The organism is uncultured Roseibium sp. (genome assembly GCF_947494555.1).
In the GTDB taxonomy this organism is placed as follows: domain Bacteria; phylum Pseudomonadota; class Alphaproteobacteria; order Rhizobiales; family Stappiaceae; genus Roseibium.
Map to the genome: position 1 here is coordinate 1 of NZ_CANLVF010000004.1, position 57,671 is coordinate 57,671.

The following is a 57,671-nucleotide window of genomic DNA, read 5'->3' on the forward strand; positions in this document are numbered from 1 at the left end:
ACCCAACATCGCTGCCAGGTATCGCAAGGACAACGCCGCCTACGCTTCCCTTCCTTCATATCAAATTGTCAAAGAACAGAGGACAAAAACCCTCGCAGGAAACCAAAACACCAAACCAAAATCAGCCAAATACCGAACCTCTCGACCCGGCCAACAAAGACCAACTTTTCTGGAATTAAGGTCACAAAACCCTGTCGCCAGCAGCAACGCCGCCGTCGATGAACGCGGTTATACGCACACAAAATCATACCGTCAACAGCCCCAATTGAAAAAAATGCAAAAAAACGAAAAAAGTTTCACTAGATGAATTATTTTTAATGATTTCAGCCGGTTAACGATTATCCACCTTCGCAATCAACCCGCTCGACAGCCAATCCCGACCCTAGTCCGCCAGCTGCTGCAATCAGCGCCAGACCTCGGCTTTTTTCGATTTTTCCAGCATTCCCCGACGTCCGCAACATCATTTCAAACAACTGCACGGCGAGAACCGCTCCTGAGGCACCGATCGGGTGACCGCGCGCCAAGGCGCCGCCCAATCTGTTTAACTGCGACGTTTCGATCCCCAGGCGGTCCGCCGTGACCATTGCCTGTACGGCGTAGGCTTCCATGAGTTCTATCACGTCAAAGTCCGGAGCGTTCAGCGCCAGCCGTTCAAACAACGACGCGGCGACTTCAATCGGCACAAGAGCGGGGTCGGCCGGATCGCCGCCGCCGCTTTTTCCCGCAAGGATTTTCAATCCCGGTTTGCCGCTGGCCTTCCAGACCTGGTCGGACACCAGAAGAACGGCCGCAGCCCCGTCGGCCTCGCACGCGATCGTCGCGGCCGTCACTCCGGTCTTTTCGTCGCCGGTAAGGACCGGCGCCCGCAGCGCTGTCCTGACTGACAGGTTCCGGGTGAATCCATCGCCCGTACCGCCCTCTTTTCCGAGCACATCTACCAGTTTCATCTGACCTTGCGCCTTGATGGCCTTGGCATGCGATGAAACGGCGAATTCGGCCTGGCGCTCGCGCCTGATACCACGCTGCTCTGCAAGACGGGCTGCGGCTTCAGTGAGATCCGGATCGGCAAATGGCGACGGAGCAAAGGGCGGTCTGTTGTATGGAACGGGTTCAGCGTCTTTGTCCATCGGGTGCGTTGAACGGATAGGAGCGCGGCTGAAACTTTCCGCCCCGCCTGCCAGAACGCAGTCTGCCGCCCCTGCTTCGATGAGCCGAACCGCCAGAATGATGGCATCGAGGCCCGAACAGCATTGCGTGTCGACCGTCATGGCCGGAACGCCCGGCGGCAGCCCCGCCCGCAAAGCAGCCAGACGTGCCGGATTTCCTCCTGCGTAAAGCGCGTTGCCCAGAAGAACCTGATCAACCGATGCAGGCGGTATTCCTGCATCCTTGAGGATCTTGCGCAGAACGGGCGCTGCAAGTTCGTCCGCCTGCAATGCGGCAAGCGCGCCGCCGCGCGGTGCAATCTGCGTCCGTCTTGCAGCAATAATGTATGCCGGCGCGCTCACTCGGCTGCCTCTTTGTTCTGGAGCTCGAGCGCAACGCGCTGAATATCGGGTTTGCCGCCCGGCGTTGCCGGTAGTCTTTCGTAAAGATGAAACCTGCGCGGCCATTTTCCCGGTGCCAGATGCTCCCTGCAATGGCGCAGAAGTTCGCCTTCAAAATCCGGAAGGGGCGCCCTTACCTCGACCGCAGCCTCCAGGCGCTGCCCTCTGACCGGATCGGAGAGGCCGGTCACGACAGCGCCTGAAACCCCGGGATGCGCGAGCAGGACTTCTTCGATTTCCTCCGGATAGACATTCAGGCCTGAGGTCACGATCATCCGTCCGGTCCGCCCCACCAGAAACAGATACCCGTTTTCATCAAGGCATCCCACGTCTCCAAAGGTCAACCAGCCATCCTGCCACCGGGTCAACGGATCGTTGCCACAGTGATAGCCCGTGAAGAGGAGGGCGCCCTTCACCCAGATCGCGCCCGCAGTCCCTGGTGGTTCGGGACTGTCCGGCGTGCCGATGGCAATTTCGACCTCAGGCGGCGCCTGGCCAACCGATCCGGGTGGTGCATCCCCATCCGGTCCGGAAATGGTGATGAAACTCGTTTCTGAAGCGCCGTAGAACTCGAACAATCCTGCATTCGGGAAGACGGCGGTGAGCCGCTGCCGGTCCTTGTCCTGCCACTTCGCACCACTTGCAAGAACATGGTGGACCGCTTCGACGGGGCCCGAACGTTCTGCAGCTTCTGCAAGAAAGTGCAGCTGCGTCGGCGTTGCATAAAGCGTGGCGCCGGTATCTGCGCGTGCCAGCGCGGAGAGCAGCGTGCGCGGATCGAACCGCGGTGCGAGGACGACGCCATGGCCAGCGGCGAGGCCGCATACCGCGCCATAAAGATGAAGCGAGTGGGTGAGTTGACCAGCCAGCACAATGCGCTCAGTACCGCGGATCCCGAATTCCCTGTCGGAGACTTCGAAGCTCTTCAGCCAGGACCCGTGCGTTCTGAGATACCCTTTTGGCGTACCGGTCGAACCGGAGGTAAAGCCGCAATAGAAAGGATCGTCTTCACGTGGCGGAGCCTCGCGGGAGTCAGACCTCCGGAGACTTGCAGCGGGAATTGAGGGCAAATTTAAGAAAATGGCGCCGTCAATGAGAAGGTCCGGTGCGGCAGCGTCAAGAACGTTTTTCAGTTGAGCGATTGGCCATCCCGAATCCAGAACCATCGCGATCCGCGCGGTCCGGGCACAGGCAAAAAAACAAATCAGGAGGGCATCCGGATCTTCCAGAAGAAGGCCAACCCTGCCACCCTGGGAAGTTCTTTCCCGAATGAAGGCTTCCATCTCCTCGATCTTGTCGACAAAGTGACGCCAGGTCCAACTGGCGGCACCTGCGTTCAGCGCGATGTCATCGGGCCTTGTGACCGAAAAGTCTTCTAGCCTGTCTCCGACAAAGGACATGGCGCCGCATCCCCGTTTTTCCGCTCAACCGCGAGACAAAACTGCCCCCGGCAACCCTCTTGCAACAGTCTGGACAACAAGAGCCGTGATTACGACCTTTACGAGATCGCCCGGGATATAAATGGCACTGCCCAGGGCCGCCTTTTCCAAAGACAGGTTCGCCATATAGGCAACGCCCGGGATGCCGAAAAGATAGACGACACCAATTCCGCCGACAGCAGCAGACAGTCCGGCCGCGACGAGAATATTCAGGCGGGATGTTACCTGCATGATCCACCCGGCGACGAAAGCACCAACCGGCCAGCCGATCAGAAAGCCGACAGACGGTGACGCGAACACACCCAGGCCGCCGCGACCGCCTGCGAGGAAAGGTGCCCCAAGCGCGACCAGGAACAGAAACAGAAGCACAGCGAGTGCGCCCCGGACAGGTCCGAGCATAACGCCGGCCAGCATGACGCCGAGGGTCTGTGCCGTGATCGGCACGCCGCCCAGAAACGGGATGGCGACCGGCGGTACCAGACCTAGGGCGGCAATCAATGCCGCGTAAAATGCGATATGAACCAGCGAACGATCTGCCATAGCGATTTTCACGCCTCCTTGTTTTTGCCGTTCCGATGTCACCGCTTTGCGGCATCTCAGGGAACAAAAGGCTTTTTGTTACGCGAACGGATATCGTCCGCAGGTCTTACTCACCTGTCAGACAACCCTTCCGAACCGCCCCGTGCCCGCAGGGCATCGGCCACATTGTCCGACATGCGCAGACACTGAATGGCGAGTGGGGGAAGAAGCCTCCAGGAATTTCTCGAACCGGACCGCGATTGATAGGCTTCTCGAAGCCTTGAAAAGATCTGCATCATATGGGGTGCGAACCGCAGCACAAGCGCGACGCCCAATGCCGGTTTTCTGGCCGAATAGCCGAACCATTCCAGCGGTTTGAACAAAGGCATCACTGCCTCCAGCATGTCGTCCATGCGGGTGGTCACCGAAACGAGATTGGCGGCCAGGACCAGCACAATCAAGCGCAGGATCACCGCAAATCCTTCCAGGAGCGTTCCGGATACCCAATGCAGGAGGAGAAGAATGCCGAAAAAGACGGTCAGGCCGCGCAGCAATTTCAGCTGCGCCAGGCCTTCCCTGCCGAGCGTGGCATAAAGACCGACAACGACCGTAAGGCATGGCAGGAAAACCCATGGAGACGTGACCTGAAACAGGAGCAGACTGGCCACGGCAACCAGCAAAAGCTTGAGACCCGCAGGGGTCCGGTGCAGCCAGCTGTTTCCTGTCAGATACATCGAGATCACAGCGCCGCCAGCTCCAGCTTGACACCCGACCTTCTGTCGATATCCGCTCTGAACGCCGGCAAAACCTCAAAAGGAGCGCCATCCATGCGAATGCCGCCGTCTTCAAGCCACAGCACACGATCGAAGCCTTCAAGATGACTCAGGTCGTGGCTGACCATCACGATCTTCTGCGGAAGGGAGCGGAGCTTGTCACCAATCCTGCGCGACGCCAGCGCATCAAGGCTGGTCATGGGTTCGTCGAGAACAAGCAGCCTGGGCTCCATGACAAGAACGGACAGTATGCAGACGAGCTGCTTTTGCCCCTCGGAGAGTTCGGCGATCGGCAAGGGCGCAAGGGCCTCGCAGTTATGCTGCGTTAGAAAATCCAAAGCACGTTTCCGGCTTTCGTCCCTGGCCACACCCAGTTGTGTGAGGCCGAACGCGATCTCTTCTTCCACCGTTGGAAAGATGGCCTGATGGTCGGGGTTCTGAAACACGAACCCGACATGGCGAGGCAGCTCGGGAGCGGCCGCCTCGGCGAGAGCACCAAAGAGCTTGAGGGACCCGCAATCCGGTTGGCGCAAACCGTTCAACATGCGCACAAATGTGCTTTTGCCAGAGCCGTTCAGACCAATCACACCGACTCTGTCTTCCTTCAAGGACAGCGTCAGGCCGGACAGGACCTTTCTGCTGCCGATTGAGAGACCGACGCCGTGAAACTCGGCGTAAGGAATTGCTGCCGGATCGCAGATCCGGTTCCGATCATGATTTTTCTTCTTGGGCCAGAAAGCCATTTCACCTCGCCGAAGGTGCCCGCGCAGTTGTCCGCCAACAGGATGACCCTGTTCTCAAGGATCCGTTCGGGGGCCGCTTATTGACCGGATCTTGCCCGATGTCAAAGTCGGTCTATCCTACCGGACGGCCGAGATCGGGCAACTCGGCCAATTGGTCAATGGTGGCGCGCACTCTTTCCAGCGCTTTGCAAAAACGATCCTCTGACGCTTCGGACCCGAATGTAAGCCGCAGGTAGGGCGCTGAAGCGTGGTCTCTTGACTGGAAGTAGCGCGAGGACAAAACCGAAATGCGCTGATGCCCAAGCGTTGCCTGAATTGCGTCGGGATCAACGTGGTCGGGCAGGCGCAACCATCCAAAGACCTTATCGGTTCCGCCTTGCAGGAAATAGGGTGACAAAATCTCTCGCGCCTTCTGAAACCGGAGCCGGTTGGCTTTGCGTTTCAGGCGCAGCGTTTTGAAAAGATGTCCTTCGCGTACCCAGCCGGCAATCAATTCAGCCGTAATGGGCGACGCCATCCAGGTGCTTTCGCCGATCTTGTTTCGAATGGAATCGCCAAACAGTCCCGGTACGTGCACGAAGCCGATGCGGCTGCCCGGCGAGCAGACCTTGGATATGCTTGCGATAGAGGCCGTGCGCTCCGGCGCAAGAGCACCGAATGCAGGCAAGGTGTCGGGCAGGAAGGGCGTATAGGGATCGTCCTCGACGATCTTCAGATCGTGCTCACGCGCAACTTGGACCAGGTTTTCCCGTTCCTCGACCGACATCGTGTGCGTGGTCGGGTTCTGCATGTTCGGCATCAGGAACACACCCTTGATGCCGTGGACCCTGGCTGCCTGTGCAAGTGCCTCCGGATCCATGGCGCCAAAACCTCCATCGGGCCGAATTAGCGCGGGAACGGGAACAAGCTTCAAACCGATGCTGGCGAGCGAAGGAAATATGGACGGGTAGGTGAAACGGTCGATGGCAATCGCATCACCGCTGCGGAAAAGCGCTTGGCAGGTTACCTGGATGCCGTGCTGCGCACCGCAAGTAACCGCGACGCGGGCGGGATCCGCGTCCAATCCATAGTCCTTGAACACCAGCACACCGGTTTCACGGTGCGCCTTCAGGCCTTCCGAGGGTACAAAACCGTTCAACCGGTCGATGCCCGCGGTCCTGGCCATGCGGATAAGGCCTTCCGACAGGTTGGGATTGAGATGAGGATAGGCAAAGTTGCGTGCCAGGTCACAGATTTCCTGTTCGTTCTCTTTCGGAACAAGAGGAGAGATCTTGTGAGTCTCTGGCGCTACATAGGTTCCGCGGCCGGTTTCACCCTTGACCAGCCGGCGCCGCTCCGCTTCGCCATAAGCACGTGTGATCGTCCCGAGTGTGACGCCAAGCTGGTAAGCAAGTTCGCGCTGCGGCGGCAGTCTGTCGCCCTGGCCGAGGACGCCTTCCTTGATGTCTGATTCAAGCGCATCGGCGATCGCGATGTAAATCGGACCCTCAGCGTCCTGAATTTCCGGAATCCACATTGTCATGAGAACAATGTTTACATTGACGAATACAATATCTCAAGACAATTAGTATCTTCGCCAATTTTGTATCGATTGTATCGATACTGCCGCAGGAGACCATTATGGATTTCGCCACATTCCTGGCCTTTGCTGTTTTTGTCATCGTGATGACCGGTACGCCGGGCCCGGGAAACCTCACGTTTCTCGCAATCGGCGCAACTGCCGGCTACAGGACGGCATTTCCCGTGATTGTCGCATCGCAGATCGGGTCGCTGCCGCTAAAACTCAGCGTTGCCTATGGGCTCGGTCACGTGATGGCAGGTGGCGGCCCGATCGTCACGGTCTTCAAGGTGCTGAGCATGGCCTACATGACCTATCTGGCCTGGCGTATCATTTCGCTTACCGTCAAGCCCAAGGGCGAAGTCGCCCTGCCAAGTTTCTGGGAAGGCTTGCTCATTCACCCATTGAGCCCGAAAACCTGGGCCATGAACCTTGTCGCCTTCTCGACTTTCCTTGCCGGTAACGGCCTGAGCATCCACGAAAACGCGCTCATCCTGATTGCCGGGTTCACGCTTGGCGGGATGGTCTTTCACTCTCTGTGGGCGTTGGCTGGTGTTTCCATACTCGCCCTGATCGGCGAGGGGCCAGTGATGCGCGCGGTGACCGTTTCCATGGCAATCGCCATGATCGCAGCGACGGTCTGGGCGCTTGTCCTTTAACCTCTGAACACTTTTCGGAAGTGGCCGCAATATGCCCGTTCTCAATTTTTCATACACCACGATCAAAGACATGGCTGCCTTCAAGGAGTATTTAGATAAAGCGTCCGTTCTGATGCAGCGACACGACGTTGAAACAGTGGTTCGCAGAACCTATCGAACCGCGTTCAGAAGCACCTCGAAGGGCCCACATTTTACCGCCGTCTCTCGATATGAGGACATGGAAAGTGCCATGCGTTTTTATCAGTCCGTTGCCTATCGGAACCTCATTGAACTGCGCAACGCTGCTAGCGAAATGGAAATCCAGTTCCACGATGAATGAAACGAATTTGCCGGCTCAACATCAATTGTGTGCTGAGCGTGCAAACTATCTTTTCAGGTGTTCGAGTTCAGCGGCCCATTTCTGTTCAAGAGAGCTGTATCCTCGCAGCGGTTCGTCGTGGCCGATATCTTTCCGCAGGTCAGGCGGCAGATCGGTCAGACGAATTCGGCGCCGATTTCTTGACGTCAGAACACAAATTGCTTTTCGAATAAGGGTGCCTAGGGATATCCCCGCAGCTTTCCTTTTACCCAAATCCTTTTTCGGGCAAAAAATTTGCTCTGACATCGTTGTAACCTCATGATTTTATGAGTTACATATCGATAGTATCGTTCCGCATGACCAACTAAAAATTCTCACGAATGCATAAGGATAGATTATGCATGGCTGCCAATCTGCCTCCTCTTTCCGCAATACGTGCGTTTGAAGCCGCAAGCCGCCACCTGAGTTTCACAAAAGCCGGCGATGAACTTGGCATGACCCAGGCAGCGGTCAGCTATCAGATCAAGCTGTTCGAAGAAAAACTAGGCTTTGCGGTATTCGAGAGGAAAACGCGCAAGATCGAGCTGACGCCCAAAGGCGCTCTGCTTGCCGAAGGCGTCGTCGATGCTTTCGGCCGATTGCGCCAGGTTTTTCAGGATGTCACGGCAGCCGAAGCAACCGAACTGGTCATTTCCAGCAACACAACATTCGCGGTGAACTGGCTTGCGTCGCGGATGTTGTCATTCCAGATGCAAAATCCCGACATCGCGGTTCGGCTGGTGTCCTACGGTCCATGGGAAAAACCGGCGTTTGATCAGGCTGACGTAACAATTTCCGCCTGCTATCCACCGCCGAAGGGTAACCTGTTCATTCCCATTGTCGCTGCAGAGTTCACCCCAATGGTGTCGCCGCAGCTCGCAGAAACCATCGGGGGGATCAAAACGCCGTCCGACCTTCTGAAACTCCCGATCGTCGACCCGGACGATCCGTGGTGGCGCATTTGGTTCAGCGCGGCAGGACTTCCGGATGCCGATCTGGCGAAGTGGCCGACTTCGCGCATGGGGTCTCAAGCCCTTGAAGCGAACAGGGCGATTGCAGGCCAGGGCGTCGCTATTCTGACACCCTATTTTTGCCGGCAAGCCCTTCGGGACGGTCAACTGGTCCAACCTTTTGATCTGATTTGTGAAGCGGAAGACGAATTCTGGGCGCTGAGTTACCAACCCTTGAACAAGAACAGCCGGAAAGTTCGTCTATTCCGGGACTGGGTGGTTTCAGAATTAAAGAGAGACGGACTTGAGTGCCCGGATGCAAAGCCGGTCGGTCCATAGAAATGCAATTGAATTTCACTCCGGTCACAGCGCTTCGACCAGGCACGTCGATCAGCAGACCGGGGTTACCTGAACCACTTTCGTGCATTGCCTGAGCTTTGGCGCGACCCGATAACCCGGTGCTTTTACCTTCCCAAAGGCAAACAACCACAGATACCCAAGTTGAAACTTGGGAGAAGTACGACCACCTGTTTAACAACCGATAGGTATTCAACCGGCTTGTGTTATGAGTGAGGGCTTAGGTCCCGCCGCGTCGTTACAAAAAAGGCGCTGGAAGAAGCACTGGATGAGCTGAATTTGAATAGTCGATCGCATTACGGGGAGGGCAGTTACGGGACTAAGGCTCGCCCGGAAATGCTTCCGCATTTGCGGTTCGCAACGCAATCTATTGAAGAAAATGATCGTCTCGATGCTTTGAACACGTTCAGCCGCGGGCTCTATACCTACAGCCGCAGCGAAGACAACAAGACCCCGCATTTGGCTTTGGACGCCTGGGCCCTGGACGATGTCGCGGCGGCGTCCTTTTCCTATGGCCCGACGAAGCTGCAAACCCCGCAGTCCATAGATGCCGACTTTAGAGACATGATGTTTCTGCGGTGGATCAAATCCGGTCATTTGCGCGTGGAAAGCGATGACGCACGGCGGGAGTTCAGCCCCGGGTCCATGTTTTTGATGAATGCCCGACACAAGTTGCACGCACTCGATGATGGATATGCCCTGTCTCTGCGGTTGCCCATTGGCCGGGTTGGCTATGATCCGTTAAGCCAAGACCCTATCGTCGCGCTGAACGATCACTCATGGCAAGTGAAAGTCCTCAAATACGCGCTCACCAGCCTCTTTGAAACACTTTCCGATACAGCGTCTCCAGATGCACCAGGGATTGCGAAGCAGCTTTCGGAGCTGGTGCAGGCGGCCGCTCCGCGCGGGAAAAACGAAGAAGACGGCGTTGCATCGCTAAAATCAAATCGAGCCCTCGCAATGCGCCGGTTCCTGCTCACGAACTTGGCCCGCTCAGACCTGAGTGTGAGCACTCTCCAACGCGAATTCAACGCATCCCGCGCGACGGTTTATCGGGCTTTCGATGAAATCGGTGGCGTCGCGAATTTCGTGCGCGAGCATCGGTTGTCTGCAATCCACCGAGATCTGCGTTCGACTGAACCGGCCCGCGGTGCAATTCGCCGGATTGCGGAACAACATGGTCTCTACGATCAAACCACGTTCCTGCGGATGTTCCGTTCTCAATACGGCATGCGCCCCAGCGACGTCCTTGGTTCGGCAGTACAAGAGAATTGTGCGAAATGCGGTCTCAAACACGAGATTGAGACAAACCTGCCAAGCCTTGCGGCCTTTTGGCGGCCGAAGTCCTGAACCGCGGCGTCAGCGGCGTCAAATGCCGAGACGCTAAGCGACGCTTCAAACTCTGGGTCCCTGCGGCACAATCTTCAAAATACTCAGACCCGGCGTGACCGTATTGCGCCGATGCGAACCATGCGCCTTAAACCGACAAAATGCTCTCCGATGAGACACGACACACAGAACATTGCGACAGCACGCCGATTTTCTGCTGCTCACGGTTTCGTTATTGAAACGTTATCCGGCTCAAAAAAGGTACAGGTTCAGCGCCCGGGCCACGAAACGGTGAGCTGAACTTAGATAAAAACGAAATTAGCTTTAGATACGGAAGATAATGATATGAAAAATTTTCTGATCGGCGCTCTGCTGGCTGCCATGACCACCGGTACGGCGCAGGCAGCAGTCGTCGCAACGCTTGAAGAAACACAGACCGGCGGGGTCATGTTCAGTCTTGACGTCACAAATCCTGACAATTTCGACTATTCAGGATTTAGTGCCAAGCACCTGGAATACATCTTCTTTGATAACCTCGGCGACTACGTCAACGGCCCTCTCTTGGGCAACAATAACAATCCGACGATCTTTCAACCTCAAAGCCACGGTCTGGTTGGCCAGAGTTCGGACGGGTTCACGATCGGTATTCAGGCCATTGCACTGGACAACGACGACCAGAACCCGAACGACGCAGATGACTTTGTACTCCGCTTTATTGGGCAAACAACCGGACTGACGAACAATGTCACGCCGCTCAACTTCCAAACGTTTCTCGATTACGACCCTGTCCTGATCAGAAACCTGTCTTTCGACGTGTTGAACGAAGGGATTTTCACTTCGAACGATGCCCAGGCTCAGGCTCTCGGAGGGTTCACTCTGGAAGTCAAATCTTATGCACCGGTCGCTGTTCCGCTGCCTGCATCAGCATTCAGTTTGATAGCGGGGCTTGGAGCTCTCGGCTGCTTTGCAAGAAAAAGAGCGAAAGCCAAAACCAAGGCAGAGTGCGCGCAAGCCACCTAAAAAACGCTTGGCGGTTTTTTAATGCACCCGACCCACCCGGTTTGGTGCCAACTTGCCGATTGAATTCAAGCGACACAGGCCCACCAGGTGTTGTGATTTGGGTTCGATCGGCACTCTTGTTTTACAGTGATGAATGGCGGCGTCTTTCCGCAGAGCCGCCATTCCAGGACAGAAAGACACCCGGGTTTTCGGACAAAGCGGTACCGCGTCGCAACCCTCCAGACGCCAAAGACCGATTTGAAAGTGTCTGCTCAGGCCGCCGTGCTGCGACAGACACAGAATTCAATAGTACATGTAGTGAAAGTGTTCGGCGCCGCGGTAGCCTCTGGAGCCGTATCTTTCGTCGAGCTCCTGGTCCCAATTGTCCTCCAGGCCCGCGTGGGCAGAGCGTTTTTTTAGTTTTTCCTCAATATCCGCCGTTTCATCTTCATGTATCTTCGGCAGGCGAGGCTTTGCCTGTTCGTACATGTTGTTCATGAGCGAAACAAAACCCGCCGCAATCCGGTTCAGGAAACCACTTTCCCTGTTTTCGGGTGACGTACCGACGTGATTATCTTCGGTAATGTAAGCCATATCTTACTCTCCTAAGCTTTGTTGACTTAGAAGTGGCAATTCTCGAGCGCTCTTCAATTTAAAGCTTTGTAATATTAACCGGCTTTAATCTTTCGGTCATTTTGCTGTAAGTCTGGCAATCAACGGCGAATCAGAATACGGCCTTGAAGGCTCGATCCAGTTTTTCAACGATTTCGCCAACCTGTCCGTCTTCCAGAATGAAAGGTGGCGCAAGAAGAACATGGTCACCGCGGACACCATCAACCGTTCCCCCCATCGGATAGCAGATCAGACCCGCTTCGAACGCCGCTTTCTTGATTGATTTGTTGACGGCTCTTGAGGGATCGAAAGGTGCCTTTGTCGACCGGTCTTCAACCAGTTCAATGCCCCGGAAAAGACCGCGTCCGCGAAGGTCGCCCACATGCGGATGCTGCCCGAACGCTTCGCTCAATGCAGTTTCCAGTTTATCCCCCATGGCGGACACGCGTTCGACAAGACCGCCTGAGAGTTTCTTGAATACGGCCAGTGCCGCCGCGCAGGCCGCCGGGTGCCCGATATAGGTGTGCCCGTGCTGGAAAAATCCGGATCCGGATTCGATCGCTTCATAAATGCTGCTGGTGCAGAGCATCGCTCCGATCGGCTGGTAGCCGGCACCAAGACCCTTTGCGATACACAGGATATCGGGGGCTACACCGTCCGCTTCGCAAGCAAACAGGCTTCCCGTGCGTCCCATGCCGCACATGACTTCATCCAGGATCAACAGAACGCCGTAGGCATCACAGATTTCCCTCACGCGCCTGAAATAGCCCTCGACGGGCGGCACCGCGCCCGCCGTTGCGCCGACAACCGGTTCGGCGACGAATGCCATCACGCTGTCAGGTCCCAATCTCAGGATTTCCGCCTCAAGTTCGCCGGCCACCCTCTGACCGTAGTCGTATGCGGTTTCTTCTTCCCCGCGCCCGCGATATTCGTAACACGCGGAAATATGCGTGGTGTCGATCATCAGCGGCGCAAAGGGTTCGCGCCGCCACTGGTTGCCTCCCGTTGCCAGGGCTCCGAGCGTGTTGCCATGATAGCTCTGTCGCCGTGCAATCACCCGGTGGCGTGAGGGTTCTCCCTTTTCCAGAAAATACTGGCGCGCCAGCTTCAACGCCGCTTCAACGGCCTCCGATCCCCCGGACACGAAGTAAACGCGGTCCAGCTGCCCTGGCGCATGCGAAATCAACAATTCGGCCAGCTCTTCTGCTGGTTCCGACGTGAAAAAACCTGTATGCGCGAAGGCGATCCTGTCGACCTGATCCTTGATTGCCCTGGTCACATCCGGATCGCTGTGCCCCAGGCAGGAAACGGCCGCTCCTCCTGATCCGTCAAAATATTTTTTCCCATTTTTATCAACGATATAACAGCCATCCCCGTAATCAGCGACAGGAGGATTGGCTTTGGTGTGGCGGGGAAATACGTGAGACATGGTGTGACCTGAACATTGACCGGAAGTGGATCCGATTGCGTGCCTGGAACATTTGTATCAGAAAAATTCCTCTTCTGAAACAAATGTTTCTTAACAGTGTTAACCACGTTTTTCATCACAATTTTAATCAAATTGCAGGAACCATTGCGTGGGGGACATCGCTAAACAATCGACAAGGCCACCCGTCATGCGTCAGCGCCTCTTTGCCTGGATCTTCTTTATCGGACTTAGCCTGGTTCTCGCAGGTTGCGGAACCGTTGCGGGTATCACGGGAATGGGCTGGGCGACGGCGTCCCACAGCTCAATCGATTACGACGATTCATCCTGGTGCGTACCGCGCAAACTGAAAAAGGTTCTCAACCGCGTCGCAAGCCGGTACGGGTCAGTTACCGTTCACTCCACGAAACGCTGGTGGCTCGAAAACTGGCGGAAGGGCGGTGCGCGGAATTCCTATCACCTCAACTGTCAGGCCGTCGACTTTTCCGTTCGCGGCGACCCCTCGTCCGTCATAGCGTTCCTGAAAACCCAGCGAGAGGTTGGCGGATACAAGTATTATGCCTCGGGCCACTATCACATCGATACCGGCCCGCGCCGGACTTGGTAGCGCAGCGGAACAAGTTGGATACCGGATCCGGCGACTGACGACCCTTTCGTCGTCAGTGGGCCCGGCTACTTCAGCTCGCCGAGTTCAAGCGCCATCTCCCAGGAGACCGGATCAAATCCGACAAAATTCTTCGTCTCTCCCTCAACGATCGGACGCTTGATGACCGACGGATTTTCGATCATCACGTCGAGAGCGCTTTCAGCGCCGGTGACAGCCTCTTTGGTTGCCTCGTCGAGTTTGCGCCAGGTTGTGCCGCGTTTGTTCAACACGGTCTCCCAGCCGAATTCCTTCACAAAAGCGGCCAGTTTGTCACCGTTCACGCCGTCTTTCTTGTAGTCATGAAAGTCGTAGGCAACGCCTGCTTCTTCCAAAAACTTCCGTGCTTTTTTGACCGTGTCGCAATTCTTTATGCCGTAGACTTTCATTTTCCAACCTCAATGCGCGGATTGCATTGCGAGACTTACGGTTTGAAGATCGGGTTTCAAGGCCACGCCCCAGACTTTCCACGGTTCGGCTTGACCCCGCTGCAAACTCGGGTCACAGGTTTTTCGTGACAAGCCGAAGCACAGGATTGCCAGAGAAGTACGAGAATGCCCGGAGACACTGAATGACGGCGTCTGGATCACCCGCTGCCCGGGTCGCGACAGCATCGTCCCAACGCAAGCGCAAACACGTGTCATGGGGCAACTGGCGCCAACGCCTGCGCCTTTGGAGCGGGCTGATCCTGTTTGTCTACTGCCTTAGCCATTTTTCAAATCACGCGCTTGGCATCGTTTCTGTCCGGGCCATGGAAAAGGCGTCTTTCTGGCATTACGCGATCTGGCGCAACGAGTTCGGCGAAAGCGTCCTCTTTTTCGCCTTCTTGACCCATGTTCTCCTTGCACTCTGGCGCACTGCAAAGCGACGCACGTTGAAACTGCATCGGTGGGAATTCGTTCAACTTGTCCTGGGATTCTATATTCCCTGGTCGCTGATCCCGCACGTTGGAACAACCATGGGCCTGGCCAATGCGTTTGGTTTTTCCCCCACGTATGATCAGATGCTGACCATCCTCTGGCCACAGCACGGATTCACCCAGTCGCTGCTGCTGCTGGTGGTCTGGGCCCATGCAATGATCGGGTTGCACTTCTGGCTGAGGCTTTACCCCGTCTATCACCGGCTGCGATACGCGGCACTGACATTTGCGATCGCGGTGCCGGTTCTGTCCCTGTGGGGCTTTATAGAAGGCGCCCGCCGTCTTGAACTTGCCAGGGACGTGAAACTGAAGGTTACCGAAGCGCAGTTCGAGTGGCTGACGACTTTTGTCATTGAAGCCCGCGCCGTTGTCTTCGGGCTGATTGCCGTCAGCCTGCTTGTCATCCTGCTCCGCTATCTGATCGGCCTGAGTGCCCGGCGCCTGACAATCACCTACCCTGGCAGCCTCTCCGTGAAGGCGAAACCTGGCGCGACCTTGCTTGAGATCAGCCGGATAAACGATATCCCGATCGCCTCGGTCTGCGGGGGGAGGGCGAGGTGCTCAACTTGCCGGGTCAAGGTTCTCGACGGTGGCGGCACGCTCAACGCACCAGGAAGCGCAGAACAGGCCGTTCTTACACGGATTTCAGCCACCAATGACGTTCGGCTCGCCTGTCAGATCCGGCCTCAGCAAAACATCGAGGTGCAGCCGCTCGTGCCCGTGAAGGCAAATGTGGAAACCAGCGAAAACCTGAAGGATGCCTACTACTGGGGTGTCGAACAGGACATCGTCGTGATGTTTGTCGACCTGCGAAACTTCACCCGGATAACCGAGTCCCAGCTGGCCTATGACGTTGTACACCTTTTGAACAATTACCTTGATCAGGCGTCGGCGGCGATCAGAGCCGAAGGAGGCTTCATCGATAAATTCATTGGTGACGGCATCATGGCGATCTTCGGAATGGACACGAGCGTGGACGCCGGAGCGCGCCAGGCCCTTCGCGCTTCAAAACGTATTGAAGCCGTCATGGCTGAGTTGGAGATGGAAAAGGGACCGCAGTTCCAGGACCCGATCCGTCTCGGGATCGGACTTCATCTCGGATCCGCTATCCTCGGCCGGATCGGGGCTGCCGGAACCAATGGCGGCCTGACGGCACTCGGCGATGTGGTCAATACCGCGAGCCGGCTGGAAACCGAAAACAAGGCACATGGCAGTTTTCTTGTCGTTTCAAAAGCCGTCATCGACGCCGCGCGTGCGACGGTATCCGACGCCATAACCGCGGACATCAAAATCCGAGGCAAGGAAATCCCCTTGCAAATCTTCGCGCTCAGCAGCTTAGATGCGCTCGACATTCCGGAAGACTGAGCAGTCCCCTTCACATGAAACAAGCATTGGAGTTTTTGTGAGCACGCGATTCACGCCGCGGGAAATGCTGGAAAAGCTTATCTCATTCAATACTGTTTCGGACCGAAGCAATCTCGAATTGATCTCGTTTGTCGAATCCTATCTCGGAGAATTCGGTATTCATTGCCAGCGTGTCCCCGATGAGACGGGCTCGAAGGCTTCCCTTCATGCAGTAATCGGACCCGCCGTTGACGGTGGCGTGGTTTTGTCCGCGCACACTGACGTCGTGCCGGTCGAAGGGCAGAGCTGGTCGCACGATCCGTTCCATGCCAGGGAAGAGAACGGACGGCTTTACGGCCGGGGCTCCGCCGACATGAAGGGTTTTGCGGCAACCGTGCTTGCCAAGGTTCCCGATTTTGTCGCTTCCAACCTTGCGCGGCCGATCCACATCGCGCTGTCTTATGACGAGGAAGTGGGCTGTTTTGGCGCCGCACCGCTCGCGAGCGATCTGCTGGCAAAGGGCCCGAGACCGGGCTTCGCAATCGTCGGCGAGCCGACCAACATGCGGGTCGTCACTGGGCACAAGGGAATTGCGGTTTTCAGGACAAAGGTTCAGGGCCATCCTGCCCACTCCAGCCAGCTGCACCGCGGTGTGTCTGCAATTTCCGCTGCCGTCAAACTGATTTCCTGGCTGGATGCCCGGACGGCTGAAAACAAAGCCGAAGCGGATCCGGACTGCCCCTTCGAACCGCCCTACACAACATTACACAGCGGCGTCATAAAGGGCGGCGAAGCGCATAATATTACCGCCCGCCACTGTGAATTCGTAGCCGATATCCGTCTGTTGCCGGGAGACAGCAAAGAGGCCTGGCTTGACGCCTACAAATCCTTCATTGAGGCGGAGGTTCTGCCGGACATGCAGGCCATCTCGGCGGATTGTGCCATTGATGTTGAAGAACTGGCTTACGTTCCGGGCCTTTCGGAAGAAGCTGACGGTCTTGCAGAAATGGAGGTTCGCCGACTGACGGGAGACAATGCTCGGCATGTGGTTGTCTATGCCACCGAGGGCGGGATCTTTCAGGAACACGGTCTGTCCACTGTTGTCTGTGGCCCGGGTTCAATCGATCAGGCGCACCAGGCCGATGAATATATCGAGCTCGCGGAACTAGACCGGTGTGCATCCTTTTTGGACAGGCTCGTCGCCGGATTATCACAAAAACAATCGTAACCGGGTTTGAACACAGACACTTACAATGTCATAGTTCCCAAGAGACTAACGGTTGCATCCCTGAAGGGACCGCAGCCCGCGTCGCTTGATCCTTCCGGTCAACGGAACTAACGAGGGGAAAATGAACAAGAAAACGCTAATATTGACCGCGCTTTTGGTGGCGGGAACAGGAAGTGCTGCGCAGGCAGAAACATTCAAGTTTGCCTTCCAGGGCAGCCTGAACGGCCTTGATCCCTACAGCCTCAACGAGACATTCACCCTGTCGTCGCTCGGCAATGCATATGAAGGCCTGACGCGTCGCGGCGCCGACCTGTCGATCGAACCCGCTCTTGCGGAACGCTGGGAAATCATCGAACCGAACCGCTGGCGCTTTTATCTGCGCAAGGGCGTCAAGTTTCACAACGGCAACGATTTCACTGCGGAAGATGTTGCCTTTTCAGCCGAACGCGTTCGCGCTGAAGGCTCTGACCTGACGACCCGCGTTCCGGCAGATGCCAAAGTCGAAATCGTGGACGATTACACGGTCGACTTCGTCCTGACCGGTCCGAACCCGATCCTGCACTACGAGTGGGATACGTTCTACATCATGGACAAGGAGTGGATGACCGAAAACAACGCGGTCAAGGTCACCTCCGCATCCGATACCACGCCGAACTACGCGTCCCTCAACGCAAATGGCACAGGACCGTTCAAAATCGTCAGCCACGAAGCCGGCGTGAAAACGGTCTATGAGAAGAATGACGGCTGGTGGGACGAAGCGAAGCACAACGTCGATACCGTCGAATTCACACCGATCCCATCGGACGCGACCCGCGTCGCAGCCCTCTTGTCGGGCGAGCTGGACATGGTCTATCCGATCCCGGTTCAGGACATCAAGCGTATCAACGACAACGCCGGAACGGTTGCTCTCACGGGACCGGAACTGCGCACGATCTTCCTTGGGATGGATCAGATGCGCGATGAACTGCTGTATTCCGACGTAAAGGGCAAGAACCCGTTCAAGGACGAAAAGGTCCGTATGGCTTTCTACCAGGCCATCGATATCGAAGCGATCAAGCAAAAGGTCATGCGCGATCTCGCCACGCCGTCCGCTATCATGATCTCGCCCTTCCTGTTCTCCAAGTCCAGCGAATTCGAGCGTTATGCCTATGATCCGGAGAACGCGAAGAAATTGCTGACCGAGGCCGGTTATCCTGATGGATTTACTGTCGGTATGGACTGCCCGAACGACCGCTACGTCAACGACGAGTCCATCTGTCAGGCCGTTGCGGCCATGCTTGCCCGCGTCGGCGTCAAGGTCGATCTGAATGCGCAGCCGAAGGCAAAATACTTTGCCAAGGTTCTCGCATCGGGTGGCTTCGACACGTCGTTTTACCTGCTCGGCTGGACGCCCGGCTCGCTCGACAGCTGGAACGTCCTCTCGAACCTGATGAACTGCCGTAACGAAGCTGGCGAAGGCTCCCCGTTCAACCTCGGCGGTTTCTGCGATGAAAAAGTCGACGAACTCACGAAACAGGTTCTGGTCGAAATCGATCCGGAAAAGCGTGATGGCCTGATTGCCGAAGCCTACAAGATCAGCCACGACAACGCTTATTACATTCCGCTTCACCAGCAAGGTCTTGCCTGGGGCGTCGCGGATGATATCGAGCTCGTTCAACGTGCAGACAATCAGTTCAAGTTCCGTTTCATCAACAAGAACTGATCTCCGCAGCCAACGTCCAACGCTCCCGGCGGCGCCGGGAGCGTATTTTCATGCCAGACCCTAAAGAGCCGAAATGATTGGTTTTGCGACACGCCGCTTGATCCAGGCGTTGATTGTCATGCTGGTGGTGGCCCTTCTCGCCTTCACCATGTTCCGTTTTGTGGGAGATCCGATCAACCAGATGGTCGGGATCGAGACATCAATCGAAGAACGCGAAGCGCTGCGCGAGAGGCTTGGTCTGAATGATCCCATACCTGTGCAGTTCCTGCGGTTCGTAAGCAAGGCTGCGCAGTTCGACTTCGGCACGTCCTACCAGTTTCGCCAACCGGTTTCGGAGCTCTTCGCCAAACGCATACCGGCAACGCTTGAGCTTAGCTTCACCTCAGCCTTGTTCGCCCTCGCCGTAGGCATTCCGATGGGGATCTACGCGGGTCTCAACAGGGAATCCATCATTTCCAAGATGTTTCTGTCCGTATCGCTTGTCGGCATATCGCTGCCGACCTTCTTTATCGGAATCCTTCTTATCTTCCTGTTCTCCGTCACACTGCAGTGGCTCCCGAGTTTCGGGCGCGGTGAGACGGTGCAAGTCGGTTCCTGGTGGACCACCGGCTTCTTGACCGTTTCGGGGCTGAAGGCCCTGATCCTTCCCTCCGTTACGCTCGGTCTTTATCAGATGACACTGATCATGCGGCTCATCCGGGCTGAAATGCTGGAAGTCATCCGAACCGACTACATCAAGTTTGCGCGGGCTCGCGGGCTGCCGAACCGGCTTGTCAATTTCCGGCATGCGCTGAAAAACACGCTTGTTCCCGTGATCACGATTACCGGTCTTCAGCTCGGCGCCATCATCGCCTTCGCCACAATCACGGAGACCGTGTTCAATTGGCCCGGCATGGGGCTTCTGTTCCTGCAGGCCGTTCAGAACGTCGACATTCCGATTATGTCCGCCTATCTGCTGCTGACGGCATTCCTGTTTGTCGCGATCAACTTCATCGTGGACATTCTCTACTTTTACATCGACCCGCGCCTGCGCGTCGGACGGCCGTAAGGGGGACGTTTCGAGATGCCTTATGTCTCCAATGAAGAAGTAAACGCAGCTGTTCAGGACCGCGCAACCGAGCAGCCCACGGCGGGACGTGCGTCCAGGATTCTGGACAGCGACATATTCCATTCGTTCCTTCGTTCAAAGATCACCGTTGTTGCGGCCGTTGCCACGCTGATCCTGTTTCTACTGTCGTTTCTGGCTCCCTGGGTGGCGCCGCACAATCCGTTCGACCTTGCGACGATTTCGATCCTTGACGCACGCGTCCCGCCTATCTGGCAGGAAAATTCGGACCCACGTTTTATTCTGGGAACCGACGATCAGGGGCGGGATCTGTTGTCCGGTATCTTCTACGGTATGCGGATTTCACTTATTATCGGATTCTGCTCGGTCTTCGCGGCCGCCATCCTCGGCATCTCGCTCGGGCTCGTCGCCGGATATATGGGCGGGCGCGTCGACTCGTTCATCATGCGCGTCGCCGACGTTCAGCTGACGTTTCCGGCGATCTTGATCGCCCTTCTGATCGACGGCATCGCCGCTGGGATCTTCGGCGGTGTCGATCGCGAATTTTTCGCCTTTTACATCCTGATCGTCTCGCTGGCACTGTCGTTCTGGGTTCAGTATGCACGCACGGTGCGCGGGTCCACGATGGTGGAGAAGAACAAGGAATACGTTCAGGCTGCGCGCGTAATCGGCATCCCAGCCGTCATCATCATGGTCCGGCACATCCTGCCAAACGTGATGGGGCCGGTCATGGTAATCGCAACGATCAATCTCGCGCTTGCCATCGTTACCGAGGCCACACTTTCGTTCCTCGGGGTCGGCATGCCGCCGACGCAACCTTCGCTTGGAACGCTGATCGCCATCGGCAACGACTTCCTCTATTCGGGTGAATGGTGGATTGCCATTTTCCCAGGGCTGGCGCTCGCGCTTCTGGTTCTGAATGTCAACCTACTGGGCGATTGGCTTCGCGACGCCCTCAACCCGAAACTTCGGTGAGCGCGCCATGAACGTTCTGGACATCAAGCACCTCACTGTCGAGTTTCCGGCCCGCAAATCCGTTTTTGTTGCCGTGAACAACGTCAACATGCAGGTCGAAGCCGGCAAGATACTCGGCGTGGTCGGAGAATCGGGCGCGGGCAAGTCTACGGTCGGAAACGCGGTCATCGGTCTTCTTCAGGAGCCCGGTCATATTGCTGCTGGAGAAGTCTTTCTGCATGGCAACCGCATCGACAATCTTCCCTACAAGGAAAAACGCCTGTTACGCGGACGCAAGATCGGAATGATCTTCCAGGATCCGCTTACCTCGCTCGATCCCTTGCAGACGGTCGAATCACAACTTGTCGAAACCATCCGGACGCACTTGCCGCTGTCCTCAAAGGACGCTCAGCGGCGAGCCGTGGAATTGATCGACGCCGTCGGTATTCCAAACGCGGGTGAACGTATCAAGCAATACCCGCACCAGTTTTCGGGCGGCATGCGCCAGAGGGTCGTCATTGCGCTTGCGCTTTGCGCCGAGCCTGAACTGGTCATCGCCGACGAACCGACGACTGCCCTGGATGTTTCCATCCAGGCACAGATCCTGGAGCTGATGAAAAAGCTCTGCGAGGAACGCAATGTGGCGATGCTCGTGATCACCCACGACATGGGGGTGATTGCAGACATAACCGACCATGTGGCCGTCATGTATCAGGGCGATCTTGTCGAATACGGCGAGACCACACAGGTGCTTGGCGCCCCGGAACATCCCTATACGCAAAGCCTGATTTCAGCCGTGCCCCGGCCTGACGTGAAGGTCGAGCGGTTCCCGGTGGTCAACTATATCGAAAAAGCCGGAACGCCCCAGAAACAAATCGATATCTCGACGCACTGGCTCGGCAAGTCCAGGGACTACGAACAGGTGACCGGACCTCTGGTGCAGATCCGGGATCTGGACATGCGGTTTGAGGTGCGAGGGTCTATCTTTCCCTCGCAGCGCAAATACTTTCAAGCCGTGAAAAAAGTCGGTTTCGATATTGAACAGGGTGAAACATTCGGCCTCGTCGGCGAAAGCGGATCCGGCAAGTCGACCATCGCGAGACTGATTACCGGACTGTACCACCCCACTGGCGGTTCAATCCTGTTTGGAAAAACAGAACTCACATCCCTGACGAACCGCAAGGATGTCCTGGCGATGCGCCGCCAGATGCAGATGATCTTTCAGGATCCCTATTCTTCGCTCAATGCGCGGATGCGTGTCCGCGACATCATTGGCGAGCCGATCAAGTTCCACAAACTGGCCTCAAGCAATTCGGAAGTCAGGCAGATTGTCGACGATCTTCTTGATCACGTCGGCCTCGGTGCGCAGGCTGGTACGAAGTTTCCGCATGAATTTTCGGGTGGTCAAAGGCAGCGCATATCGATCGCGCGTGCGCTCGCAACACGGCCGCGCTTCCTGATCTGCGACGAGCCGACCTCCGCGCTGGACGTCTCCATTCAGGCTCAGATCCTCAATCTGCTGAAAGACCTGCAGGAAGAGTTGGGCCTTACCATGCTGTTCATCAGCCACGATCTGGCTGTCATCCGGCAGATGTGCAATCGGATCGGCGTTATGCGCAATGGTGAGCTTTGCGAGGTTTCAGACTGCGATCAGCTGTTCGAAAACCCGCAGCATCCCTACACCCGTGAACTTCTGGACCTGATGCCGTCCATGGAGCTTCTGTCCCGGGCAAACCTCGAAACGGCCTGACTTAACGTTCCGCATGAGGCGATGACCGCTGACACATAAACAAACTCTTCCGGCGACATGGCTCGCCGGAGGGTGCCTCGCAGCTCCGCTTCTGACCGTTCGCCGACAATAATTTTGTGATCGGGCGAGTCGCCGTATTGACTCCAGTTCCGGCACCGATTCCCGGCTGGCGGTGGGTCGATAACCACAGTCGAATCCTGCCCGGGAAAAAACTGCCTACCAGATTTCACCCCTTAGATTATTGAAAATAGATTTCTGCACGTCTCACAGGCTTCTACGTTTTTTCAAAGTCGTCGGTGGTGTGGCTTGAGAACTTGTAGGATGCGTACTTTGTTGACGCTAAACAGGGAGGACACGAAGGCCCTCCCTGCGACGCCATTACCGGGTAGAATAACGGCTATTGAAGTATATTTCCGATTTGAGCTTCAAAAAACGAAATGCTCATATGCAATATGCGTCGATTATTGATCGAACTCTGATGTAGCCGCAAGCTGACGCCCGCCCATATCATTGGCAAGAGTGACTAGTAATTGCACAATGTGGGCTTTGAAGCGCCTGCCTGCCGGTCACGCCTCGTTGCCACAGCCCACAGTGTTGCTCATGCTTCTTTCCGCTTTTGGACAGAAATCCCTGCCGCAAGGTCAGTGGAGTTTTCCATAGCGACGGAATGGGCCCGATGCCGCGAGAGCAACTGATCATGCAAAAAACGCTTTTTAATCAAATAACTTGGCTGTTCTTGTCCGTAGTCTCCTGTGCATTTCTTGGACTTGCACTAGGTACGGTCGGCAGTTTCGGTCTGCATGGACCCGCATCGTTTGACGTCTTTGGGTCTTCAAGCGCCCTATTTTTCAGCATGTTTTCTTCGATTTTCTCGTTTCTGGCGCTCTCTTATTCGCTCAATGACCGTTCCGGCAGACTGCTTACGCTTTTCACAATCGCTGTAAGTACGCTGGCGATGCTTGTCACCGTGTTCCTGCTTCTCACTGGCCTGCCCATCGACAATGCCAGCGGACCGTCCATCGCAGGCGCTTTTTTGATGCTGCTGCGATCTTGCGCCGTCACGATACTTCCACCGCGGGGAGAGCAAAGCGGCCTTCGGGAAGCGCTGTGCTCCTTCGGTCTCGCGACCATGTCAGGCGTTGGCTGGTACGTTGTTGATCCTGTTGCATGGCCGGCTGTTTTTGCAGCTGTGCTGTTGCTTTCCTGGCCACACCTTGCCGATGGGATCAACGCTTTCGCGGATCGGGTCTTTTACAGAGCGGCGCAGGAAGCAGGTGCGCACAGTCTTGCGCCTGGCGCGTTGACAGCAATCGGACGAGCTACGGACATTGTCATCGACAAAGCCGCTGTCATGTCAGGCCCGGATCTGATGGTCAGCAACGTCATGGCCTTCGACAACGAACCCAAGACACTGCTTGCTGTGGCCGCATCCGCGGAAGCCAATTCTACGGAGCCGGTCGCCATTGCCCTGCGTCAGCTGGCGGCGCAGTGGCGCGTAAACATCAAGACACCGGACCGATTCGAACCTGCGCCCGGTCTTGGTGTTATCGCGCTTCTGGGCGGGCAAACGGTGGTCATCGGAACAACCAGTCTGCTCAAACGTCTCAAGATCGACAGTTTCACCGCGGACGCAATCGCGCGTGCACTTGAGGCAGATGGGAAGACCGTGCTGCGTGTCGCCGTCGCCGGCCGCGTTGTCGGCGTTCTCGGACTTGAGGGCACCTTGCGGCAGGACGCAGGTGTTGCGGGACGAGCCCTTCGCAAGGAAGGTCTGACACCCTGGTTATTCACCCATGACAGCCAGAACACACGCCAGACGCTTGCAGATATGCTGGGGCTTGAGAACCCTGGTGAGACCGAGCCGGGTGAAACTGCGCGCGACGCAGCCGCACGTCGTTTCGGAGAGGCTGCACCGCTCGTCCTGATGCTATCGAAGGACCGGAACACCCTCGAGCTGCACAAAAGCTCGAAAACCGACGCAAGCGGATCGGCCGAAGACCTGCAACCGATCGCGGTCAGTGCAACCGACGACATAGGAGCGTTTCCGGCTCTGAAAGCACTTGCCACACGCCGAAACCTCCTCACAGTGAGTGCCAGACGAATGCTCACGGGCGTCTGGCTGGGTGCCGGACTATGCGCGACGGCTCAACTCTTACCGTTGATGTCGGCGCCACTGGTCTTTACCGGGTGTCTTGGCATTCTCCTGATGTTTGCGCGGTTTGCCGTCTCCGGAAATCTCGCAAGCCATTTCGGAAGGCAAGAGTCTCATATGCTGAGACCAGTTTGAGTCATCACTGCCTTTACAGTCTCCGGCACCTGGTGTTTATCCTGCCCATGTCTTGAAAAGATTGAGGGATGAGGCGCCATGAGCGAGACAAACAAGCCGAAGCTGCGATCCGCGGCCTGGTTCGACAATCCGGACAATCCCGGCATGACGGCGCTTTACATCGAGCGCTACCTGAATTTCGGGATCACGCGCGAGGAACTTCAATCCGGTAAACCGATTATCGGCATTGCCCAGACCGGTTCGGATCTTTCCCCCTGCAATCGCCATCATCTTGAGCTTGCAAAGAGGGTTCGCGAGGGAATCCGGGATGCCGGCGGCATTGCCTTCGAGTTTCCGGTCCACCCGATCCAGGAAACCGGCAAACGCCCGACAGCGTCGCTCGACAGAAACCTTGCCTATCTCGGCCTGGTGGAACTCCTTTACGGATATCCGATCGACGGTGTCGTGCTGACAATCGGTTGCGACAAGACCACTCCAGCCTGTCTGATGGCGGCCGCGACCGTGAACATTCCGGCAATCGCCCTGTCCGTTGGTCCGATGCTGAATGGCTGGCACAAGGGTGAGCGCACCGGTTCGGGCACGATTGTCTGGAAAGCGCGCCAGATGCTGGCGGCCGGTGAAATCGACTACCCAGGCTTTATGGATCTGGTCGCCTCCGCGGCACCTTCTGTTGGCTACTGCAATACCATGGGTACGGCAACGACCATGAACTCCCTTGCGGAGGCTCTCGGCATGCAGCTTCCGGGCGCGGCCGCCATTCCTGCGCCTTACCGTGAGCGCGGCGCTATCTCCTTCGAGACCGGCAAGCGCATTGTCGAGATGGTGCACGAAGACCAGAAACCCTCCGATATCATGACCCGTGAAGCGTTCGAGAACGCCATTGTCATAAACTCGGCAATCGGCGGATCAACCAATGCCCCGATCCATTTGAACGGGGTGGCGCGTCACGTCGGTGTCGAACTCGATAATGATGACTGGCAGGCGTTTGGTCACGATGTGCCACTGCTGGTCAACCTCCAACCCGCCGGCGAATATCTCGGAGAAGACTATTTTCATGCGGGCGGCGTTCCTGCCGTGGTTGCCGAACTGTTGCGGAACGGAAAACTCCCACATCCGGATGCGGTCACCGCAAACGGCAAAACGATTGCCGAAAACTGCGAGGGCATCGTCACCGACCTGCCCGACGTCATCAAATCGTTCGACGCACCGATGATGGAGCGGGCCGGTTTCATCAACCTCAAAGGCAACCTCTTCGACAGCGCGATCATGAAAACAAGCGTGATCTCGGACGAGTTCCGTAACCGCTACCTTTCCAACCCCGACGATCCGGACGCGTTCGAGGGACGGGCTATCGTGTTCGAAGGCCCGGAAGACTATCACCACAGGCTGGACGATCCGGAGCTCAACATCGACGAACACTGCATGTTGTTCATTCGCGGAACCGGGCCGATCGGCTATCCCGGCGGTGCGGAAGTCGTCAACATGCAGCCTCCCGCCGCGCTCATCAAACGCGGCGTCACAGCGCTCCCGTGCATTGGTGACGGCCGTCAATCCGGCACCTCCGGATCCCCGTCCATCCTCAACGCTTCCCCGGAGGCTGCCGCCATGGGCGGACTGGCCCTCCTGAAGACCGATGACCGCGTCCGGATCGACCTGAAAAAAGGCACAGCAAACATCCTGATATCGGACGAGGAACTGGCGCAACGCCGCAAGGATCTCGAAGCGGAAGGCGGTTTCAAGATCGCAGAGAGCCAGACGCCATGGCAGGAGATTCAGCGTGGCATGGTCGGTCAGTTCGACAAGGGCATGGTGCTGGAACCGGCGGTGAAATATCAGGATGTCGCACACAAAAGGGGAATGCCGCGCGACAATCACTAGGACGGCCATCTTCTGCGATACACGGGGGATCCGGGAAGCCACAGGCTTAAACCACAAGCCTGAGGGTCTTAAGGAATACGGGGTTCCGGCCCGCGCTGCGCCTGGAAGGTATGACACTTTACGTATTTGCGATACTTCGAGGCGCATTGCTCAAACTGGCGAACATTGCCTCTTGACGATTACGTAAAGGTCATGCTTCAAGAAGATAACGCGTGGCAAAAGCCAAAATCAGATGGGAGACAATTCATGTCCTTGGAAACACTCACGGAAGGTGTTCGTGGTAAAGTCGCTGGCGGCGGCATCGAGGAAAGCGTCAAGTTCGATCTTGGCGGTGACGGCGTGATTTTTCTGCAAGGTTCCGACGTCAGCAACGATGACGCCGAAGCCGACTGCACGATCAAGATTTCCGCGGACGACCTTGCCGACCTTCTGTCCGGTGAATTGAATCCGACCAGCGCCTTCATGGGCGGCAAGATGCAGGTCGAAGGCGACATGAGCGTTGCCATGAAACTCGGCAGCATCGTTTAATTTCTGCCAACAAGCCGAATTTAAAAGCCGGTCCGGTCGGGCCGGCTTTTTTGTTTCTCCAGAAAGAAACGGCGGCCCAGAGGCCGCCGTCAGGATCGTCAAGAACGTCTTTCTTATTGGATGATGATCTCCGGGCCCATGAGCATGTAGGGCAGGAACGTGGAAATCGCCGGCACATATGTCACCAGGACTAGGAACAACAGCAGCACCAGGACGAATGGCGCAGCAGCTTTCACCACCTGAACCAGACTCATGCCGGTGATACCGGATGTGACGAAGAGGTTCAGCCCGATCGGCGGCGTGATCATGCCGATTTCCATGTTCACGACCATCAGGATGCCGAGATGAATCGGATCGACGCCCAGTTCCAGCCCGATCGGAAAGACGACGGGTGCAACAATCAGGAGCAGGCCTGACGGCTCCATGAACTGACCGCCGATCAGGAGCAGGATGTTGACCGCGATCAGGAAGGTGAACCAGTTGAAACCAGCTTCAACCATCCAGTCAGTGATCACCTGAGGAATCTGCTCCGCCGTCAGCGTATGCGCAAAGAGCAACGCATTGACGATGATGAACATCAGCATGATGGTTGTCTTCGAGGAATCCGTCAGAACCTTCTTGGTGTCCTTATGGAAGAGGGCGGGGAAGAATTTCCAACCCATAATTCCGAGGTTCCGGCCCCACACTTTGCCGCCCACCGCATAGGCTGCCGGCAATTCCGCCGGGCCCAGACCGTGGCGCAGGATTGGATAGCCAATCAGAGCAGCGACGAGCACGATGGCGCTGTCAAAAGCGAACAGTCCTGCCCGTTCTGTGAAGGCGAAGGCCAATCCGGACCAGACAAACATTGCGACAAGCGCATAGGTGATCGTCTTGAAGCCCGTGAGCCCGAGGGGCCCGTCTTGATCTTCCACCCAACCGACGCCCGCCAGAGGGCCCATGTCACGATAAACGAACAGGGCGATCAGGCAGGCGTATACGGCGGCAACGGCAGCGGCTTCAGTCGGCGTGAAGATACCGCCATAGATCCCCCCGAGAATGATCACCATCAGGAAAAGTCCAACCGCCGCTTCGGAAAGCGCATGCCAGATTTCCTTGAAACCGGGCCAGGGCTGGGCCGGCAGGTTCTTGATCCGGGCCATCACATAGATGGCCGTCATCAGCATAAGACCGGCAATGATGCCCGGGATGACACCGGCAAGGAACATGCGTCCGACGGACACGTTTGTTGCAGCGGCATATACCACCATCACGATGGAAGGCGGGATCAGGATACCGAGCGTGCCTGCGTTGGCGATGACACCGGCGGCGAATTCCTTGGTGTAACCCGCCTGACGCATGCCCGCGATCGCGATCGTACCAATGGCTACCACGGTGGCCGGCGACGACCCGGAGAGCGCAGCAAACAGCATGCAGGCGAAAACGCCCGCAATGGCCAGTCCACCCCGGATAGAGCCGACAGACGCGATCGAAAAGCGGATGATGCGCCGGGCGACACCACCGGTCGACATGAAGCTGGAGGCCAGAATGAAGAACGGGATCGCCAGAAGCGTGAAATTCTGAGATGCGTTGAATAACTGCACCGCTACCGAGCTCATGGAGTCGTGGCTGAACAGCGCGATGTAGAGAACGGCGGAAAGGCCGAGCGATACGGCAATCGGAACCCCGAGGAACAGAAAGCCGAAAACGAAGATAAACAGAAATGCGGTTTCCATCGGCCTAGTCCTTCAAAACGTCTTTGTTTTCGGCCACCAGTTCTTCCGCTTCATGCGCGGCAATGATGGCTTCCTTTTTTCCAAGAAGGATCAGGACAAAGGCTTGGGCCGCCCGATAGGCGAGCAGGGCCAGACCGATCGGCAGGATGATGTAAGGCATCCAACGGGGGACACGTTCCTTGACCTCAAACCATTCGATGATGAAGACCGGCCACTTCAGATCTTCCATGCCGATGGGAAGCTTGTAGAACCTTGCGACATACGCGTAAGCGCCGCCACTCGAACCCTTGTTTTCCAGCGCAAGCAAACCACCAAACCAGGCCGCCTCGAACAGAAGCGCTGCATAAAGGATTGTGAGCGCGGCTCCCAGGAGGGCTGCAACGCGAAAGAGGCGCTGGGGCAGAAGATTGATCACGGCATCGACGCCAAGATGGGCACCGATCTTGATGCCGTAGCTCATGCCGAACAAAATCAGCCAGGCAAACAGGACGCGTGTGAATTCGAGCGCGCCGCCCCAGCCGGAGTTGAACCCGTAGCGGGCGACGACCTGGGAGAAAGTCACCAGGGTCATCAGTGCCAGAATGACGGCAATGAATGTCTCATCCAATGATTCGATGAATTTCGGCCACACAATGTCCAGAACGACATAAAGGCAGAAAAACACGACGATAAGCACGACCGGCCAGTATGTGGCCAACCAAGAGCCCATATCACCCTCCCCCGTTGAGAGTATTCGAATTTTTGTAGAAGTCTGGCGATGAACGAAGAAGGCCGATCGGCCTCCTTCGAACTATCGCTTGGTCACGGCAGCTTAGCTGGCCTGGTTGGACGCAACGGCGGCGTCGATCACATCCTGGCCGATATCGTCACGGAACTTGTCCCAGACAGGCTTCATGATCTCGACCCACTGGTCACGCTCTTCCGGGGTCAGCTGGCGCACAACACCCTTGTTTTCCATGATCTTCTGCTTGTTCTCTTCGTTAATCTGCGCGGCACGCGCATTGTACTCGTCAGAGACTTCGTTGAAGATCGTCAGGAACTGGTCCTTGACGTCCGCATCCAGGCTATCCAGCCATTCCTGGGAGGTCACGGCCAGATAGGTCAACAGCTGGTGGTTGGTTTCGGTGGTGCCGTCCTGAACTTCGAAGAACTTCTGGGTGTAGATGTTGGACCAGGTGTTTTCCTGGCCGTCCACGACACCTGTCTGCAGCGCGCCGTAGACTTCCTTGAAAGCCAGTTTCTGCGCATTCGCACCAAGTGCTTCGATCATGGCAACGGCAACGTCAGATGTCTGCACGCGGAACTTGAGGCCCTTGGCATCGGTCGGCTGTACAAGAGGCTTGTCAGCGGAAAACTGCTTCAGGCCATTAAATACGTAGCCAAGACCCACGAAACCGTAGTCGGACATGGCGCCGAGAAGTTCCTGACCTTTGTCACCCTTGGTAAAGGTGGTCACGGCATCCATGTTGGAGAACAGGAACGGCAGATCGAAGACACGGTATTTCAGCGTGTAGGATTCGAACTTGGACAGGGACGGTGCCGCAAGCTGGACGTCGCCAAGCAGCAGCGCTTCCATCACCTTGTTGTCGTCAAAAAGCTGCGAAGACGGGAACACCTGCATGCAGGCCTTGCCGTCCATCTCGGTGTTGATACGGTCGGCGAGCGCAGCTGCCATTTCGCCTTTCGGGTGGCCTTGGGCCGCTACCACGTGGCTGAACTTGATGACGACTTCTCCGTCGCCGCACTCATCGGCCGCGTAGGCGGATGAAGTCATGGCAAAGGAAGCTGCTGCCGCAGCGGCGATTACAAACTTTTTCATTGGATGTCCTCCCAGACATTTCAGTATGACGGCCGTTCAGGCCGGACAGCGCAGCGGCTGGTCGCGTAGTATTTGGCAAAACATGTGCCAGTTTTGGCGAACAGCTAAAAATGCAGGTTTTTCAAGCCGCCCTTTTGGCGCAATCCGGACCCGGGGGAGGAAGTCACCCAGAAAATGGGTATTCTTTGACACATCAAAATCGCGCGATGGGTCGAATTCGACACATCCATCAGTGCCAAAGAGCTCCGCTTCTGGTGTCATGATGAATGAGCTTTTCAAGTTGGGCGAGCTTTTCCGGATTACGGATCATAAAAACCTGATCGACCAATCCGGCGTCTGAAAAGCCCAGGGTCATTGCGGTGACAATCGTCGTGCCTTCATATTCAACGAGCCCCCGTTGACCGTTGATTTCAATTTCAAAGGTCTGGCTCTTGTCCCACAAACGCCCAAGGATTTTGGCAATGTACTTCGACACGGCCTCTGATCCTTGAAGTGTGCGGGTGATTGCGGTCGCCTTGCCACCGCCATCTGTGCGCAACTCAACGCTGTCCGCCAGGAGGCCGGCGAGCCGGTCCGTTGATCCGGTTGCGAGAGCGGACATGAATTCGTTGAGAAGGGCGCTTTGCTGTGCGGCGCTCGGAACCGATCTGGTGGCATTTGATCGCACAAACCGGGCTGCGCGCGATACAAGCTGACGGCAGCCGGCTTCGGTCAGTTGCAGCGTTTCGGCGACTTCCTCGTAGGGCTTGCCAAAGACTTCGCGTAGCAGGTAGGCCGCACGCTCCTTCGGAGTCAGCCTTTCGAGCAGCATGAGAAAAGCGGTCGTCAGCGACTGGGCACGCTCCAGATCGGTTTCAGGATCGGAGCCTGCGTCGGTCTGAAGCGGTTCAGGAATCCACGGGCCGACATAGTCGACCCGCTTTCTGTGTGCGGCCTTGAGATAGTCCAGGCAGCGGTTCGTGCAAATCGTGGTCAGTAGAGCGTCGGGATTTAGGACCTCATCCCCTTCCACGCTTTGCCATTTGACAAAAGTATCCTGAACCGCGTCTTCCGCGTCGGCCATCGATCCGAGCATACGATAGGCGAGGCCGAGCAGACGGGGTCTTGCCTTTTCAAAACGGTCACTGCTGGACATTATTGCCACATCAATGGTTCGAGACCTGGATCCGGTTCCAGAGGTTGATCATCGCCACAGAAGACGTGATGGCGCTGATTTCAGCATCTGAAAAATGCGACCGAAGATCGGCCCGCAACGAAGAATAGTCAGTCTTCTGATCAAGCGAGGTCAAGGCTTCGGCCCAGGCCAGCGCGGCTTTTTCCGCTGGCGTAAAATCTCCGACATGCCGCCACACGGTAAGGCGCTGCAACCGCTCCTGACTCTCGCCGTCATCAAGCGCTTCCTTTGTGTGCATTTTCACACAAAAGGCGCATTGGTTGATCTGCGATGCGCGCAGATCCAGAAGGTGATGCAGTTTCGGGTCAAGCTCGGTCTTGCTGATTTCGCCGTTGGCAGCCACGAACTGCTGCAAAACCGAAGGGATGAAGTCCTGATAGTTGATTGCATTTGAAGTCGTCATGAGTGTCTTCCGAATGAAGTTGGAGGGAGTGACACTCCTTTGACGAACGAGCTCTTCAGTTTGTGACAACCACACCTGAAATTTTTTGCCAGCGTTCGTTTCCCGGTGCACCCACCCTGATCTGTACCGGCTCCCGGCGGCATTCGAAAAGACAGTTTCAGACCGGCTCAGCCTCATCCTTGCCCAGCCCGTATTTGCGCATCTTTTCATAAAGAGCCTTTCTGGAAAGGCCGAGGTTTTCGTAAGTCGGCTTGATCACGCCGTCATTGCGCTTGAGTTCAGCTGCGATAAGCGTGCGCTCGTATGAAGCAACCTGCTCGAAGAGGCTTGCGCCATTTGATGATTGCGGCTCCGGTTGCTGTTCAAGCCCCAGAACGAACCGGTCGGCGACGTTTCTGAGTTCGCGCACATTTCCCGGCCAGTCCCGGGCCATGAGTTCGGCAAGATAGGCCTCGCCGATATCGGGAATTTCGCGCCTGTAGCGCGCTCGTGCCTCTACGGCCAGATGCTGAAACAGAAGCGGAATGTCTTCCAGACGGTCCCGCAACGGCGGTATGGCGACGTGAACAACATTCAGACGGTAGAAGAGGTCAAGACGAAAACGGCCGTCTTTGCCGGCGGCTTCGAGATCCTCCTTGGTCGCCGCGATGAAGCGGACATCCAGTTCAATCGGCTTGTTGGACCCGAGCCTTTCGATCGTCCGGGTCTCGATTACCCTGAGCAACTTGACCTGCAGTTCAAGCGGCATGGATTCGATTTCGTCGAGAAAGACTGTGCCGCCATGCGCATGTTCGAGTTTGCCGATCCGCTGTCCGCTTGCCCCCGTGAATGCACCCTTTTCGTGACCGAACAGTTCGGACTCGATAATCTCAGCGGGCAGCGCGCCGCAGTTGAGGGCGACGAAAGGCTTGGCCTTGCGCGGACCCTCATCGTGCAGCGCCCGTGCGACAACCTCCTTGCCTGACCCGGTTTCCCCCAGGATCAGAATATCGGCATCGGTTGCGGCGAGCGCTGTCACGTTTTTCCGCAGCAGATCCATGGCCGCAGTACGGCCGACCAGCCGGCTCTCCAGCCCTGTCCTGTCCGCCAGTTCCTCACGCAGTTTCCGGTTCTCCAGAACCAGCCTGCGCTTTTCGAGCGCACGTTCGACAACCGACGCCAGGTAGGCCACAGAGAAGGGTTTTTCCAGAAAATCGTAGGCGCCGGCGCGCATGGCCTCGACTGCAAGCGGTACATCGCCATGACCGGTAATCAGGACGACAGGTAGCGCCGGATCTATTTCGAAGGCGCTTTTCATCACCTGGAAGCCATCCGTCCCAGGCATGCGAATGTCAGTGACAAGGACACCGTAAAAGTCCCGCTTGATGCGTTCGAGAGCTTCCTCCGGTTTGCCGGTCGCAAAGACATCCTGGCCGGTCAGCTCGAGGCCCTGGCTCAACGACCCGCGCAATGCCTCTTCATCATCAACCAACAGGACTGCCGCCTGATCCATCTTTTTATTCCGCTGCCAAAATGTTTTCGTCCGCCACCGGCAAGCGCATGGTGAAGACAGCTCCACCGCCCGCCCGATTCGACGCTTTCAGTGATCCGGAGAAGTCATGAACGATTTTGTAGGCGATCGACAAGCCCAGACCGAGTCCGGCGCCGACGTCCTTTGTCGTGAAAAAAGGATCGAAAATCTGCGGCAGGACCTCTTCGTCGATGCCAGGACCATTGTCCGCAACTTCAAGGACGGCTTCCTTTCCGTCGCGCGCCAGCGAAAGGCTGATAAAGGGCGCCGGACGTGACTGCACGGCATCGAGCGCGTTGGAAAGAAGGTTTATGACCACCTGTTCCAGACGGATGCGGCCTCCCTTGACGATGATATCCTCCTGCGGCAATTCCATGGACAGTGCGAAGCCGGATTGCTTGATCTGCGGCTGAAGGAGAAGCATCGCCTCGTCGATAACCTGCCTCAGCGAGACGGGTTTGATGTCCGTCCCCGACTTCCTGGTGAAGCCTTTCAGTGTCTTTGCGATTTCCCCCATGCGCTGAACCATGCCGCCGATGCGTGTCAGATTGCCTTTGGCTTCCACTGCCCGGCCGCGATCGATCAGCATTTCGGCGATTTCGGCATCCGAGCGTATCGCCGCCAGGGGCTGGTTATACTCGTGACTGAGCGCGGCCGACATGCGTCCGAGCGTTGCCAGTTTCGCAGCCTGAACCAATTCAGCCTGTGTCTGGCGCAGGTTGGCTTCGGCTTGCTGCCGCTCCCCGACCTCACGCTCAAGATGTGTATTGGCTCTGCGCAGTTCCGCTGTACGGCTCTGAACACGCCGTTCCAGGCGCAGCGCGGCGGCCCTGTTGCGCCGTTCTTCACGCACAAAATCTTCCCGCCGCGCAATCAGGAACCAGATGCCGCCTGCGGCTATGACGCAGACGAGAAGTGCCACCAGCATCGCCCAACCGGACTGTTGTCGCGCGTCTTCGATATCGACCAGCGTCCTGACTTTCCATTCCAGAACCGGCAAGCTGGCCGTCAACTGCATATAGGGTCTGGCGGCACCAGCCGCCGGAAGCAGCAATTGCATACGTCCGGCAAGCGAGAGATCGGCAACATTCCAACTCGGATCAAGATTGTCGGCGGTCATGCCGCGTAACGCGGGCACGTTGGAAACCACGACCCGGTTTCTGCCATCAAGCGCGAGGATCGGATCCTTGCTCAATGCCCAGGCCTGCTCGACATCGTCAAGGTTCACACGAACAGCCAGGACGCCCAGAAAGTTGTCGCCACGCCGCAGCGGTGATGCGAAAACATAGTTTGAAGGCGTCCCGGGAGTGCCCGGAATCAGTTCCCGTCCCAACTGACCCTGCGTTGCCTGCATGAACGCATTCGGGATCGTTTGCGATCCGCCGATCGCATTGGCCGGTACGCTGTCCTGACTGGAAACGATCACACGGCCGGAAGCGTCCATCAGCCAGATTTCCTCGGCGCCGGACATGCCGGCCGCAATGGCGGCAATTCCAGGCTCGGCATCGGTCCTTTCCTCGTGAACGAGCCGTGCGATCTCAGGACCGCGCGCCAGCAAGGGCGACAGCAGGCGGAATTTGTCGAGGAGACGTTCCAGAACCGCTGTCTGGACCGCGAGATTGGCCGCGGCGCGTGTTTCGGCTTCAGCGAGTGTGATACGCAGGCTGGCCAGACCCGTGAGCCACACAATCGTCAGTGAGGCTAAAACCAGACCGGCTCCAATCGCAATTTTCAGCTTGCGCCAGGTCAGGCGCTTGGGTCTGCGTATCATCACACCAGTATACTGCACGAAATTCTGCCGTGAAGTTGACCAAAAAAGGCAAACTTCCGAAGCGCGAAAAATTACCTAGACAAGACTTCTCTGCCGCCTGTCTATCGCTACGCTCTTGATAAGCACGGTGACGTCCTTGCCGATGAAAAGCTTGAGGTCCGCAACGGACGCCCGCGTGATGCGTGCGCGGATGATCTGATCTTCAAGTGCGCACAGGATTTCTGCGTATGGCCCGGACTCTTCGGAAATACTGGTAATTCTTGCTTCGAACGCGTTGCGGATCGACAGGCCCTTGGGGGGTTCGACGGCAAGCGCAACGTCTCTTGCCCTCACGCGAAGCCTGACCGTGTCGCCAGACTCCGCAGGCAAATCGGGTATCTGAAGAACCGCGCCGCCAATATCGACGAATGTCAGTCCCCAATTTGTGTCCAGGCCAGTCACGGTTCCATGAACAAGAGCACCGGCCTCGTGGCGGCCGGTGGCGCGACCAAGGTCCGTCCGCGTCAGCATATCCGCGACGGGGCCGTATGCAGGTGTATGACCGTCGGAAAGGATTACGAGCGTATTGGAGAGCCTTGCCACCTCTTCGATGGAATGGCTGACATAAAGGATCGGCAGACCTGCCTCGACACAGAGACGGTCGAGATAGGGCAATATATCGTTCCGCCTGGCCTGGTCTAGGCTGGCCAATGGTTCGTCCATGATCAACAGCTGGGGGTCAGACAACAGGGCCCTCCCGATCGCCACACGCTGTTTTTCACCGCCGGACAGGGTCTCCGGTTTGCGCTTTAGCAAGGACGACAGACCCAGCAGTTCGACAACTTCGCTAAAATTCCGATTGCCATCGCGCCTGCCGGCCCAGCGCGCATAGGTCAGATTGGATTGCACACTCAAATGCGGGAAAAGACGCGCGTCCTGAAAAACATGGCCGATCCTGCGCGCCTGGACGGACAGATCAATTCCCCTGGACGCATCGAACAGAACCCTGTCACCCAGGGCAATCCGGCCCGAAGCAGGTTTGACGAGCCCGGCAATCATGTTTGTAAGCGTTGTCTTGCCTGAGCCAGACTGTCCGAATAGCGAGGTTACCCCGCCATCGCTGGCAAACTGCGCCTGAAATTCAAGCGTACCGACCTTTCCGGAGATGTCGACGTCAAGCACGGTCACCTCCCAACTGCGACCGCAATCGGCGCGCGAGCAATTCCGATGCGATAAGGGCCGCAAAAGCGACAAAGGTTGCGATCAGTGTCAGCCTGAAAGCCGCAAGGTCTCCGCTCGGCGTCTGTGTTGCCGTGTAGAGCGCGAGCGCGAGCGTTCGGGTTTCACCCGGAATGTTCGAGACAAAAGTGATTGTGGCGCCGAATTCGCCCATCGCCTTTGCAAACCCGAGAATCGCGCCGCCCAGGATACCGGGCAGTGCTAGCGGCAGCGTTACGGTCAGAAAGCTGACGATCTTGCGGGCACCCAGGGATTTTGCGGCCTCTTCGAGTTTCGGGTCCACGGCCTCGAAGGACAGGCGGATCGGGCGCACCATCAGCGGAAACGCCATCACACCAGCCGCGAGTGCCGCGCCCGTCCAGTTGAAGGCGAAACTGATGCCGAAGACTTCTTCCAGAAACGATCCGACCGGTCCTTTGCGCCCGAACGCCAACAGCAGAACATATCCGGTGACAACGGGTGGCAGAACAAGCGGCAGGTGAACGAGCGCATTGACAATGCCATGACCCGGAAAGCGGTACCGGGCAAGCAGGTAAGCGACAAAAACAGCGAGAGGCAGAGAAACTGCGAGCGCCACTGCTGCGACCCTCAAGGTCAGCAAGAGAGCCTGCCACTCGTCTGGTTGAAGATCAAATACGTTCACGTGCGCCCGGTCTGTAGATCAAACTGACCGCAAATGGATAGCGGTCTATTCCACCTTATCGGTCACAAACCCCAGAGATTGCAAGATTTCTTGTGACTGTTCACCGGTCAGAAACTCCAGGAATGCTCCCGCCGCCGCGTGTGATCCCGGCCCTGTCTGCGCGGCGAGGTACTGAATCTCCGGATGACTGGAAAGCGGCAACTCGGCCAAAACGGACACGGCGGGTTCGATCACCGCGTCCGTCCGGTACACAAGGCCAAGCGGTGTGTCGCCACGTGCGACCGATGCCAGCGCAACCCGCACGTTTTCCATGGGCGCTAGACGCCCTGAAACACTTTGCCAGAGGCCGATATCCTCAAGTGCCGCCTTTCCGTAGCGGCCTGCCGGTACCGTGTCCGGATCGGCAATCGCCATTCGTTCCCCTTCCAGACGGTCGCCGACCGCCTCTGTCGTCAGCAAAAGGGGTTCTTCGTCTGCCGGGCCAATCAGGACCAGTGCATTAGATGCAATCTGCCGGACCGACCCGGGATCCACGGCGTCTCTCTCGACCGCATAATCCATCCAGGCGGCGTCTGCGGACACAAAGACGTCTGCCGGTGCACCGGCTTCCACCTGTCGTGCGAGTATTCCGGTTCCCGCAAATGAAAACACCACGCTTGTCCCGGTGTTGGCTTCGTATGCCGCGCCAATGCGTTCAAGGGCTTCACGCATGCTCGCGGCCGCGAATACCGTCAAATCCGACCCGGCCGCCGCAAACGGAATTGGCCCGGTCAGGAGGGTAAAAAAGAGGATCAGGCGAGAAAACATCCGCGCTCCGGGTTTGGCGTCGATCCGATTGCTAGTTTATCCGCTTCAAGACTTCAACGGCGCTCTTGACCAGCTGCTCGCCGGTCTTCCCGGATCATGTCAGATCCTTTTTCGGCGATCATGACCGTAGGCGCATTGGTGTTGCCGGAGGTGATGGATGGCATGACCGACGCGTCCACGACGCGAATGTTTTCAAACCCGCGCAGTTTCAGGCGGCCATCGACGACCGACGTCTCGTCCGTGCCCATCCGGCAAGTACTGACAGGATGAAAGATCGTCGTTCCAATGTCGCCTGCCGCTTTCACCAGCTCGTCCTCGCTGGTGTAATCCGGCCCCGGAAGATATTCCTCGGGTTCATAAGGCTGCATGGCGGGGGATGCCATGAGCCTGCGGGTCAAGCGGATGGCATCGGCGGCCACCCGCTTATCGGCTTCAGCCGAAAGATAGTTGGGTTTAATGTCCGGCTGGTCGGACGTGTTCGGCGTGGCGACATGAACGCTGCCGCGGCTTTCCGGGCGGAGGTTGCAGACACTTGCCGTCATTGCCGGGAAATCGTGCAATGGCTGGCCGAACTTGGGCAAAGACAGCGGCTGAACGTGATACTGCACATTGGGCGTCTCGAACGACGGATCCGTGCGGGCAAAGACACCCAACTGGCTGGGCGCCATGGACATCGGACCGGAGCGTTTGAAGAGATACTCAAGCCCGATCTTCGCCTTGCCGACCCAGCTGCCTGCAAGTTCGTTCATGGTCAAGGCGTTCTTCACCTTGAAGACCGGTCTCAGCTGCAGATGGTCCTGCAGGTTTTCGCCGACATTGCGATTTTCCGATATGGGGTCGATGCCCACCGCCTTGAGAACATCCGGCTGACCGACGCCTGACAACTCCAAAAGCTGCGGCGAGCCGATTGCACCCGCAGCAAGAATGAGTTCGCCATCGACCTGCACCTTGGCCTCGGATCCCTCGACCTCAAGTTTGAGGCCTGTCGCCACGCCGTTATCGAACAGGATCCGGTCAACATGGGCTTCGGTCTGTACATGCAAATTGGGCCGGTTGCTGGCCGGCCTCAAAAACGCCTTCGCCCCGTTCCAGCGCAGGCCCGATTTCTGGGTGACCTGAAAATAGGCGGAACCGAAATTGTCGCCACCGTTGAAGTCCCTGGTCTTCGGTATACCGTTTTGCTCACACGCATCGCGAAAGGCATCCAGCAGCTCCCATGACATCCGCTGCTCTTCAACACGCAGATTTCCGCCTTGTGCATGATGGTCATCGTCCCAGCTGTAGTGGTCTTCCGACTTCCTGAAATAGGGGAGAACGTCGTCCCATCCCCATCCGGTCAGCCCGAGCTGGCGCCAATGATCATAATCCCACGCTTGTCCGCGCATATAGATCATGCCGTTTATCGACGAACAGCCCCCCAGCACCTTGCCGCGCGGATACAGCAGCGAGCGTCCGTTCAGCCCGGGATCGGAGGTGGTCTTGAAGCCCCAGTCGACGCGCGGATTGCCAATGCAATGGAGGTAACCGACCGGAATGTGGATCCAGATATAGTTGTCGCGCTTGCCGGCCTCGAGCAAAAGCACCTTCACATCCGGGTCTTCGGACAACCGGTTGGCTAGAACACACCCTGCAGTTCCCGCGCCGACAATTACATAGTCCCATGAACCGAGATCGCGCATCGATCCTCCCACGCTTTGTTTGACCGATGGAGGCACGGGGCGCAAATCCGGTCAAGCCCGTTAAGGGCGGTGAACGGCTTCAGCTCCCGAGTCACGTGCAGCACCGTTTACGCAATTCTTACGAGATCTTGCGACAAATACAGCGATTGTGATCGCGAGGCTTACGGTATGTCCAATTTTGCACAGCGCGCTCTGGAAGGTGTTTTCCTGACCGGGTTCAATGCACTGCGCAGCATCTACCGTCCTTTGCGCGGCTGGATCGGTGCAGGAATTCTTGCCCTGTTCGTTCTGATGACGGCTGCTGTCATACAGATCTTCCCGGCCTCCAACTGGGATATGCTCGCTTATACGGCAGCAATCATTGAGCCGGAAACTGACGACATTGGCACTCTGCACGCTCAAACCTATGCGCTTGTTCAGGAGAATGTCTCAGACGGCGAGTACACGACGCTGACCGAAGACCGGCCCTACCGTATCCACCAGGCGAGGGACGCGGATGCCTTTCACACCATGCTCGGCTTCTACCGGCTCAAGGTTCTCTACGTGGAAACAGCGCGCCTGCTCGCTCCGATCATGGGTCCGGTCGAAGCTCTCCGACTGATCTCGATCTTGTCTGTTGTTGCTGTCGGCTGCGTGTTGTTGGCCTGGATGGCGAGAACCGGTACACTGATGTACGGGCCCGTGGTCGTTGCGATGCTGATGCTGTCGTCCTTCGGCTATGCAGCCCAACTCATCTCGCCGGATCTCTATGCGACGTTTTTCCTGCTGCTCGCCGCTCTTGTTTATGTGGAACGCCTGGATATTCCGGCGGCACTGTGCCTTGCCGGCGCGTTTCTGGTCCGTCCCGATCATCTGGCATTTGTGGGTGTGTTTTTTGTTTTCGCGGCGATCTACGGGCCGGGTCGCTGGTCGATAACGGGGTGCTTTGCCGCTTGTCTTGCAATTTATCTCTGGTTGACCCGCGGCTCAGATCACCCGGGCTGGTGGATCCATATGTGGTTCACACATATTGAATACGTGCCGACGCTCGATGGATTCGATCCGCCATTTTCCATCGGTACATATGTCGAGATGCTCGTACGTTCGACTGTCAGAGCCTTGATGGGCTTCACCTGGATAGCTGTCCTGTTCGCGCTCGCGATGTTTTTTGCCCGGTGTATTACACCGGGGAAGATGGATCAAAGGTCAAAGGTACTGCTCTACGCGGTGTTCACCTCGATCTGGGCCAAGTATCTGGTCTTTCCACACTACGAAACCAGGTTCTATCTGCCTTACCTTCTGATCATGGGCATGATCCTGCTTGTCAGCTGGCACCATCAGCAGACATCTGATGCGTGATGGCTCGCAAATCGGGTCGAGTTGCGAGAGACCAGGCATTAGGTTTTCCTCATCACGAATGAGGAGTTCGCCATGTTTCAGGTCCATCCGCTTCCAGCAGAGAGTTTTTCCCAGTTTTACGGCCTTTCTGATGAAGAGCTGGCGCGCAGAAACATTCAAGTTCACATCTCGGACGGCGCGTCTCCATGCCGTGTTTCCCTATCCGACGCCGCCAAAGGTGAACGGGTTTTGCTGCTCAATTTCGAGCATCAGCCGGCAGACACACCCTACCGGTCGCGTCATGCAATTTTCGTCGCGGAGGGAGCAAGGGAAGCCCATCCCGGCGCTGACTGTATTCCACCGTCGATCGCGAGCCGGCTGCTTTCGGTTCGGGCATTCGATTCTGATCACGAAATGATCGATGCCGAGGTTGTCGAAGGCGAAAAGGTCACGGACTTGATCTCAACCTTCTTTGCCAATTCAAGGGTCGATTACCTTCATCTGCATTTCGCTCGGCGCGGATGTTTTGCGGCGAAAGTAACGCGCGACGACAACTAGTTCATAGAGCGTCAGATGCTGGTCGAACAAGAATGGCGTCCCTGGCCGGGCGCCTTTTTTCTTTTCGAAAACGAATGTCAGCCCGGTTCAGAAAGCTTGCCCAACAGGTACCCGATTTTTGGGTAAACTGGTTCTGGCATCTGAAGCCGGGATTTGAAAGCGTTGGCGGACAAGGCCTATACCGGCTATAAACTCTGGATACGAGAATTCTCGCAATACAACCAATGGGAGAAATTCAGGATGCAGACCGCTGCTGACCGTCGTGCCGGTTTCAAGGCTCTTCACGAAAAAGGACGGGCTTTTTTGATGCCCAACCCATTCGATATCGGTTCCGCCCGCATACTCGATGGCATGCGTTTCGATGCCCTGGCGACATCCAGCGCAGGCTACGCCTGGACCCAGGGGGTCCGGGATGCCGAAGGTCTTATCACTCGCGACGCAGCACTCAGCCATGCCGCCGACATCATCAGTGCGACGAGCTTGCCTGTGAACGGAGATCTTGAAAACGGCTTTGGCGACAGTCCGGAAGACGTCGTCGCGACCGTGAAGGGAGCCATCGAAGTCGGCCTTGCCGGGTGCTCTATCGAGGACTACACGACACAACCGAACAATCCTTATTATCCGTTGGACGAGGCGGTCGAGCGCATCAGGGCAGCGGTGGACGCAAAGAACCGCGTCGCGCCGGATTTCGTCCTGACGGCGCGCAGCGAAGGCCCCGTCAAGACACAGCATGAGCTCGACGAGACGATCAAAAGACTGAATGCCTTCATCGCCGTTGGAGCGGACTGTGTCTACGCACCGCAGCTTAAGGACAAAGATCAGATCGCGGCTGTGCTTTCCGCTGTCGACGCGCCCATGAACGTTCTTGCAGGCCGCAAAAACTTTCACCTGACACGAAAAGAACTCGCCGACATGGGAGTTGCCCGCGTGTCGATCGGTCCAGGACTTGCGCGCATCGCATTGGGTGCCTTCGTCGCGGCAGCGGAAGACATGAAGGACGGCGGCGCATTCGGTTGCTTTGATCGGGCCCAGGGCATGAGCGACTTTGAATCCTTCATGAAAGCGCGGCCTTGACGCAGATGGAAGCGGCGGGATCTGCAATCGAACCGAAACGGGCCTTGCCGCAGGATGAAGCGGCAATTCGCGATCTCGCGCGGCGCGCCTATGAGAGATTCATCCCCGTGATGAATGCGGTCCCGCTTCCAATGACGGCCGACTATGGCGCGCTGATCCGGACGGCGGAAGTCTGGGTGGTGCGCGCTGGCCCGGAAATCGCAGCAAGCCTCGTGCTCGTTCCCAAGGACGATCACCTGATGATCGACAGCATCGCCGTCGACCCGGATTGCCAGGGTGGGGGTTTCGGACGCCGGATGCTCGAATGGGCACATCAAAGAGCAAAGCTTTTGGGGCTTGCGGAGCTGCGGCTTTATACGAATGTGCTGATGCATGACAATCGTGCCTGGTACCAGCGCGCCGGCTATGTCGAAACCCACGAAGAACAGCGCGGAGACAAGCGCATCGTTCACATGCGCTTTCAATTCGAACAGGAAAGCTAACCGGTCGCCCAGTAGGTCAACACGATCGGAAGCGTGACCAGCGTCAGGCAGGTGGACACGAAGATGAACCCGGCAACGCCGTGTGCTTCGTCCGGCTGGTGCTGTGAAATGGCCAGATAAGTTGCAACCGAAGGCGGCATGAAGCAGAGCAGGATGATCACGCTTTCGATCTTCGCATCGAGGGTCAGGACGTGCGTGATCGTGAAGGCGGCAACAGCAGAAATCCCGATATGTGCCAGCGACAGGATGACCGCGCGGGAGACCCCGCTCAGTTTCAGCGTTTCCAGACTGTGACCAAGCGTGAGCAGCATGATCGGTATTGCCAGTCCGCCCAGGATCTCGAGACTTTCATCGACCGGACCTGGAATTTTCCATCCGGTCGCCAGGAGAACGAGGGCGACAAACACGGCGTAGATCACGGGCTGCCGGGCCAAGGCTTTCAAATCCGGTTTTCCCATGGGGATCGCGATGCCGATGGTGAAGATTGCCGTGAGGACCACAACGATAAACCCGATCGCAACGGCCGCTCCCTCTGCTCCGAACGCCAGGGTGGCCACAGGCAGACCGATATTGCCGACATTGGAGAGCATCATGGGCGCCAGATAGGCCCTGATCGAAATGCGCATCAGTTTCAGGATTGCAAAACCGATCACACCGAATATCGCGATCATCGCGGCAGCGGCGGCGAGCACTGTCAGAAAGGTTTCCAGTGCAACGTGCTCTTTTGCCAGATGCGACAGAATCAATGTCGGATAGCCGACATTCGAAACAAGCGAGCCGAAGAGTTTCCGGTCGAACGGCGCCTTGAAATATGCAAGCGCATACCCGAGCAGCACACACAGAAGAACAGGCACCATGACATTGGCGACATGTTCGATGATACCCGTCACGCTGTTCCTCCCAACCCTGCCGCTGTTCCAGGTTAGAATTTAAGCGCGCGGTGAATCAACTGTCCCGGCCCTATTCGGGACGTTCCCCGACATAGGCTGCGCGCGGGCGAATTTTCTCATGAGAGGCATATTGTTCCAGAGCGTGTGCGATCCATCCGGTCATGCGTCCTGCGCAAAAAATGATCTTCCCTGCGTCCCTGGGCAGCTCATAGGTTTTCTGGATGACCGCGAGCGCCAGGTCGATATTCGGTGGCAATCCGAACAGATCGTCGGCCGATGAGATCAGCCCGGGCAGACGGTCGACAAACGGGTGGTCGCTTTCGGTCCGAAACAATATGTCGAGCAGGCAATCTGCTCGCGGATCACGCCCCTGATAGACGGAATGGCCGAAGCCGGGCAGTGTTTCTCCACGCGCGAGCCGATCCGCCAGCAAGGCTTCGATATCCGAGTCCGGCTGGATCTCCGCAAGCCAGGCCGTCGCCCGATCCGGCGCAGCGCCGTGCCGAGGTCCCGCAAAGGCACCCAGACCCGACAGGAGAGCCGCATGAAGTGGCGCGCGTGTCGACGCCGCGCATCTGGCCGTAAACGAACTGGTATTGAGTTCGTGGTCCGCGCACAACACAAGCGCTGCACGGATCAGGTTTTTGGCGGAGGCTGAAACACCGAATGCGGACGCGATCTGTGTGTGGATCGGAACCGCGACAGGCTCTCTTTCCAAGAGAGCCGCCACGGAGTAACGCAGCAAAGCAGCCCCTTTTGCCTGCAGAAGTTTGGGCGCGAGTGTAAAAGCGGCTTTGTCCTGGAGCGGCCAGGCGGCCAGCGCCATCATCAGTCGGTCAAGCGCACCAAGACCCGCGGGCAACTCAGGTGGCGGCTTGGGTATGTTGTCGGCAAACGGATCGTCACCCGACGCCCAAAGCAGAGTTGCAACGGTTTCCAGCGTCGACGTTTCGGCCAGCTCTCTTGCCAACCTGCCGCGGTAAACCGGCCCGTCTTCGGAGATCAGCGTCAGCTCGGTTTCCAGGACGGGATCCCCCGTCAGGGGTTTGGTTCCAGTGTGGTCCTCGATCTGCCGGCGCCCTTTCAGGCGCCGGACATCCGCAGCGTCGTACCGCCTCTTTTTCCCGGGTCCTGCGACGGAGGCAATAAGGCCCCGGCTGACATAGGCATAAAGCGTTGCAGGCTGGACACCGAGTTCGGCAGCGGCCTCTCGCGCGGAAAGATAGATAGGTGTGCTCATATATTGATTGTAATTGTCAACATTGATCAATGCAATCACAATCCACTATCAGGCACGTATTCAAAAAGGAGCTGACCATGACAGAAGTGCCAAATCCGGCTCACATGACCCAGGATCCGATTGCCGGCCTGGAAGGGATCGTCGCCGCTACCACCAGTTTGAGCGATGTCGACGGTGAAAAGGGCCTGCTGATCCTGCGCGGACGCAAGATAGAAGACCTTGCCGGCGAGGTGCCGTTCGAACAGGCCGTCGCCCATCTCTGGAAGGGTCTCGTTGACGCGGACCCGCATGCTCTCAGGCTTGCGTTTGGAGAAGCACGCATTGCCGCATTCGCGCTGGTTCCCCTTTTGGAAAGCGCGCCGGAGAAACTTTCCATCTATGAACGCATGCAGCTCGGGCTCACTGCGCTTCCGCAAAATACCGAGCGGGACGCCGCGATCACAATCACCGGGGCGCTGCCGGTGCTGCTGGCCGTGTCCTATCGGCTCGCAACCGGACAGCGCGCACTGGCACCTGACAGTTCACTGCCGGTCGCCGCCGATCTTCTACGCATGCTGACGGGTGAAACTCCGCCCGCTTATCAGGTGGATGCGCTCGATCGGTATCTCGTTACGATCCTCGATCACGGTCTCAACGCCTCCACGTTCACAGCGCGTGTCATTGCATCGACACAGGCGGACATGAAGCATGCGATTCTCGGCGCGATGGGTGCTCTAAGTGGTCCGCTTCACGGCGGTGCCCCAGGGCCTGTCCTCGACATGATCGACGCAATCGGCGCACCCGAAAATGCCGAAACCTGGATCGGTGACGCGCTCGCGCGCAAGGAGCGTCTCATGGGCTTCGGTCACCGGATCTATCGCACACGGGATCCACGCGCAGATGTTCTCAAGGCCGGGCTCAAGCTGCTGGGCAACGACAATCCGAAAGTCGGGCTGGCGGAAGACATTGAATGCGCGGCACTTGCAGCGCTCAAGAAAGCAAAGCCGGATCGCCCGCTCGACACCAATGTGGAGTTTTATACCGCCGTTCTCCTGGATGCGATCGGCATAGACCGCTCCCTGTTCACACCGCTCTTTGCCGCCGGGCGCACACCAGGCTGGTGTGCTCATGTTCTGGAGCAGCAGCGAAACGGCAAACTCATTCGCCCGGCTTCCCACTATGTAGGGCCGATGCCGGAGTAGAGTTCAATAGGAGAAGAACTTACAAAGTGGCTGCCCCGGCCTTGAGCCGGGGCTGCGTTACTTCAAGCTGCAGGTCCCGGATCAGGTCCGGGGCGGCATTCAATAGCCCGAAGTTGCGCTGGAAAGCCTATTCGGCCATTTCCGCTTCGCGGACGGCCAGCTCGATCTCATTGATCAGGCCTTCCTCAAGACCAAGTCTCGCGGCCAGCATCTGCAGATAAGCCCGCTCGGCCGGATGGTCGGGATCAATGGCGAGCCGTGAGGCAGCATAAATTTCTGCAGCTGTTTCGGGGCAGCTCGCGCTGGCAACGACCTTGTCGAGATCAAGCGGCGATCTCAACTCGTCCATCAGGAAAGCCTTGGCTTCACTGTCGAGACCGGCTTCGTCAATCTTGTCGAAGATCCTGTCCTGTTCCTCACGGTCGATATGGCCATCAGCCTTTGCCGCCGAGATCATCGCGGTAAGAAGCGCCACGGCAAACTGGTTCTCGCCGCCTGGCTGCTGTGCCGGGTCGAATGCGGTGCCGCGCGGGGCTTCCAGCGGGATCGGCTCGTCCTGCGGATATTGCGGGCGCGGGGCGTTCTGCTGGTTTGCCTTGTGTCCCTGATAGGCCTTGTAGGCAAGTCCGGCCACCAGGGCGAGGCCACCATAAGTCACGGCTTTCTTGCCAATTTTCCGTCCGGATTTCGAGCCGAGCATCAAACCGGCCAAACCGCCAAGTGCAAGACCGCCGCCCTGCGAAGACAGAAAATCCTTGCCCTGCGACAACAGATCTCCCGATCCGCCGCGCTGTGCAGCTGCGCCGCCGCGGCGGTCATACTGGCCGCCGGACTGCCCCCCGGACTGGCCGCCCATGAACTGGTCCAGCAAGGATTTTGCGTCAAACATCAATAGCTCCCTTCAACGGCCCCTCGCGGGGCAAATCACAGTCGCCCTAACAAATGGGATTTTCTGCCGATCCCGCAAGATTGCGTTACATTTGCGTACAGTTTTAAGGTCATCCCGATCGACTGGAAATCGAAAACACATGACAACCGGAAAAACACACGCGGCGTCACCGTTCATTCAGATGGTTTTGTTTGCGATTCTTTGCATCTGCGCGTCTGTGCCCGCCTTTTCCGAAGAGCCGGCGGATTCCTATTCCACAATTCAAGACGTCTCATTGAAGAATTCATTTGTCGAGGCGCTGTCTTCCGCCGGTGTAAGTTCGACCGAAAATCTGGTGTCGTTCCATGAGCCCGCTCCGCTTGCCGACGGGACGGACGAACAGGTCCATGTTCACGTTGTTCAGGACCGCGGCCTCCCTGGAGGCGCTGAGTACCCGACTTATGTCTTCAGAACCGCCGGCGGAGTGGACGAGCCTGCACTGATTTACCGGACAAACGCCGGCACCCGCCTGTACACCCACTCTGATATCGTTCCCGACAGCGGGTGCGTGATCTCTGCGAAAGCGGGCTATTCGGATATCTGTCTCGCGGATGCCCAGGGGAATGCGGCGCCGGAACTGCCCGGTCTGCGTAAGGATTTCTGGTCGGATCTGATCAGACTGTTCGGGCTCTGAAGTCTGTTTCGAGGCCTTTGAGATCCCCCGGTGGCCAGCATCGGAACTGGCACGTCCCTACTTCAATGGCAGTAAGTTGTCGTCCTTCAGCGTCTCCATCGCGATCGAGGAGCGCACGTGCTGGACCGCCTCCTGCGGCAGCAGATCATCGTTGATGATGCGGCTCAGGCTCTTGAGATCCGGAACGATGATTTTCAGCATGTAGTCAACGTCTCCGGTCAGTGTGTGCGCTTCCTGCACCTCCGGCATGGCAATCACGACGTTCCGGAACTTCCGGGCATTTTCCTTGCTATGCGCACCGAGTGTGACACCGATATAGGCGGTCACGGTCAGCCCGAGCGCATCCGGACTGAGGGCTGCCCGGTAGCGGCGGATCACACCGCTGTGTTCCAGCTTCTGCCGCCGTCTGGAGACCTGACTTGGCGACAGGCTGATAACCTCGCCCAGTTCGGCGTTGGTCAGTGCGGCATTTTCCTGCAGAGCGGCAAGCAGCTTCACATCGTAACCATCCAACGCATCATTCATGCAAGTTCTTTCTCTCTTACACACATTCTGTGCAGAAGCTTACGCGAAATTACGTGGAATGCACACACCCTGCGCGTTGTTCGCGGCATTCTAGGTTCAATGACCGCATTTAAAAGGAGAGCACCCGATGGGACCGTTTCCGCACGACGCACCCCCTGCGCAGATAACGCCTCAAAATCCGGCCGGAACCGATGGCTTTGAATTCGTGGAATTTGCGCATCCGGAACCGGAGAAACTGGACGCGCTGTTCCGCCGGATGGGATACCAGCCGGTTGCGAGGCACAAGACCAAGAACATCACGCCGTACCGGCAGGGCGACATCACCTACGTGCTGAATGCGGAGGCCGGCAGCCACGGAATGAATTTCGTCGACGAGCACGGTCCTTGCGCACCGGCAATGGCCTGGCGTGTTGTGGACGCTCAGCATGCCTACAAGCATGCGGTCGCAAACGGTGCGACGCCCTATGAAGGAGATGACAAGACGCTGGATGTTCCGGCTATTGTCGGCATCGGCGGATCATTGCTCTATTTCGTCGACACCTATGGCGACAGGGGGTCCGCCTATTCAAACGACTTTAACTGGCTTGATGAGGTCGATCCGAAACCGGAAGGCATCGGCTTTTATTATCTCGACCACCTGACCCATAACGTCTTTCGCGGCAATATGGACAAGTGGTGGAACTTCTATCGCGACCTCTTCAATTTCAAGCAGATCCACTTCTTCGACATTGACGGGCGCATCACCGGCCTGGTCAGCCGCGCGATTACAAGCCCTTGCGGCAAAATCCGTATACCGCTCAACGAATCCAAGGACGACACGAGCCAGATCGAGGAGTTCCTCAAGAAGTATCGCGGCGAGGGCATCCAGCATATCGCGGTCGGCACGGACGACATCTATGACAGCACCGACAAGCTGGCTGCCAACGCGTTGAAATTCATGCCGGGACCTCCTGAAACCTATTACGAGATGTCTCGTGACCGGGTTCAGGGTCATGACGAGCCGATCGACCGCATGAAACAGCACGGCATCCTGATCGACGGCGAAGGCGTCATTGACGGCGGCATGACAAAAATCCTCCTGCAGATTTTTTCAAAGACCGTCATCGGGCCGATCTTCTTCGAGTTCATCCAGAGAAAGGGAGATGAAGGCTTCGGCGAAGGCAATTTCCGCGCCCTGTTCGAGTCGATCGAAGAGGACCAGATCCGCCGGGGCGTTCTGAACACGGAAGCCGCCGAATAATTCAGGATCCGGCAATCAACCGTATTGCGCATGAACCGCCTCTCTGCTCGCGAGGCGGTTCATTTTTTTCGCTTGCCGGATGCTCGGTAAAAATATCGAGCACATGAAAAAGAGCGTTTCATTTTGGTACGTTTTTGAGCTGGCGACGCACAACCCTTTGTTGCCTAAGTAATTGTATTTTTTATATTTTTCAAAAAAATTTATCACCGGCAATTCTGTAACTATCTGATTTTATTAGACTTTCCCGAATGAGCGTTAAGTCTCTGAATTTTTTTCGAATTTTTTTTGATTTTCCGTGGAAGAACAACGGCCTCGATGGGTTTTGTTTTACAGAGGCTGCCGTGTAGGCCCTCTGTTGCATTGTCTAAGCACACTAACTTTCACCTCCGCGTTCGCGCGGAGGTTTTTTTTGTGTTTGTGCAGTTCGCAGCAAGTTCAGCGCCGCACCTTTTTCTCCAGAACATCCCAGACCATGGCTGCAACGTCCGGGCCACCGAGCATCTGAATGGCGCGGAGCCGGTCGGCGCGGTGACGTTGATTTCCGTCAGACGCGCGAAAATGTGTGCGGCCTGCCCAACCCATTTCTGTTTAACCCGGACGCTTTGAAATGAGCTGTGAGACGAGGCCGCGCCATTCATTCGCTTAGGCACCGATAGCTCTTGCGTTGCCTGTTGCCGTTTTCGCGTCAAACAACAAACTTGGCGTAGACCCATCCAGTTCTGACCACTTTGCCGGTCGCGTTATAGACATTGACCATCAGCCAGTTGCCGTCGCGTTCAAGGATCATCAGTTGGGTGCCATCCTTCAGCGCCGTTATGACGTCGAAATGCATCCCGGGCCCCTGACGAAGATTAAGCGTGTCCCCAGGTGTATTTGAGAAAACAAAGTTGTCGGTATTGTCGGACAGATCTTCGGTCGTCATCATCCGGAACGAGTCGAAGTCGAAAGCAGGGCCTGGATCCCACTTGCGCCCAACTGAAATGTCGTCATGTCCGACAAGTTCCTGCCGCCCATATGTATCTATGAGAACGCGGACGATTGCCGCTGCTGTCTCAATCTGCACGTCAGGATATGGCTCCCATCCAATTAGGCCGGCTGTGCCGTTCGGGTTGCCGTTTTTGTGTTTCGCCAATACCGGACTTGCAACTTCCGTCTTTCCGGTCCAGGACCACCACGTGCCCCCTTTTTTCTGCAGATAGCCCCAGTTCGCAAGTTCAATGCCGAACGCCCAGGTATTGAGACCAGGGCGACCCTTCCACGTCGATTTTCCCGCGTGGTTTGCGCCTGTGTCAAAGTCGACGCACTGAATAACCTCTCCGTCGCGTCCGATCACGATATGCGCCGAAGACTTAAACTTGTTATTCGGATCTCGGAACCATTCCGCGCTTGAAGAAGCAGTTGCGCCGAATGTGAAATGCATGACAGTGGTACTTGGCGTACTGGCGAACTTACCATTCGTATGGGCAGCAGGCGACATGATGCGCCTCACCAGTTTTCCGTTTTGCATCAAACGATGCTTCTTATCGATCTTGAACATGCAATCCTCCCACGTAATTTACTAGTAAAAACGCGGGAAAATTACACTAAATAGTCGCCAATTTCAATCTAAGATTGAACTTACGTTACGCTATCTTACCTTTTTCTCCAGAACATCCCAGACCATGGCTGCAACGTCCGGGCCACCGAGATTCTGAATGGCGCGGATGCCGGTCGGCGCGGTGACGTTGATTTCCGTCAGACGCCCGTCGATCACATCGATGCCGACCAGGATAAGTCCCTTTTCCTTTAGGCTGGGTCCGAGGCGGGCGCATATGCCGCGTTCGGTTTCGGTCAGATCGCTGTCGGTCGGCGCGCCGCCGCGCACCATGTTGGAGCGCAGGTCGCCTTCAGCGGGAACACGATTGACCGCGCCTGCGAATTCGCCGTCAACGAGAAGGATGCGCTTGTCGCCATGTTTCACATTAGGCAGGAACTGCTGGATCACCCAGGGTTCGCGGAACGTGGCATCGAAGAAATCATAAAGTGAGCCGTAGTTGAGATCATCCCGGGTGATGCGGAAGACGGCGGCCCCACCATGACCGAACAGAGGCTTCATGACGATGTCGCCATATTCTTCGCGAAAGAGATCGATCTCCGCCCGATCCTTCGTGATCAGCGTCGGCGGCATCAGATCGGCAAAGTCGGTGACGAACAGTTTTTCGGGCGCGTTGCGAACTTCCCTGGGGTCATTCACGACCAGCGTGTCCGGGTGTATTTTTTCAAGAATATGCGTTGCGGCAATGTAGGAAAGATCGAAAGGCGGGTCCTGACGCATCAGCACCACATCCATCTCGCGCATGTCCATCCGCATCCTGTCGCCGAGCGTGAAGTGATTGCCCTTCTCGTCACGCACCTGCACGGGTTCCAGGGCACAGAAAACCTCGTCGCCGCGCAGCGAAAGCCGGTCTGGCGTATAGTGATAGAGTTCGTGTCCGCGGGCCTGTGCTTCCAACATCATGGCAAAGGCACTGTCGCCCGCGATGTTGATCGACGAGATATGGTCCATCTGGACCGCTACTTTCAAAGCCATGAGGCAACTCCCGGCAGGTGCGCTGACAAGCGCAGAGGGATTTCAGAACGATTGGTCCAGATATGCGTTGGCGATCGTGCTTTGTCCAGTGGCCGGAGGTCGCAACGTTTTTGCGCGAACCTGGATACGCTGTCCCGGGATCCGATCCATTTGCCCGCAGACGCAATCGATCACAACCAGATTGGGAGTTGTATCCGCGCAAAAAGGGTCTGGAAGCGAGTGGATCCCCGATCAAATCGGTGGTGACCACTTTGTTGAAGTTTGAAGTATTCAGCCTACTCCCAAGCCTCGAACGCGTTTTCGATCCGCTCCGGCAACGCCCAGGGACGGATGACGACAATATCGAAGCGGAGCGTGAAAAACCCGGCCTTGGGATGTTCGGTGACGAAGATCCTTGCCGCACGAGAAATGCGTTTCTGGCTCGCCGGCGTGACAGCCTCCAACGCAGCCTCTCGCGTCTTGCGGGCCTTGACTTCAACGAAGGCGACCGTCTTGCGTTTCTTGGCAATCAGGTCGATTTCACCGGCTTTCGTCTTGTACCTGCGCTTCAGAACACGCCAACCTGTCAAACGCAGATACCAGGCTGCCCAGGTCTCCGCATTCAAACCCAGGGCGTACGCCTTCCGGCGTCTGTCCGGCCTGCCGCCCTGCAAGCTCAAGTTCCTCCCGATTTCAGATCGAGTGCCCGCTTATAGACATCGTTCCGGTCAAGACCTGTCGCCTTGGCGACTTTCTTTGCGGCAGCGCTGACCGGCATGTCACCGAGTGCTTCAATCAATAGAGCGTCCAGGTCGGAGGCTTTGGCTTCGGGCTTTTCTTCCGGTGGCCCGACGAGGATGACGATTTCGCCCTTGACCTGCGTTCCCTCGAACCGCCCGGCCAGTTCCACGAGCGAACCGCGCTCAAAGGTCTCGAAGCGCTTGGTGAGCTCACGGGCGACAACTGCGTCCCGGCCTTCACCAAGCACCTTCGCCATCAATTCCAGAGTGGCCGCCGTCCGATGAGGCGATTCGAAAAAGATCAGCGTGGCGCGAACACCTGCCAGCTCTTCGAGCCTTTTGGTCTTGGGGCCACCCTTTTGCGGCAGGAACCCGGCAAAAAGCACCGTGTCGCTCGGCAGACCCGACGCAACGAGACCGCTCAGCGGAGCCGATGCGCCCGGAATCGGGATCACCTTGTGTCCGCCTGCAAGGACTGCATGAACCAGCCGGTAACCTGGATCAGACACAAGGGGCGTTCCGGCGTCAGAGACCAGGGCAACCGCCCCGCCAGCATCGAGTTCCGCCAATATTCTGGGCCGTTGCTTCTCCGCATTGTGCTCGTGATAGGCGAGCAGAGGCGTCTTGAGGCCGAATTTCTGGGTCAGGGTTGCCGTGACGCGCGTATCTTCACAGGCGATCAGGGCGCTGGCGGCCAGTGTTTCCAGAGCCCGCACCGTTATGTCCCCCAAGTTACCTATCGGGGTGGAAACGATATAAAGCGCAGGCTCCAGATTTGGAGCGGAAAAGGCGTGTTCGGAGAGACTGTAGCGATTCTTGTCCGCTGCGGTGACGGTTCCCATGAAGTCTCCCTTCTGTTCCTGCCGGAATATGGGTCTCGTGTCTGCGCTAACCGCAGTGGTTGCCTGATGCAAGGTAAATCCACTGTTCTTAAAGCAGATTTGCCACTGAAAAGCCGCTAAAACTGGACATTCTTCCGGTGAAACCGTAAGTCTTCCCTTCGGTGGAAAAACAAAAAATGGCAAGTGCAATGCGGTGCAAAACCGGACAGCAACAGAGACGGCAGTTCCTGAAAGTGGCGCTCGCCTGCAGCAGCGCGCTCGCGCTTTCCGGATGCCTTGGCTCCTCACTCGGATCGCTGCCGGGTGACCAGGTTCAGCCAACCGGCCAGCCCGCGACGACAGGCGAGGTGATTGGAACAGGCAGCGTTCGTGTGGGCCTCCTGCTGCCTTTGGGCAGCAGCGGCGGCAATACCTCGATCGGAACAGTTTTCAAGAATTCTGCTGCACTTGCGCTCCAAAACTTTCCCAACGCAGACGTCCAGCTGCTGGTAAAGGACACCGGCGGCACGGCTGAAGGCGGGCGCAGCGCGGCACAGTCCGCAATTTCCGAAGGTGCGGAGCTGATCCTGGGCCCCGTCTTTTCACCGGCGGTTTCAGGTGCGGCAGCTGCGGCCCGTGCAACCGGCGTTCCTGTCATTGCATTTTCAACGGACACATCCGTTGCTGCGCGCGGTGTCTATCTGCTGAGTTTCCTGCCGGAGACCGACATCAAGCGCATCATCGGATACGCCAACAGCCAGCAGAAAAGGTCCTACGCTGCGCTTATTCCGGAAGGCTCTTACGGCGCGGTCGCGGAAGCCGCTTTCCGTCAGGAAGTCGGACGCGGCGGCGGCAGGATCGCGACCATACAGCGTTACCGGATGACCGGATCGGATACTTCCGACCTCGTTGCCAAGGCGTCTTCGCTCAACTCCGTCATAAACAGTATCGACGCCCTTTTCGTACCGGCTGGGGGAAATGTTCCGGCGCTGGTTATGCAAACGCTGGTGAGCCAGGGCGCAAGCATCGGCAACGTCAAGCTGCTTGGTTCCGGCCAATGGGATTCGGCGCAGGTCAAGAACAACCAGATACTTGCAGGCGCCTGGTTTGCCGGGCCCGAAGACAAGGGCTTTCAGGGCTTCGCGCAGCGATACCAGAGCACATACGGTTCACCGCCGCCGCGCAATTCCAGCCTTGTCTATGACGGCGTGACGCTCGCCGCCGGGCTGATCCGCTCCGCGGGCCCTCAGCGTTTTCAGCAGAGCATCCTGACCAATCGCGACGGGTTCATAGGCATAGACGGACTGTTTCGCTTCAAATCGAACGGGCTCAATGAACGCGGCCTTGCCGTCTACCAGATCACCGGCAGGGGTACCGAAGTCATTTCACCGGCACCAAGAGATTTCCGGACCGGTTTCTGATACATCTTCGGCATCGGGAGTAAAGTGTCCATGCTCAACGGCAAAGAGATCGTCTTGGTTATCAGCGGCGGCATCGCCGCCTACAAGTCGCTCGATCTGATCCGCCGGCTCAAGGAGCGTGGCGCGCGCGTCGTCCCGATCATGACAACCGGCGCACAGGAATTCGTAACACCGCTTGCGGTCGGCGCTCTCAGCGCGGAAAAGGTCTTCACGAACCTGTTCGACCGCGAAGCCGAACACGACGTGGGTCACATCCGGCTTGCGCGCGATCACGATCTCATCCTGATTGCTCCGGCGACGGCCAATCTCATGGCAAAGATGGCGCACGGGATTGCCGACGACCTGGCAACCGCGGTCCTGCTTGCAACGGACAAACCTGTCCTCGCCGCCCCGGCCATGAACCCGAAGATGTGGCAGGATCCTGCAACCCTGCGAAATGTTTCCGCGCTTCAGGAGCGCGGTATCCGGTTTGTCGGTCCGGCGCGCGGAGAAATGGCGGAAAAAGGCGAGGCCGGTGTCGGCCGCATGAGCGAACCTTTGGAAATTGCCGCCGCCGCCGCCGGCCTGATGCGCGAAGACGCTGTCAGGCGAAACCTGCTGCCACTTGCAGGCAAACATGTCCTGATTACCTCGGGACCGACCCATGAGCCGATCGACCCGGTCCGTTACATCGCCAACCGTTCGTCCGGCAAACAGGGTCATGCCCTGGCGGTTGCTGCCTACGAAGCGGGCGCACGGGTGACGCTTGTGTCCGGTCCTGTCGACCTGCCTGATCCGGACAATGTTGAAACGATCCACGTTGAATCGGCTGGGGAGATGCTCAACGCCGCCAAAGCGGCATTGCCGGCCGATATCGCAATTATGGCGGCAGCCGTTGCTGACTGGCGCGTCGCAACGGAGGGATCACAAAAAATCAAAAAGGACGGCAGTGGCAAGCCTCCGGCGCTCGAACTGGTCGAAAACCCGGACATCCTGTCGACCATCGGGCATCACAAAAGCCTGCGCCCTATGCTCCTGATCGGATTTGCTGCCGAGACCCAGAACCTGATCGACAACGCACGCTCGAAACTTGAGCGCAAAAACGCGGACTGGATCATCGCCAACGACGTCAGCCCCGAAACGGGCATCATGGGCGGCGATGCCAATGCGGTTCGTCTTGTCAGCCGCACTGGTGTTGAAGACTGGCCCCGGATGGCGAAAGGCGATGTTGCACGAAAGATCATTGCCAGGGCTGCAGCAGCTTTGAACGGGCAATAACGCCGTGTTGTCCGACAGGGCCGAGCCCCGGGCTCTTTCATCTGCACCCCTAATCGCCATCAACTTCTTAGAGGATCACGGCCGCCCACCTTCAGGAGATCTCGACCGCTTATCATGCAGCGAAGCGGAAATAGCTCATGCTGATCGAGCCGTATTCGTAGCTTCTGTGCAGCAGTTCAGGCGGTGTCCCCCTTCCTGCAGCGCCCAACGCGAAAAATAACGGCAACAAGTGTTCTTCCGTCGGATGATTGCGCCGGAAATCAGGTGCGGCTTCAAGGTCGCTGAAATATTCGATCGAGCCTTCCCTGAGGCCCATATCGAGCCACTTGTCAAAATCCACGGCCCACTTTTGTGCGCTTGACCCCTGGGGATGAATTTCACGAAGATTGTGTGTCGTGCTGCCGGACCCGATGATCAGCACACCCTGTTCCTTCAACGGAGCGACTGCCCGGCCGAGGTTAAAGACAGTTTCGGGAGTGCTGCCGTTGGGCAGCGACAGCGCCGTGACGGGCACGCCGGCACCTGGAAA

54 protein-coding genes and 1 pseudogene (1 of these 55 running past the window's edge) are annotated in these 57,671 nt (G+C 57.2%); 25 read left to right on the forward strand and 30 right to left on the reverse strand.

What is annotated here, in order from left to right; genetic code table 11:
• Nucleotides 1-307, forward strand: a 307-nt coding sequence (locus Q0915_RS18890) for a hypothetical protein (RefSeq protein WP_299477164.1), incomplete at its 5' end; no start/stop codon positions are given.
• Nucleotides 308-338: 31 nt separating this feature from the next.
• Here the strand turns inward: Q0915_RS18890 and Q0915_RS18895 are convergent.
• From Q0915_RS18895 to Q0915_RS18920, 6 genes are all read right to left on the reverse strand, one after another.
• On the reverse strand, nt 339-1,508 hold the full coding sequence (locus Q0915_RS18895) for a thiolase family protein (protein ID WP_299477169.1): 1,170 nt from the start codon (nt 1,506-1,508) through the stop codon (nt 339-341).
• Entirely contained in the window at nt 1,505-2,947 is a 1,443-nt protein-coding gene (locus Q0915_RS18900; protein ID WP_299477172.1) for an AMP-binding protein, read from the reverse strand. Before Q0915_RS18900 ends, Q0915_RS18895 begins: the two co-directional genes overlap by 4 nt.
• Nucleotides 2,948-2,971: 24 nt before the next feature.
• Complete coding sequence (locus Q0915_RS18905) at nt 2,972-3,526, reverse strand: biotin transporter BioY (RefSeq protein ID WP_299477174.1); 555 nt, start codon at nt 3,524-3,526, stop codon at nt 2,972-2,974.
• 110 nt (nt 3,527-3,636) lie between these two features.
• A complete protein-coding gene (locus tag Q0915_RS18910; protein WP_299479088.1) occupies nt 3,637-4,239 on the reverse strand; it encodes an energy-coupling factor transporter transmembrane component T in 603 nt (200 codons plus the stop codon).
• Nucleotides 4,240-4,244: 5 nt separating this feature from the next.
• Nucleotides 4,245-5,021 carry an ABC transporter ATP-binding protein gene (locus tag Q0915_RS18915; RefSeq protein ID WP_299477177.1) on the reverse strand — a complete coding sequence of 259 codons (777 nt, stop codon included), beginning with the start codon at nt 5,019-5,021 and terminating at the stop codon, nt 4,245-4,247.
• Between the two features lie 112 nt (nt 5,022-5,133).
• Nucleotides 5,134-6,543, reverse strand: coding sequence for a PLP-dependent aminotransferase family protein (locus Q0915_RS18920; protein WP_299477180.1), 1,410 nt, complete (start codon nt 6,541-6,543; stop codon nt 5,134-5,136).
• Between the two features lie 98 nt (nt 6,544-6,641).
• Here Q0915_RS18920 and Q0915_RS18925 point away from each other — a divergent pair, with 98 nt between their 5' ends.
• The 5 genes from Q0915_RS18925 (at nt 6,642) to Q0915_RS18945 (ending at nt 11,231) form a co-directional block, all read left to right on the forward strand.
• On the forward strand, nt 6,642-7,238 hold the full coding sequence (locus Q0915_RS18925; RefSeq protein WP_299477182.1) for a LysE family translocator: 597 nt from the start codon (nt 6,642-6,644) through the stop codon (nt 7,236-7,238).
• 31 nt (nt 7,239-7,269) lie between these two features.
• A complete protein-coding gene (locus Q0915_RS18930) occupies nt 7,270-7,557 on the forward strand; it encodes a DUF1330 domain-containing protein (RefSeq protein ID WP_299477185.1) in 288 nt (95 codons plus the stop codon).
• A 380-nt stretch (nt 7,558-7,937) separates the two neighbouring features.
• Nucleotides 7,938-8,864 carry a LysR family transcriptional regulator gene (locus tag Q0915_RS18935; protein ID WP_299477188.1) on the forward strand — a complete coding sequence of 309 codons (927 nt, stop codon included), beginning with the start codon at nt 7,938-7,940 and terminating at the stop codon, nt 8,862-8,864.
• 354 nt (nt 8,865-9,218) lie between these two features.
• Nucleotides 9,219-10,232 carry an AraC family transcriptional regulator gene (locus Q0915_RS18940; protein ID WP_299477191.1) on the forward strand — a complete coding sequence of 338 codons (1,014 nt, stop codon included), beginning with the start codon at nt 9,219-9,221 and terminating at the stop codon, nt 10,230-10,232.
• A gap of 324 nt (nt 10,233-10,556) precedes the next feature.
• On the forward strand, nt 10,557-11,231 hold the full coding sequence (locus Q0915_RS18945) for a VPLPA-CTERM sorting domain-containing protein (protein ID WP_299477194.1): 675 nt from the start codon (nt 10,557-10,559) through the stop codon (nt 11,229-11,231).
• Nucleotides 11,232-11,513: 282 nt separating this feature from the next.
• Here Q0915_RS18945 and Q0915_RS18950 read toward each other — a convergent pair whose 3' ends face one another.
• Both Q0915_RS18950 and Q0915_RS18955 read right to left on the reverse strand, forming a co-directional pair.
• Nucleotides 11,514-11,804 (reverse strand): hypothetical protein, encoded by a 291-nt coding sequence (locus Q0915_RS18950; protein WP_299477197.1) that lies wholly within the window; start codon nt 11,802-11,804, stop codon nt 11,514-11,516.
• A 130-nt stretch (nt 11,805-11,934) separates the two neighbouring features.
• Nucleotides 11,935-13,251: an aspartate aminotransferase family protein gene (locus tag Q0915_RS18955; RefSeq protein ID WP_299477200.1), complete on the reverse strand. Its 1,317-nt coding sequence runs from the start codon at nt 13,249-13,251 to the stop codon at nt 11,935-11,937.
• Between the two features lie 148 nt (nt 13,252-13,399).
• On the opposite strand from Q0915_RS18955, the gene Q0915_RS18960 reads away from it, so the two are divergent.
• Nucleotides 13,400-13,855, forward strand: a complete 456-nt coding sequence (locus Q0915_RS18960; protein ID WP_299477203.1) for a D-Ala-D-Ala carboxypeptidase family metallohydrolase — start codon at nt 13,400-13,402, stop codon at nt 13,853-13,855.
• A 65-nt stretch (nt 13,856-13,920) separates the two neighbouring features.
• Here Q0915_RS18960 and Q0915_RS18965 read toward each other — a convergent pair whose 3' ends face one another.
• Complete coding sequence (locus Q0915_RS18965; protein ID WP_299477206.1) at nt 13,921-14,280, reverse strand: ArsC family reductase; 360 nt, start codon at nt 14,278-14,280, stop codon at nt 13,921-13,923.
• A gap of 182 nt (nt 14,281-14,462) precedes the next feature.
• Between Q0915_RS18965 and Q0915_RS18970 the strand changes: the two genes are divergently transcribed.
• From Q0915_RS18970 to Q0915_RS19010, 9 genes are all read left to right on the forward strand, one after another.
• Complete coding sequence (locus Q0915_RS18970) at nt 14,463-16,175, forward strand: adenylate/guanylate cyclase domain-containing protein (protein WP_299477208.1); 1,713 nt, start codon at nt 14,463-14,465, stop codon at nt 16,173-16,175.
• A 37-nt stretch (nt 16,176-16,212) separates the two neighbouring features.
• The gene (argE, locus tag Q0915_RS18975; RefSeq protein ID WP_299477210.1) at nt 16,213-17,382 is read left to right on the forward strand and encodes an acetylornithine deacetylase; all 1,170 of its coding nucleotides are present in this window, start codon (nt 16,213-16,215) and stop codon (nt 17,380-17,382) included.
• Nucleotides 17,383-17,503: 121 nt separating this feature from the next.
• Nucleotides 17,504-19,084 carry an ABC transporter substrate-binding protein gene (locus tag Q0915_RS18980; RefSeq protein ID WP_299477212.1) on the forward strand — a complete coding sequence of 527 codons (1,581 nt, stop codon included), beginning with the start codon at nt 17,504-17,506 and terminating at the stop codon, nt 19,082-19,084.
• Between the two features lie 73 nt (nt 19,085-19,157).
• Nucleotides 19,158-20,132 (forward strand): ABC transporter permease, encoded by a 975-nt coding sequence (locus tag Q0915_RS18985; protein WP_299477214.1) that lies wholly within the window; start codon nt 19,158-19,160, stop codon nt 20,130-20,132.
• A gap of 15 nt (nt 20,133-20,147) precedes the next feature.
• The gene (locus Q0915_RS18990; protein WP_299477216.1) at nt 20,148-21,125 is read left to right on the forward strand and encodes an ABC transporter permease; all 978 of its coding nucleotides are present in this window, start codon (nt 20,148-20,150) and stop codon (nt 21,123-21,125) included.
• Between the two features lie 7 nt (nt 21,126-21,132).
• Complete coding sequence (locus tag Q0915_RS18995) at nt 21,133-22,854, forward strand: ABC transporter ATP-binding protein (RefSeq protein WP_299479090.1); 1,722 nt, start codon at nt 21,133-21,135, stop codon at nt 22,852-22,854.
• An 853-nt stretch (nt 22,855-23,707) separates the two neighbouring features.
• Nucleotides 23,708-25,141, forward strand: coding sequence for an HAD family hydrolase (locus tag Q0915_RS19000; protein ID WP_299477218.1), 1,434 nt, complete (start codon nt 23,708-23,710; stop codon nt 25,139-25,141).
• 78 nt (nt 25,142-25,219) lie between these two features.
• Nucleotides 25,220-27,019 carry an IlvD/Edd family dehydratase gene (locus tag Q0915_RS19005; protein ID WP_299477220.1) on the forward strand — a complete coding sequence of 600 codons (1,800 nt, stop codon included), beginning with the start codon at nt 25,220-25,222 and terminating at the stop codon, nt 27,017-27,019.
• Between the two features lie 246 nt (nt 27,020-27,265).
• Nucleotides 27,266-27,547 (forward strand): SCP2 sterol-binding domain-containing protein, encoded by a 282-nt coding sequence (locus Q0915_RS19010; RefSeq protein WP_299477222.1) that lies wholly within the window; start codon nt 27,266-27,268, stop codon nt 27,545-27,547.
• A 113-nt stretch (nt 27,548-27,660) separates the two neighbouring features.
• Here Q0915_RS19010 and Q0915_RS19015 read toward each other — a convergent pair whose 3' ends face one another.
• From Q0915_RS19015 to Q0915_RS19065, 11 genes are all read right to left on the reverse strand, one after another.
• A complete protein-coding gene (locus tag Q0915_RS19015) occupies nt 27,661-29,262 on the reverse strand; it encodes a TRAP transporter large permease (RefSeq protein WP_299477225.1) in 1,602 nt (533 codons plus the stop codon).
• A 4-nt stretch (nt 29,263-29,266) separates the two neighbouring features.
• Nucleotides 29,267-29,971, reverse strand: coding sequence for a TRAP transporter small permease (locus Q0915_RS19020; RefSeq protein WP_299477228.1), 705 nt, complete (start codon nt 29,969-29,971; stop codon nt 29,267-29,269).
• Nucleotides 29,972-30,073: 102 nt separating this feature from the next.
• Nucleotides 30,074-31,081, reverse strand: coding sequence for a DctP family TRAP transporter solute-binding subunit (locus Q0915_RS19025; RefSeq protein ID WP_299477230.1), 1,008 nt, complete (start codon nt 31,079-31,081; stop codon nt 30,074-30,076).
• 229 nt (nt 31,082-31,310) lie between these two features.
• Entirely contained in the window at nt 31,311-32,216 is a 906-nt protein-coding gene (sigJ, locus tag Q0915_RS19030; protein ID WP_299477233.1) for an RNA polymerase sigma factor SigJ, read from the reverse strand.
• 10 nt (nt 32,217-32,226) lie between these two features.
• The gene (locus tag Q0915_RS19035) at nt 32,227-32,658 is read right to left on the reverse strand and encodes a carboxymuconolactone decarboxylase family protein (RefSeq protein ID WP_299477235.1); all 432 of its coding nucleotides are present in this window, start codon (nt 32,656-32,658) and stop codon (nt 32,227-32,229) included.
• 157 nt (nt 32,659-32,815) lie between these two features.
• Complete coding sequence (locus Q0915_RS19040; protein ID WP_299477238.1) at nt 32,816-34,150, reverse strand: sigma-54 dependent transcriptional regulator; 1,335 nt, start codon at nt 34,148-34,150, stop codon at nt 32,816-32,818.
• A gap of 4 nt (nt 34,151-34,154) precedes the next feature.
• Nucleotides 34,155-35,957 (reverse strand): ATP-binding protein, encoded by a 1,803-nt coding sequence (locus Q0915_RS19045; protein ID WP_299477241.1) that lies wholly within the window; start codon nt 35,955-35,957, stop codon nt 34,155-34,157.
• Between the two features lie 57 nt (nt 35,958-36,014).
• Nucleotides 36,015-37,100, reverse strand: coding sequence for a molybdenum ABC transporter ATP-binding protein (gene modC, locus Q0915_RS19050; RefSeq protein ID WP_299477244.1), 1,086 nt, complete (start codon nt 37,098-37,100; stop codon nt 36,015-36,017).
• Nucleotides 37,093-37,800 carry a molybdate ABC transporter permease subunit gene (gene modB / locus Q0915_RS19055; protein ID WP_299477247.1) on the reverse strand — a complete coding sequence of 236 codons (708 nt, stop codon included), beginning with the start codon at nt 37,798-37,800 and terminating at the stop codon, nt 37,093-37,095. The genes modC and modB overlap by 8 nt, the downstream gene beginning before the upstream one ends.
• A gap of 45 nt (nt 37,801-37,845) precedes the next feature.
• A complete protein-coding gene (modA, locus tag Q0915_RS19060) occupies nt 37,846-38,607 on the reverse strand; it encodes a molybdate ABC transporter substrate-binding protein (protein WP_299477250.1) in 762 nt (253 codons plus the stop codon).
• Nucleotides 38,608-38,660: 53 nt separating this feature from the next.
• Nucleotides 38,661-40,286, reverse strand: coding sequence for a GMC family oxidoreductase N-terminal domain-containing protein (locus Q0915_RS19065; protein ID WP_299477253.1), 1,626 nt, complete (start codon nt 40,284-40,286; stop codon nt 38,661-38,663).
• Nucleotides 40,287-40,454: 168 nt separating this feature from the next.
• Here Q0915_RS19065 and Q0915_RS19070 point away from each other — a divergent pair, with 168 nt between their 5' ends.
• From Q0915_RS19070 to Q0915_RS19085, 4 genes are all read left to right on the forward strand, one after another.
• Nucleotides 40,455-41,624 (forward strand): hypothetical protein, encoded by a 1,170-nt coding sequence (locus Q0915_RS19070; protein ID WP_299477256.1) that lies wholly within the window; start codon nt 40,455-40,457, stop codon nt 41,622-41,624.
• 72 nt (nt 41,625-41,696) lie between these two features.
• Nucleotides 41,697-42,161, forward strand: coding sequence for a DUF1203 domain-containing protein (locus Q0915_RS19075; protein WP_299477259.1), 465 nt, complete (start codon nt 41,697-41,699; stop codon nt 42,159-42,161).
• A 153-nt stretch (nt 42,162-42,314) separates the two neighbouring features.
• The gene (locus Q0915_RS19080; RefSeq protein WP_299477262.1) at nt 42,315-43,235 is read left to right on the forward strand and encodes an isocitrate lyase/phosphoenolpyruvate mutase family protein; all 921 of its coding nucleotides are present in this window, start codon (nt 42,315-42,317) and stop codon (nt 43,233-43,235) included.
• A gap of 5 nt (nt 43,236-43,240) precedes the next feature.
• A complete protein-coding gene (locus Q0915_RS19085) occupies nt 43,241-43,717 on the forward strand; it encodes a GNAT family N-acetyltransferase (RefSeq protein WP_299479093.1) in 477 nt (158 codons plus the stop codon).
• Here Q0915_RS19085 and Q0915_RS19090 read toward each other — a convergent pair.
• Entirely contained in the window at nt 43,714-44,607 is an 894-nt protein-coding gene (locus Q0915_RS19090) for an AEC family transporter (protein WP_299477265.1), read from the reverse strand. The genes Q0915_RS19085 and Q0915_RS19090 overlap by 4 nt on opposite strands.
• 70 nt (nt 44,608-44,677) lie before the next feature.
• A complete protein-coding gene (locus Q0915_RS19095; protein WP_299477268.1) occupies nt 44,678-45,847 on the reverse strand; it encodes a citrate/2-methylcitrate synthase in 1,170 nt (389 codons plus the stop codon).
• Nucleotides 45,848-45,924: 77 nt separating this feature from the next.
• Here Q0915_RS19095 and Q0915_RS19100 point away from each other — a divergent pair, with 77 nt between their 5' ends.
• Nucleotides 45,925-47,028, forward strand: a complete 1,104-nt coding sequence (locus tag Q0915_RS19100) for a citrate synthase/methylcitrate synthase (protein WP_299477271.1) — start codon at nt 45,925-45,927, stop codon at nt 47,026-47,028.
• Between the two features lie 127 nt (nt 47,029-47,155).
• On the opposite strand, the gene Q0915_RS19105 is transcribed toward Q0915_RS19100, so the two are convergent.
• A complete protein-coding gene (locus Q0915_RS19105; RefSeq protein ID WP_299477274.1) occupies nt 47,156-47,917 on the reverse strand; it encodes a tellurite resistance TerB family protein in 762 nt (253 codons plus the stop codon).
• Between the two features lie 139 nt (nt 47,918-48,056).
• Here Q0915_RS19105 and Q0915_RS19110 point away from each other — a divergent pair, with 139 nt between their 5' ends.
• Nucleotides 48,057-48,590 (forward strand): hypothetical protein, encoded by a 534-nt coding sequence (locus Q0915_RS19110; RefSeq protein WP_299477277.1) that lies wholly within the window; start codon nt 48,057-48,059, stop codon nt 48,588-48,590.
• Between the two features lie 57 nt (nt 48,591-48,647).
• Here Q0915_RS19110 and Q0915_RS19115 read toward each other — a convergent pair whose 3' ends face one another.
• Entirely contained in the window at nt 48,648-49,115 is a 468-nt protein-coding gene (locus Q0915_RS19115) for an Lrp/AsnC family transcriptional regulator (protein ID WP_299477280.1), read from the reverse strand.
• A gap of 127 nt (nt 49,116-49,242) precedes the next feature.
• On the opposite strand from Q0915_RS19115, the gene hppD reads away from it, so the two are divergent.
• A complete protein-coding gene (gene hppD, locus Q0915_RS19120; RefSeq protein ID WP_299477282.1) occupies nt 49,243-50,355 on the forward strand; it encodes a 4-hydroxyphenylpyruvate dioxygenase in 1,113 nt (370 codons plus the stop codon).
• Between the two features lie 435 nt (nt 50,356-50,790).
• Here hppD and Q0915_RS19125 read toward each other — a convergent pair.
• The 5 genes and pseudogenes from Q0915_RS19125 to rsmI all read right to left on the reverse strand — a co-directional run.
• Nucleotides 50,791-50,903, reverse strand: a pseudogene (locus Q0915_RS19125) (glutathione synthase); the annotation flags it as partial.
• Nucleotides 50,904-51,040: 137 nt separating this feature from the next.
• Nucleotides 51,041-51,892 (reverse strand): N-acetylmuramoyl-L-alanine amidase, encoded by an 852-nt coding sequence (locus tag Q0915_RS19130; protein WP_299477285.1) that lies wholly within the window; start codon nt 51,890-51,892, stop codon nt 51,041-51,043.
• Between the two features lie 90 nt (nt 51,893-51,982).
• The gene (gshB, locus tag Q0915_RS19135; RefSeq protein WP_299477288.1) at nt 51,983-52,924 is read right to left on the reverse strand and encodes a glutathione synthase; all 942 of its coding nucleotides are present in this window, start codon (nt 52,922-52,924) and stop codon (nt 51,983-51,985) included.
• Between the two features lie 275 nt (nt 52,925-53,199).
• Nucleotides 53,200-53,583: a YraN family protein gene (locus tag Q0915_RS19140; RefSeq protein WP_299544389.1), complete on the reverse strand. Its 384-nt coding sequence runs from the start codon at nt 53,581-53,583 to the stop codon at nt 53,200-53,202.
• Nucleotides 53,580-54,485: a 16S rRNA (cytidine(1402)-2'-O)-methyltransferase gene (gene rsmI, locus Q0915_RS19145; RefSeq protein WP_299477294.1), complete on the reverse strand. Its 906-nt coding sequence runs from the start codon at nt 54,483-54,485 to the stop codon at nt 53,580-53,582. Before rsmI ends, Q0915_RS19140 begins: the two co-directional genes overlap by 4 nt.
• Before the next feature lie 176 nt (nt 54,486-54,661).
• Here rsmI and Q0915_RS19150 point away from each other — a divergent pair, with 176 nt between their 5' ends.
• Both Q0915_RS19150 and coaBC read left to right on the forward strand, forming a co-directional pair.
• Nucleotides 54,662-55,885 (forward strand): penicillin-binding protein activator, encoded by a 1,224-nt coding sequence (locus tag Q0915_RS19150; protein WP_299477297.1) that lies wholly within the window; start codon nt 54,662-54,664, stop codon nt 55,883-55,885.
• A 30-nt stretch (nt 55,886-55,915) separates the two neighbouring features.
• Nucleotides 55,916-57,142 carry a bifunctional phosphopantothenoylcysteine decarboxylase/phosphopantothenate--cysteine ligase CoaBC gene (gene coaBC, locus Q0915_RS19155; RefSeq protein ID WP_299477300.1) on the forward strand — a complete coding sequence of 409 codons (1,227 nt, stop codon included), beginning with the start codon at nt 55,916-55,918 and terminating at the stop codon, nt 57,140-57,142.
• Between the two features lie 112 nt (nt 57,143-57,254).
• On the opposite strand, the gene Q0915_RS19160 is transcribed toward coaBC, so the two are convergent.
• Nucleotides 57,255-57,671 carry the 3' portion of a class III extradiol ring-cleavage dioxygenase gene (locus Q0915_RS19160; RefSeq protein WP_299477303.1) on the reverse strand. Its footprint extends 372 nt past the window's final position, so only the last 417 of its 789 coding nucleotides appear in the window; its start codon lies off the right edge, out of view — the gene reads right to left on this strand; the stop codon is at nt 57,255-57,257.

Excerpts from the sequence above, each read along its gene's own strand:
- Q0915_RS18920 (WP_299477180.1), bottom strand. The coding sequence starts at position 6,543 with ATGACAATGTGGATTCCGGAAATTCAGGACGCTGAGGGTCCGATTTAC.
- Q0915_RS18945 (WP_299477194.1), top strand. The coding sequence starts at position 10,557 with ATGAAAAATTTTCTGATCGGCGCTCTGCTGGCTGCCATGACCACCGGT.
- Q0915_RS19085 (WP_299479093.1), top strand. The coding sequence starts at position 43,241 with ATGGAAGCGGCGGGATCTGCAATCGAACCGAAACGGGCCTTGCCGCAG.
- Q0915_RS19130 (WP_299477285.1), bottom strand. The coding sequence starts at position 51,892 with ATGTTCAAGATCGATAAGAAGCATCGTTTGATGCAAAACGGAAAACTG.
- Q0915_RS19070 (WP_299477256.1), top strand. The coding sequence starts at position 40,455 with ATGTCCAATTTTGCACAGCGCGCTCTGGAAGGTGTTTTCCTGACCGGG.
- Q0915_RS18905 (WP_299477174.1), bottom strand. The coding sequence starts at position 3,526 with ATGGCAGATCGTTCGCTGGTTCATATCGCATTTTACGCGGCATTGATT.
- Q0915_RS19105 (WP_299477274.1), bottom strand. The coding sequence starts at position 47,917 with ATGTTTGACGCAAAATCCTTGCTGGACCAGTTCATGGGCGGCCAGTCC.
- Q0915_RS18940 (WP_299477191.1), top strand. The coding sequence starts at position 9,219 with ATGCTTCCGCATTTGCGGTTCGCAACGCAATCTATTGAAGAAAATGAT.
- Q0915_RS19015 (WP_299477225.1), bottom strand. The coding sequence starts at position 29,262 with ATGGAAACCGCATTTCTGTTTATCTTCGTTTTCGGCTTTCTGTTCCTC.
- Q0915_RS18980 (WP_299477212.1), top strand. The coding sequence starts at position 17,504 with ATGAACAAGAAAACGCTAATATTGACCGCGCTTTTGGTGGCGGGAACA.
- Q0915_RS19100 (WP_299477271.1), top strand. The coding sequence starts at position 45,925 with ATGACAGAAGTGCCAAATCCGGCTCACATGACCCAGGATCCGATTGCC.
- Q0915_RS18930 (WP_299477185.1), top strand. The coding sequence starts at position 7,270 with ATGCCCGTTCTCAATTTTTCATACACCACGATCAAAGACATGGCTGCC.
- Q0915_RS18995 (WP_299479090.1), top strand. The coding sequence starts at position 21,133 with ATGAACGTTCTGGACATCAAGCACCTCACTGTCGAGTTTCCGGCCCGC.
- Q0915_RS19020 (WP_299477228.1), bottom strand. The coding sequence starts at position 29,971 with ATGGGCTCTTGGTTGGCCACATACTGGCCGGTCGTGCTTATCGTCGTG.
- Q0915_RS19025 (WP_299477230.1), bottom strand. The coding sequence starts at position 31,081 with ATGAAAAAGTTTGTAATCGCCGCTGCGGCAGCAGCTTCCTTTGCCATG.
- Q0915_RS18990 (WP_299477216.1), top strand. The coding sequence starts at position 20,148 with ATGCCTTATGTCTCCAATGAAGAAGTAAACGCAGCTGTTCAGGACCGC.
- Q0915_RS19005 (WP_299477220.1), top strand. The coding sequence starts at position 25,220 with ATGAGCGAGACAAACAAGCCGAAGCTGCGATCCGCGGCCTGGTTCGAC.
- Q0915_RS19110 (WP_299477277.1), top strand. The coding sequence starts at position 48,057 with ATGACAACCGGAAAAACACACGCGGCGTCACCGTTCATTCAGATGGTT.
- rsmI (WP_299477294.1), bottom strand. The coding sequence starts at position 54,485 with ATGGGAACCGTCACCGCAGCGGACAAGAATCGCTACAGTCTCTCCGAA.
- Q0915_RS19040 (WP_299477238.1), bottom strand. The coding sequence starts at position 34,150 with ATGGATCAGGCGGCAGTCCTGTTGGTTGATGATGAAGAGGCATTGCGC.
- Q0915_RS18955 (WP_299477200.1), bottom strand. The coding sequence starts at position 13,251 with ATGTCTCACGTATTTCCCCGCCACACCAAAGCCAATCCTCCTGTCGCT.
- Q0915_RS18910 (WP_299479088.1), bottom strand. The coding sequence starts at position 4,239 with ATGTATCTGACAGGAAACAGCTGGCTGCACCGGACCCCTGCGGGTCTC.
- Q0915_RS18970 (WP_299477208.1), top strand. The coding sequence starts at position 14,463 with ATGACGGCGTCTGGATCACCCGCTGCCCGGGTCGCGACAGCATCGTCC.
- Q0915_RS18950 (WP_299477197.1), bottom strand. The coding sequence starts at position 11,804 with ATGGCTTACATTACCGAAGATAATCACGTCGGTACGTCACCCGAAAAC.
- modA (WP_299477250.1), bottom strand. The coding sequence starts at position 38,607 with ATGTTTTCTCGCCTGATCCTCTTTTTTACCCTCCTGACCGGGCCAATT.
- Q0915_RS19075 (WP_299477259.1), top strand. The coding sequence starts at position 41,697 with ATGTTTCAGGTCCATCCGCTTCCAGCAGAGAGTTTTTCCCAGTTTTAC.
- Q0915_RS19035 (WP_299477235.1), bottom strand. The coding sequence starts at position 32,658 with ATGACGACTTCAAATGCAATCAACTATCAGGACTTCATCCCTTCGGTT.
- Q0915_RS19010 (WP_299477222.1), top strand. The coding sequence starts at position 27,266 with ATGTCCTTGGAAACACTCACGGAAGGTGTTCGTGGTAAAGTCGCTGGC.
- Q0915_RS18935 (WP_299477188.1), top strand. The coding sequence starts at position 7,938 with ATGGCTGCCAATCTGCCTCCTCTTTCCGCAATACGTGCGTTTGAAGCC.
- Q0915_RS19115 (WP_299477280.1), bottom strand. The coding sequence starts at position 49,115 with ATGAATGATGCGTTGGATGGTTACGATGTGAAGCTGCTTGCCGCTCTG.
- Q0915_RS19065 (WP_299477253.1), bottom strand. The coding sequence starts at position 40,286 with ATGCGCGATCTCGGTTCATGGGACTATGTAATTGTCGGCGCGGGAACT.
- gshB (WP_299477288.1), bottom strand. The coding sequence starts at position 52,924 with ATGGCTTTGAAAGTAGCGGTCCAGATGGACCATATCTCGTCGATCAAC.
- Q0915_RS19000 (WP_299477218.1), top strand. The coding sequence starts at position 23,708 with ATGTTTTCTTCGATTTTCTCGTTTCTGGCGCTCTCTTATTCGCTCAAT.
- sigJ (WP_299477233.1), bottom strand. The coding sequence starts at position 32,216 with ATGTCCAGCAGTGACCGTTTTGAAAAGGCAAGACCCCGTCTGCTCGGC.
- Q0915_RS18985 (WP_299477214.1), top strand. The coding sequence starts at position 19,158 with ATGATTGGTTTTGCGACACGCCGCTTGATCCAGGCGTTGATTGTCATG.
- Q0915_RS18925 (WP_299477182.1), top strand. The coding sequence starts at position 6,642 with ATGGATTTCGCCACATTCCTGGCCTTTGCTGTTTTTGTCATCGTGATG.
- Q0915_RS18965 (WP_299477206.1), bottom strand. The coding sequence starts at position 14,280 with ATGAAAGTCTACGGCATAAAGAATTGCGACACGGTCAAAAAAGCACGG.
- hppD (WP_299477282.1), top strand. The coding sequence starts at position 49,243 with ATGGGACCGTTTCCGCACGACGCACCCCCTGCGCAGATAACGCCTCAA.
- Q0915_RS18915 (WP_299477177.1), bottom strand. The coding sequence starts at position 5,021 with ATGGCTTTCTGGCCCAAGAAGAAAAATCATGATCGGAACCGGATCTGC.
- Q0915_RS18900 (WP_299477172.1), bottom strand. The coding sequence starts at position 2,947 with ATGTCCTTTGTCGGAGACAGGCTAGAAGACTTTTCGGTCACAAGGCCC.
- Q0915_RS19150 (WP_299477297.1), top strand. The coding sequence starts at position 54,662 with ATGGCAAGTGCAATGCGGTGCAAAACCGGACAGCAACAGAGACGGCAG.
- Q0915_RS19095 (WP_299477268.1), bottom strand. The coding sequence starts at position 45,847 with ATGAGCACACCTATCTATCTTTCCGCGCGAGAGGCCGCTGCCGAACTC.
- coaBC (WP_299477300.1), top strand. The coding sequence starts at position 55,916 with ATGCTCAACGGCAAAGAGATCGTCTTGGTTATCAGCGGCGGCATCGCC.